55 protein-coding genes and 1 tRNA gene (1 of these 56 only partly in view) are annotated in these 57671 nt (G+C 41.9%); 31 read left to right on the forward strand and 25 right to left on the reverse strand.

Annotated elements, in window-relative coordinates; all coding sequences use genetic code 11:
- Positions 1-193 precede the first annotated feature (193 nt).
- The 3 genes from upp to AABK37_RS02355 form a co-directional block, all read right to left on the reverse strand.
- Positions 194-826 (reverse strand): uracil phosphoribosyltransferase, encoded by a 633-nt coding sequence (upp, locus tag AABK37_RS02345; protein ID WP_432549998.1) that lies wholly within the window; start codon positions 824-826, stop codon positions 194-196.
- A 313-nt stretch (positions 827-1139) separates the two neighbouring features.
- Complete coding sequence (locus AABK37_RS02350; RefSeq protein WP_432549999.1) at positions 1140-2399, reverse strand: URC4/urg3 family protein; 1260 nt, start codon at positions 2397-2399, stop codon at positions 1140-1142.
- A gap of 255 nt (positions 2400-2654) precedes the next feature.
- Complete coding sequence (locus AABK37_RS02355; RefSeq protein WP_432550000.1) at positions 2655-3911, reverse strand: GTP cyclohydrolase II; 1257 nt, start codon at positions 3909-3911, stop codon at positions 2655-2657.
- A 264-nt stretch (positions 3912-4175) separates the two neighbouring features.
- Between AABK37_RS02355 and AABK37_RS02360 the strand changes: the two genes are divergently transcribed.
- The 4 genes from AABK37_RS02360 to rtcA all read left to right on the forward strand — a co-directional run bounded on the left by AABK37_RS02360 (position 4176) and on the right by rtcA (position 7044).
- A complete protein-coding gene (locus tag AABK37_RS02360) occupies positions 4176-4646 on the forward strand; it encodes a tetratricopeptide repeat protein (protein ID WP_432550001.1) in 471 nt (156 codons plus the stop codon).
- Between the two features lie 215 nt (positions 4647-4861).
- On the forward strand, positions 4862-5077 hold the full coding sequence (locus AABK37_RS02365) for a hypothetical protein (protein ID WP_432550002.1): 216 nt from the start codon (positions 4862-4864) through the stop codon (positions 5075-5077).
- Between the two features lie 98 nt (positions 5078-5175).
- Positions 5176-5760 carry a Uma2 family endonuclease gene (locus AABK37_RS02370; RefSeq protein WP_432550003.1) on the forward strand — a complete coding sequence of 195 codons (585 nt, stop codon included), beginning with the start codon at positions 5176-5178 and terminating at the stop codon, positions 5758-5760.
- A 222-nt stretch (positions 5761-5982) separates the two neighbouring features.
- Positions 5983-7044, forward strand: coding sequence for an RNA 3'-terminal phosphate cyclase (gene rtcA / locus AABK37_RS02375; protein ID WP_432550004.1), 1062 nt, complete (start codon positions 5983-5985; stop codon positions 7042-7044).
- Between the two features lie 25 nt (positions 7045-7069).
- Here the strand turns inward: rtcA and AABK37_RS02380 are convergent, their stop codons facing one another.
- On the reverse strand, positions 7070-7978 hold the full coding sequence (locus AABK37_RS02380) for a DNA cytosine methyltransferase (RefSeq protein WP_432550005.1): 909 nt from the start codon (positions 7976-7978) through the stop codon (positions 7070-7072).
- 142 nt (positions 7979-8120) lie between these two features.
- On the opposite strand from AABK37_RS02380, the gene AABK37_RS02385 reads away from it, so the two are divergent.
- Positions 8121-8363 carry a helix-turn-helix domain-containing protein gene (locus tag AABK37_RS02385; protein ID WP_432550006.1) on the forward strand — a complete coding sequence of 81 codons (243 nt, stop codon included), beginning with the start codon at positions 8121-8123 and terminating at the stop codon, positions 8361-8363.
- The gene (locus AABK37_RS02390; protein WP_432550007.1) at positions 8356-9129 is read left to right on the forward strand and encodes an HNH endonuclease; all 774 of its coding nucleotides are present in this window, start codon (positions 8356-8358) and stop codon (positions 9127-9129) included. The genes AABK37_RS02385 and AABK37_RS02390 overlap by 8 nt, the downstream gene beginning before the upstream one ends.
- Positions 9130-9217: 88 nt before the next feature.
- On the opposite strand, the gene AABK37_RS02395 is transcribed toward AABK37_RS02390, so the two are convergent.
- On the reverse strand, positions 9218-10234 hold the full coding sequence (locus AABK37_RS02395; protein ID WP_432550008.1) for an SDR family oxidoreductase: 1017 nt from the start codon (positions 10232-10234) through the stop codon (positions 9218-9220).
- 99 nt (positions 10235-10333) lie between these two features.
- Here AABK37_RS02395 and AABK37_RS02400 point away from each other — a divergent pair, with 99 nt between their 5' ends.
- A complete protein-coding gene (locus tag AABK37_RS02400; RefSeq protein ID WP_432550009.1) occupies positions 10334-10468 on the forward strand; it encodes a hypothetical protein in 135 nt (44 codons plus the stop codon).
- A 6-nt stretch (positions 10469-10474) separates the two neighbouring features.
- On the opposite strand, the gene AABK37_RS02405 is transcribed toward AABK37_RS02400, so the two are convergent.
- The 4 genes from AABK37_RS02405 to arsM all read right to left on the reverse strand — a co-directional run bounded on the left by AABK37_RS02405 (position 10475) and on the right by arsM (position 14092).
- Complete coding sequence (locus tag AABK37_RS02405; RefSeq protein ID WP_432550010.1) at positions 10475-11179, reverse strand: ROK family protein; 705 nt, start codon at positions 11177-11179, stop codon at positions 10475-10477.
- Positions 11180-11391: 212 nt separating this feature from the next.
- Positions 11392-12378 carry an arsenosugar biosynthesis radical SAM (seleno)protein ArsS gene (arsS, locus tag AABK37_RS02410; protein WP_432550011.1) on the reverse strand — a complete coding sequence of 329 codons (987 nt, stop codon included), beginning with the start codon at positions 12376-12378 and terminating at the stop codon, positions 11392-11394.
- An 81-nt stretch (positions 12379-12459) separates the two neighbouring features.
- The gene (locus AABK37_RS02415) at positions 12460-13110 is read right to left on the reverse strand and encodes an inorganic phosphate transporter (protein WP_432550012.1); all 651 of its coding nucleotides are present in this window, start codon (positions 13108-13110) and stop codon (positions 12460-12462) included.
- A 13-nt stretch (positions 13111-13123) separates the two neighbouring features.
- On the reverse strand, positions 13124-14092 hold the full coding sequence (arsM, locus tag AABK37_RS02420) for an arsenosugar biosynthesis arsenite methyltransferase ArsM (RefSeq protein WP_432550013.1): 969 nt from the start codon (positions 14090-14092) through the stop codon (positions 13124-13126).
- 246 nt (positions 14093-14338) lie between these two features.
- Between arsM and AABK37_RS02425 the strand changes: the two genes are divergently transcribed.
- Positions 14339-14698, forward strand: coding sequence for a papain fold toxin domain-containing protein (locus tag AABK37_RS02425; protein ID WP_432550014.1), 360 nt, complete (start codon positions 14339-14341; stop codon positions 14696-14698).
- 37 nt (positions 14699-14735) lie between these two features.
- Positions 14736-15131 (forward strand): hypothetical protein, encoded by a 396-nt coding sequence (locus AABK37_RS02430; protein WP_432550015.1) that lies wholly within the window; start codon positions 14736-14738, stop codon positions 15129-15131.
- A gap of 306 nt (positions 15132-15437) precedes the next feature.
- Here AABK37_RS02430 and AABK37_RS02435 read toward each other — a convergent pair whose 3' ends face one another.
- Entirely contained in the window at positions 15438-16118 is a 681-nt protein-coding gene (locus tag AABK37_RS02435; protein WP_432550016.1) for a Coq4 family protein, read from the reverse strand.
- A 482-nt stretch (positions 16119-16600) separates the two neighbouring features.
- On the opposite strand from AABK37_RS02435, the gene AABK37_RS02440 reads away from it, so the two are divergent.
- From AABK37_RS02440 to AABK37_RS02460, 5 genes are all read left to right on the forward strand, one after another.
- On the forward strand, positions 16601-19018 hold the full coding sequence (locus tag AABK37_RS02440) for a phosphoketolase family protein (RefSeq protein WP_432550017.1): 2418 nt from the start codon (positions 16601-16603) through the stop codon (positions 19016-19018).
- 93 nt (positions 19019-19111) lie between these two features.
- Positions 19112-19615: a hypothetical protein gene (locus AABK37_RS02445; RefSeq protein ID WP_432550018.1), complete on the forward strand. Its 504-nt coding sequence runs from the start codon at positions 19112-19114 to the stop codon at positions 19613-19615.
- 198 nt (positions 19616-19813) lie between these two features.
- Positions 19814-20065, forward strand: coding sequence for a hypothetical protein (locus AABK37_RS02450; RefSeq protein ID WP_432550019.1), 252 nt, complete (start codon positions 19814-19816; stop codon positions 20063-20065).
- Positions 20066-20360: 295 nt separating this feature from the next.
- Complete coding sequence (locus AABK37_RS02455; protein WP_432550020.1) at positions 20361-20537, forward strand: hypothetical protein; 177 nt, start codon at positions 20361-20363, stop codon at positions 20535-20537.
- 3 nt (positions 20538-20540) lie between these two features.
- Positions 20541-20963, forward strand: a complete 423-nt coding sequence (locus tag AABK37_RS02460) for a hypothetical protein (protein ID WP_432550021.1) — start codon at positions 20541-20543, stop codon at positions 20961-20963.
- Between the two features lies 1 nt (position 20964).
- Here the strand turns inward: AABK37_RS02460 and AABK37_RS02465 are convergent, their stop codons facing one another.
- Positions 20965-21156, reverse strand: coding sequence for a type II toxin-antitoxin system VapB family antitoxin (locus AABK37_RS02465; protein ID WP_432550022.1), 192 nt, complete (start codon positions 21154-21156; stop codon positions 20965-20967).
- A 299-nt stretch (positions 21157-21455) separates the two neighbouring features.
- On the opposite strand from AABK37_RS02465, the gene AABK37_RS02470 reads away from it, so the two are divergent.
- The 3 genes from AABK37_RS02470 to pyk all read left to right on the forward strand — a co-directional run bounded on the left by AABK37_RS02470 (position 21456) and on the right by pyk (position 24359).
- Positions 21456-21635: a hypothetical protein gene (locus AABK37_RS02470; protein WP_432550023.1), complete on the forward strand. Its 180-nt coding sequence runs from the start codon at positions 21456-21458 to the stop codon at positions 21633-21635.
- A 10-nt stretch (positions 21636-21645) separates the two neighbouring features.
- On the forward strand, positions 21646-22692 hold the full coding sequence (gene gap / locus AABK37_RS02475) for a type I glyceraldehyde-3-phosphate dehydrogenase (protein ID WP_432550024.1): 1047 nt from the start codon (positions 21646-21648) through the stop codon (positions 22690-22692).
- Positions 22693-22928: 236 nt separating this feature from the next.
- Complete coding sequence (pyk, locus tag AABK37_RS02480; protein WP_432550025.1) at positions 22929-24359, forward strand: pyruvate kinase; 1431 nt, start codon at positions 22929-22931, stop codon at positions 24357-24359.
- Here pyk and AABK37_RS02485 read toward each other — a convergent pair.
- Positions 24346-24534: a hypothetical protein gene (locus AABK37_RS02485; protein ID WP_432550026.1), complete on the reverse strand. Its 189-nt coding sequence runs from the start codon at positions 24532-24534 to the stop codon at positions 24346-24348. The genes pyk and AABK37_RS02485 overlap by 14 nt on opposite strands.
- Before the next feature lie 80 nt (positions 24535-24614).
- Here AABK37_RS02485 and AABK37_RS02490 point away from each other — a divergent pair, with 80 nt between their 5' ends.
- Positions 24615-25622 (forward strand): transaldolase, encoded by a 1008-nt coding sequence (locus tag AABK37_RS02490; protein ID WP_432550027.1) that lies wholly within the window; start codon positions 24615-24617, stop codon positions 25620-25622.
- A gap of 244 nt (positions 25623-25866) precedes the next feature.
- On the opposite strand, the gene AABK37_RS02495 is transcribed toward AABK37_RS02490, so the two are convergent.
- Positions 25867-26388: an adenylate kinase gene (locus AABK37_RS02495; RefSeq protein ID WP_432550028.1), complete on the reverse strand. Its 522-nt coding sequence runs from the start codon at positions 26386-26388 to the stop codon at positions 25867-25869.
- A 266-nt stretch (positions 26389-26654) separates the two neighbouring features.
- Here AABK37_RS02495 and AABK37_RS02500 point away from each other — a divergent pair, with 266 nt between their 5' ends.
- The gene (locus AABK37_RS02500) at positions 26655-27875 is read left to right on the forward strand and encodes an acetate kinase (RefSeq protein ID WP_432550029.1); all 1221 of its coding nucleotides are present in this window, start codon (positions 26655-26657) and stop codon (positions 27873-27875) included.
- A 54-nt stretch (positions 27876-27929) separates the two neighbouring features.
- Here AABK37_RS02500 and gyrB read toward each other — a convergent pair whose 3' ends face one another.
- Both gyrB and AABK37_RS02510 read right to left on the reverse strand, forming a co-directional pair.
- Positions 27930-31172, reverse strand: a complete 3243-nt coding sequence (gyrB, locus tag AABK37_RS02505; RefSeq protein WP_432550030.1) for a DNA topoisomerase (ATP-hydrolyzing) subunit B — start codon at positions 31170-31172, stop codon at positions 27930-27932.
- Between the two features lie 147 nt (positions 31173-31319).
- Positions 31320-31457, reverse strand: a complete 138-nt coding sequence (locus AABK37_RS02510; protein WP_432550031.1) for a hypothetical protein — start codon at positions 31455-31457, stop codon at positions 31320-31322.
- Between the two features lie 105 nt (positions 31458-31562).
- On the opposite strand from AABK37_RS02510, the gene miaA reads away from it, so the two are divergent.
- On the forward strand, positions 31563-32468 hold the full coding sequence (miaA, locus tag AABK37_RS02515) for a tRNA (adenosine(37)-N6)-dimethylallyltransferase MiaA (RefSeq protein WP_432550032.1): 906 nt from the start codon (positions 31563-31565) through the stop codon (positions 32466-32468).
- Positions 32469-32497: 29 nt separating this feature from the next.
- The gene (locus tag AABK37_RS02520) at positions 32498-33247 is read left to right on the forward strand and encodes a GDSL-type esterase/lipase family protein (protein ID WP_432550033.1); all 750 of its coding nucleotides are present in this window, start codon (positions 32498-32500) and stop codon (positions 33245-33247) included.
- 144 nt (positions 33248-33391) lie between these two features.
- On the opposite strand, the gene AABK37_RS02525 is transcribed toward AABK37_RS02520, so the two are convergent.
- The 5 genes from AABK37_RS02525 to glcD form a co-directional block, all read right to left on the reverse strand.
- Positions 33392-33463, reverse strand: a tRNA-Lys gene (locus tag AABK37_RS02525).
- A gap of 95 nt (positions 33464-33558) precedes the next feature.
- Positions 33559-35757 (reverse strand): GAF domain-containing protein, encoded by a 2199-nt coding sequence (locus AABK37_RS02530; RefSeq protein WP_432550034.1) that lies wholly within the window; start codon positions 35755-35757, stop codon positions 33559-33561.
- Between the two features lie 319 nt (positions 35758-36076).
- On the reverse strand, positions 36077-36652 hold the full coding sequence (locus AABK37_RS02535) for a hypothetical protein (RefSeq protein ID WP_432550035.1): 576 nt from the start codon (positions 36650-36652) through the stop codon (positions 36077-36079).
- 5 nt (positions 36653-36657) lie between these two features.
- Positions 36658-37884 (reverse strand): glycoside hydrolase family 10 protein, encoded by a 1227-nt coding sequence (locus AABK37_RS02540; RefSeq protein ID WP_432550036.1) that lies wholly within the window; start codon positions 37882-37884, stop codon positions 36658-36660.
- Between the two features lie 229 nt (positions 37885-38113).
- Entirely contained in the window at positions 38114-39583 is a 1470-nt protein-coding gene (gene glcD, locus AABK37_RS02545) for a glycolate oxidase subunit GlcD (protein WP_432550037.1), read from the reverse strand.
- Between the two features lie 281 nt (positions 39584-39864).
- Here glcD and AABK37_RS02550 point away from each other — a divergent pair, with 281 nt between their 5' ends.
- Genes AABK37_RS02550 through AABK37_RS02575 form a run of 6 tightly spaced genes read left to right on the forward strand, consistent with a single transcriptional unit; the run spans position 39865 to position 47331 of the window.
- Positions 39865-41997 (forward strand): type I restriction-modification system subunit M, encoded by a 2133-nt coding sequence (locus AABK37_RS02550; RefSeq protein ID WP_432550038.1) that lies wholly within the window; start codon positions 39865-39867, stop codon positions 41995-41997.
- Positions 41994-43307: a restriction endonuclease subunit S gene (locus AABK37_RS02555; RefSeq protein ID WP_432550039.1), complete on the forward strand. Its 1314-nt coding sequence runs from the start codon at positions 41994-41996 to the stop codon at positions 43305-43307. Before AABK37_RS02550 ends, AABK37_RS02555 begins: the two co-directional genes overlap by 4 nt.
- A 53-nt stretch (positions 43308-43360) precedes the next feature.
- Complete coding sequence (locus AABK37_RS02560) at positions 43361-43630, forward strand: ribbon-helix-helix domain-containing protein (protein WP_432550040.1); 270 nt, start codon at positions 43361-43363, stop codon at positions 43628-43630.
- Positions 43620-44036 carry an element excision factor XisH family protein gene (locus tag AABK37_RS02565; RefSeq protein WP_432550041.1) on the forward strand — a complete coding sequence of 139 codons (417 nt, stop codon included), beginning with the start codon at positions 43620-43622 and terminating at the stop codon, positions 44034-44036. The genes AABK37_RS02560 and AABK37_RS02565 overlap by 11 nt, the downstream gene beginning before the upstream one ends.
- Positions 44024-44359, forward strand: coding sequence for a XisI protein (locus tag AABK37_RS02570; RefSeq protein ID WP_432550042.1), 336 nt, complete (start codon positions 44024-44026; stop codon positions 44357-44359). Before AABK37_RS02565 ends, AABK37_RS02570 begins: the two co-directional genes overlap by 13 nt.
- Positions 44360-44367: 8 nt before the next feature.
- A complete protein-coding gene (locus tag AABK37_RS02575; protein ID WP_432550043.1) occupies positions 44368-47331 on the forward strand; it encodes a type I restriction endonuclease subunit R in 2964 nt (987 codons plus the stop codon).
- 123 nt (positions 47332-47454) lie between these two features.
- Here AABK37_RS02575 and ftsH3 read toward each other — a convergent pair whose 3' ends face one another.
- From ftsH3 to AABK37_RS02590, 3 genes are all read right to left on the reverse strand, one after another.
- Positions 47455-49293, reverse strand: a complete 1839-nt coding sequence (gene ftsH3 / locus AABK37_RS02580) for an ATP-dependent zinc metalloprotease FtsH3 (protein WP_432550044.1) — start codon at positions 49291-49293, stop codon at positions 47455-47457.
- A gap of 137 nt (positions 49294-49430) precedes the next feature.
- On the reverse strand, positions 49431-50219 hold the full coding sequence (locus AABK37_RS02585) for an aminotransferase class IV (RefSeq protein WP_432550045.1): 789 nt from the start codon (positions 50217-50219) through the stop codon (positions 49431-49433).
- A gap of 221 nt (positions 50220-50440) precedes the next feature.
- Positions 50441-51220: a hypothetical protein gene (locus AABK37_RS02590; protein ID WP_432550046.1), complete on the reverse strand. Its 780-nt coding sequence runs from the start codon at positions 51218-51220 to the stop codon at positions 50441-50443.
- A gap of 210 nt (positions 51221-51430) precedes the next feature.
- Between AABK37_RS02590 and AABK37_RS02595 the strand changes: the two genes are divergently transcribed.
- The 4 genes from AABK37_RS02595 (at position 51431) to AABK37_RS02610 (ending at position 55436) form a co-directional block, all read left to right on the forward strand.
- Positions 51431-51703 carry a hypothetical protein gene (locus AABK37_RS02595; RefSeq protein ID WP_432550047.1) on the forward strand — a complete coding sequence of 91 codons (273 nt, stop codon included), beginning with the start codon at positions 51431-51433 and terminating at the stop codon, positions 51701-51703.
- Positions 51704-51757: 54 nt separating this feature from the next.
- A complete protein-coding gene (locus AABK37_RS02600) occupies positions 51758-52405 on the forward strand; it encodes a fasciclin domain-containing protein (protein WP_432550048.1) in 648 nt (215 codons plus the stop codon).
- Between the two features lie 1578 nt (positions 52406-53983).
- Positions 53984-55153, forward strand: coding sequence for an RNA polymerase sigma factor RpoD (gene rpoD / locus AABK37_RS02605; RefSeq protein WP_263747593.1), 1170 nt, complete (start codon positions 53984-53986; stop codon positions 55151-55153).
- A 160-nt stretch (positions 55154-55313) separates the two neighbouring features.
- A complete protein-coding gene (locus AABK37_RS02610) occupies positions 55314-55436 on the forward strand; it encodes a hypothetical protein (RefSeq protein ID WP_432550049.1) in 123 nt (40 codons plus the stop codon).
- A gap of 65 nt (positions 55437-55501) precedes the next feature.
- Here the strand turns inward: AABK37_RS02610 and AABK37_RS02615 are convergent, their stop codons facing one another.
- On the reverse strand, positions 55502-55681 hold the full coding sequence (locus AABK37_RS02615; RefSeq protein WP_432550050.1) for a chlorophyll a/b-binding protein: 180 nt from the start codon (positions 55679-55681) through the stop codon (positions 55502-55504).
- A gap of 576 nt (positions 55682-56257) precedes the next feature.
- Positions 56258-57671, reverse strand: partial view of a DNA gyrase subunit A gene (gene gyrA / locus AABK37_RS02620; RefSeq protein ID WP_432550051.1) — the 3' portion only. It continues 1106 nt past the right edge of the window; the window shows 1414 of its 2520 coding nt (coding positions 1107-2520); the start codon falls outside the window, past its right edge; its stop codon occupies positions 56258-56260.

Raw genomic sequence — 57671 nt, forward strand, 5'->3', positions numbered from 1 at the left:
GATGCCCATTTGTTTGCAATATTAACTATGAATATTATTTATCAAGCTTTATTGCAAAATATGAACATAACAATATCATGAAAGGCTAGGATAACTTTTTGCCTCCCCCAATAGACACACTCAAAAAATCATAAAAAAGGAAGAAGACAAAATTTACTTTTTATCTCTTACCTTTTTTTATCTGACTATTGGCTTACTTTGTACCAAACAAGCGATCGCCTGCATCTCCCAAACCAGGTATAATATAACCGTGTTCATCCAAATGGTCATCAATTGCTGCCGTATACAAAGGCACATCAGGATGTACCGCACAGAAATGCTCAATACCTTCCGGTGCAGCAAGCAAGCAGACAAACCGAATCGACATCGGATTAGTTGATTTCAGTCTTTCCACTGCTGCCACCGCTGAATTGCCAGTAGCCAACATCGGATCGACCACCAGCATATCTCGCTTATCCACGTCATCGGGAACCTTAAAATAATACTCCACCGGAATCAACGTCTTTGGATCGCGATATAAACCAACATGTCCCACCCTAACCGATGGCATTAACTCCAGCATTCCATCTAAAATGCCCTGTCCTGCCCGCATAATCGAAACTAACACCAGCTTTTTTTCCGGTGCCAGCACTGGTGCATTCATTGGCGCTAATGGCGTTTTTATCACTTCATATTTCAGCGGTAAATCCCGCGTCACTTCATAAGCCAACAACAAGCTAATCTCTTTCAGAAGAACGCGAAATTTTGCCGTACTAGTTTCAGCCTTACGCATCAGCGTTAATTTATGCTGAATCAACGGATGGTCAATTAAAGTTACTTTTGTCATATTTTTATATAAAGTGGGGAATGGGGAATGGGGAGTGGGGAATGGGGAAAGAAAAATTTCCTACTCCCTACTCCCTACTCCCTATTCTTTCTGGGGAATAGGGAAGAGAGATTTTATTACTTCTAGAACTTACGCAAAAACTCTCCCAAACCTCTTTCCTTCGTGTCCTTTGCGTTCTTCGCGGTTCGTTCTCCATTAATTCTGCGCTCATTCCTGTATATTAAAAAAACAAAGAAAACAATTATCAGCAACCAAATGTGACTGCTGACTCATAACTCGTTCCTTAATTCAAACTAACTGTAACTACTTACAATTAGAATACAGTGCCATCGCTTTCTATTTGTATAGGGGGGACACCACCTGTTCTCAGTTCTGCGGCAATTTTTCGTCCTGCCGTCCAAGTTCCACCTTGGAGGATTTTCACCAGAGGCAATTCCTTAGCACTCATACCCAACTTCTCGCGCACTCTAACCGCAATGCAATCCAACAAAATCACCGTCAAAGCACGCCATTCAACTATAACTTCTGATGATACTAAATGAGGCGATCGCAAAATCTGCGAATCTTTAACCTTGATAAGTCCCAAATCCAGACATAACCCTCCATTGCGATATTCTGGCAAACCAGTCAGCGCATCTAAATTAGTAATTTCTAGACCGAGTTCCTGTAGAGGTTCCAACAAAGAGTAAGTAAGCCATTGAGACAATTTATGAAATGGCACCAAATTATCATCACTAATAGCCGGGTGAAACCAAACATCCCCCAAATTAACTCCAGCAACTTCGACTCGTCCAGACCAAATATCACTTAGTCCTTCTAAAACTGCATCGAAAACTGTAGTTGCAGCGATGCGGAGTACCGCAACCTTACGGAACGCCTGATTCTCAGACTTTCCCATTAAGTAATTTACCATATTTCCCGGACGCGGATTTACTTCGCCAAATAAATCAGGAGAAGATACTAAAGCTTGTCCTAATTTCTGCAACAACTTCAACCGCCCAGAAACGCCTACCAAAGGATTTTCGGCATTTACCTGAAACCCATCCGCCAATTCTTCTTCTGTTAATAATTGCAACTTTTGAGCATCCGCTTGTAAAGGTTGTTTTTGGTCACTAGAAAAAGCACCTTGACAAAACATCCGGAAACTAGCAACAGCCAAACCTTCACTTCGCCGGAAACCCAAATTAGTCTCATGCTCATAATAACCCCAACTATTCCCCGCCCCAGCATCCAGCAAAACACTAATAATCGCCAAATCAAACTTCGCCATCGCTTTTTGCAACGGTGTCATTCCCACCAACATCTCATCCAACTGAGTTAAACGTCGCACACCCCCAGCCTCAAAATGTCGCCAACGACTGTGAAACGGAATATCAAAATTAGGGTACTCACCCCGCATCACCGAAATCACATAATCTGCTACCTTATCCAACTGCATCAAATCACAACCAAAATTTGGCAACTTATCTTCAGTCGCCAATACAAACAATTGCATACAACGTTCCCGAATAGCGTAAGCAGAACGAAGATATGCAATCAACTCCTTCCCCTCTAAACTTGGCGTTCTTGGCATCTTGGCGGTTCGTATCTCCGTAAATAATGGGAATGGGGGAGTGGGAGAGGGGGGGACAAGGAGACAAGGAGAGGGGGAGATGGGGGAGATGGGGGGATGGGGAGAGCGGGGGATGGAGAGAAAGAATTGTCTCCTTGTCCCCTTGTCCCCTTGTCCCCTTGTCCCCCTGTCCTCTTGTCCCCTTGTCCTCCTTGTCCCCCTTGTCCCCCTGTCCCCCTGTCCCCCTGTCCCCCTGTCCCCCTGTTTCCCTACTCCCTACTCCAAACCTCGTCCCTTCACATCAGCTAAACTGTTTGCATCTAACACATCCCCTGTGGTATAATACCCGGCAGCTTTTTTCGCTTCAATTTCCACCCGCGCATCTTGAGGAATCAAATCATCCGGAATCGCGATTCGTTCAACAATCTCAATTCCCGACTGAGTTATGGCATCGAACTTCATATTACTCATAGATACCATGCGGTCAATGCGGGTAATGCCCAACCAATGCAGTACATCCGGCATTAATTCTTGGAAGCGCATATCTTGCACACCTGCCACACATTCAGTACGCTCAAAATAGGCATCAGCGCGATCGCCTCCTTCTTGACGCTTGCGAGCATTGTAAACCAAAAATTTCGTAACCTCACCAAGGGCGCGACCCTCTTTGCGACAATAAACAATTACCCCAGCACCACCTTCTTGCGCTGTTTGCACGCACACCTCAATTCCGTGTACCAGATAAGGACGACAAGTGCAGATATCTGAACCGAAGACATCCGAACCGTTGCACTCATCATGTACCCTAACAGCTAAAGGCTTATTCGGATCGGCGATCGCTTCTAAATCACCGACAATATACACCGTCAAACCTCCAATTGGCGGCAAAAAGACCTCCAAATCCGATCTAGTCACCAATTCTGGAAACATTCCCCCAGTTTGTTCAAATAAAGCGCGACGCAATTCGCCTTCGGTGATATTAAACCGCTTGGCAAGTCCTGGTAAATACCAAACCGGCTCAATTGCGGCTTTTGTTACCACCAAATCGCCACCGGCTTTCATAATTTTACCATCAACTTGCAAGCGTCCTTTGGCGATCGCTTCTTGCAGTTCGGGCATATTAATGTGAGCTTTGGTGATGGCGATCGTCGGACGGATATCATATCCCTGTTCGTAGTATGATTGATACACCTCAGAGGCGATCGCTCCATAAGGGTCAAGCGAGACAATTTTATCAGGAACTGACCAGCTTGGATATGGTCCAATGCGCTCTGTTGGAGACGTGTTGGTTAAATCCGCTATATGATCTGATTGCAGCGCTCCGCTAGCCACTGCTAAAGCGCGATAAACCGCATAACCACCCGAATGAGTGCCTATAACATTGCGGTGCGCCGACTTTGTTAAAGTAGCAATCACTGGACCTCGTTGCATCGGGTCAGCAGCTCCCCAGTTAATCGCGATCGGCTTGGGACCAGAACGACTGGGATGAGAAGTCAGAACAATATGCCGAGAAACGCTGTTTTGTTTTGGCATAGTCAATTTATTTTTTGTTATCTTTTTATCAACTATTATTTCCTAGGGATTTGTCAACTGCCAAGACACCCTTTTCACTTTTATAAAGATTGTGCTAATGAATTGATATATTGCGGAAACGCACTCACAGTATTACTGACTACAACAAATAGCATGATAATTGCCGCGCATTGCAATTGTCGTAATTTAAAGATGCCTTTAAAAGTGATTTAATTGAATAGTTTTGTGCGAAATTACTAATATACAATCTAAAACCTCAAATTCATGGATTCTTTATCAATCAATTCCTTACTTGAAGATTTGAAAAATCCTGACGAAACAGTGCGCGAACACGCGACTAGGAAACTTTGGCGCATCTGGTTCAAGCAAAAGGGAATTTCTGGGCTAGAAATTATTGACCGCAGTCAAAAGCTACTAGACGCTGGGGAACTAGACGAAGCCGAAACAGTGCTGAACCAACTGATCGAAGAACAACCAGATTTTGCTGAAGCTTGGAATCGTCGCGCTTTTCTCTACTACAGCAGCCGCAAATATTATAAGTCGCTAGCAGACTGTCAGAAAGTTGTGGAAATAATACCAGTACATTTTGGCGCACTTCACGGTATGGGCTTGTGTTATGCCGCACTTGGCGAGTACGGTGAAGCAATCAAAGCTTTTCAACGCGCTTTAGAAATTCAACCGTATTCTTTGGTAAATCAAAAGTTAATTTTAGAATGTACACTGCGAATCAGCTAAAAATTTAGGCGCTGTAATTTTTCTTTTTGAGTGCCTTATATAACTTTATATTAAATAAAAGGCATGAAAGCGCCGATAAAGAAGAATTCAAAAGTCAGAATGTAATGCTTGTTGGATTTTACACTGCTATTCAGGGTGAAGAACGTTGCAAGCAAAGATGCAAAAATACCGTTTATACAGTCCGCGTAGCTTTGCACAAAATGCAATTCTGACTTTTGTACAGACTTCCATTGTCACGTCTCTACCGCTTTTCCTCGTACAGACGTTCGGTATCGAACGTCTCTACAACTCCTAGGAATGCAACTGGTGCGGTTAAGAGCGCGAAGAACGCCTCTTCGGAGATTATACGCGATCGCCAAGAGAAAAACGTATTTATTGCCAATCCCCATTCTTATTTTATAGAAGAGAAAAGAGCGATCGCATTGCCGTAATTTAAAATTTAAGGAAATGGTTGACCCCTACAATTTGATGAATCCTGGTAAAAGCAAGCTTATATCAGCCTAATCTCACATTTTCTGGAGAATTAACTATGAGTGCCTTAACTTTACAGTTACCCCCAAATCTGAAATTTACAGATGAACAATTTGAACAAGTTGTTCTTTTTAACAAAGAATTACGACTCGAATTAACGCAATATGGAGAATTAGTTATTATGTCACCCACTGGAGGAGAAACGGGAAACCGTAACTTTGATTTATTAGGTCAAATATGGTTTTGGATCCGTCAAAATAATCTCGGAAAAGCTTTTGATTCTTCCACAGGTTTTAAACTTCCAAATGGTGCAACTCGTTCCCCCGATGCGTCTTGGATAAAGATAGAAAGATGGGATGCACTCACTTCAAGTCAACGAAAGAAGTTTTTACCTTTGTGTCCTGATTTTGTAGTCGAATTGGTATCTGAAAGTGATGATTTAGAGGAAACTCAAGCCAAAATGCAGGAATATATAGAAAATCGTTTGCGCTTGGGTTGGTTGATTAATCCGAAAAATAAACAAGTAGAAATTTATCGACCTTTGGTAGAGGTAGAAGTTTTACAATCTCCTAATAGTTTATCTGGTGAGGATGTTCTTCCTGGTTTTGTGTTAGATTTACAATTAATTTTTGGCGTTGCATAATCGCCGAATGAATCGTAGAGACGTTCCACACTCCCACGTCTCTACAATACCAGAAATGAGCGCAAAACAGATCGTAAGTAGGGATAATTCATGAATTAACACGCACGAAAATTAAGGAACTGGCAAGTTTTTTGCGCTCATTCCTAAATACGTCGAAATGACAAACTATCTTAACATCTTGTATTATTGTAATACTATAATAATACAAAGGAATTGCACCGCATGATTGAAATTGACGGTTCCTATGGAGAAGGAGGTGGACAAGTTCTCCGCACTTCCTTAAGTCTCGCTGCCATCACAGGTGAACCCATACGCATTTACAACATTCGCGCTGGACGCAAAAAGCCGGGATTAGCAGCACAACACTTGACATCAGTTCGCGCTGCTGCGGCAATTTGTCATGCCAAACTGCGGGGTGATGCTTTCGGTTCAATGATGCTAGAATTCACTCCCGGTAGTTCCGTACAAGCGGGAAATTACACCTTTGATGTCAGCGAAGCACGAGAAGGTGGTTCTGCGGGTGCTGTTACTTTAGTATTGCAGACTATCCTCTTACCTTTGGCGCTAGCTGATGGTGATTCCCAAGTAACGCTACGAGGTGGAACTCACGTTGCTTTTAGCCCTTCAACGACGTACATTGAGCAAGTCTATCTGCCAATGTTACAGCAAATGGGCGTGGAAGCTCAAGTAAAACTTGGCGCTTGGGGATGGTATCCTCAAGGTGGGGGAGAAGTCCAATTGCGCGTAAGTAGCTGTAGGGGCGGGGTATCCCCGCCCTTAAACGGTATCAAGTTGCTCGATCGCGGTGACTTACAACAAGTGCGGGGACTGGCAGTGGTAACAGAATTACCTGCCAACATTCCTCAACGCATGGCAAATCGTGCTAAGAATTTATTGCAAGAAGCCAAATTAAAAGTAGCTGTGCAAGCATTGCGAGAAAAAGGTATTGCACCTGGGGCGGGTTTGTTTCTCACCGCTAAATATAAAAATAGTTTGGCTGGCTTTGCTGGGTTGGGAGAGAAGCGGTTGTCATCAGAAAAAGTTGCCGAAATCGCTTGTGAGGAATTGCTGAAGTTTCATCAAACAAGCGCACCAGTAGATGAACATTTGGCGGATCAGTTATTGTTACCAGCCGCATTAGCTAGCGAGAAAAGTGAGTATCGGGTAGCTGAGGTAAGTCTGCATTTAACGACAAATGCGGCAGTAATTGAGCAGTTTGGGTTAGCGCGGGTAATGGTGGATGATGTGGAGAAGATAGTGGCAGTGGAACCGATGATAAGATAAGGGGCGATCGCCACTCATAATTTTTTTACACAATACTTGATTCCTTCTGCGCCAGAGTTTCAATCTCTATTATTTTTCTTCCAATCCATTCAGCAATCGCTGGTATGACTGCGTTACCAAGGAGTCTCCCTCTGCGACCGTCCATCCTGGGGGAAACCCCATCAGCTTTTCCCACTCTGTCCACGTCAAGTTTCTCGCCACAGAGTATTGGTCTGTCTGAATGACCTCCTTGATGTCCTCCAGTTTGGGCACGTAACGTGGGGCAGATGCTTTTTGCCAAGGTATACCCGAAGCCACCGCGACGTTGTACCACAAGCGGAGTGTCTCTGATAGTGCTTTCACAAACACTCGATCCAGCTTGCGTCCGGCTCGATTTTCGCGCCGTAGAATCCCCAGACAATTCGCTGCTGTCAGTAAAGATTCTGTAGGCACGTTTTGATCTAAAACTGGCAATAAAGAAGATTCGGTCTCGGTCGTGAGGTATACCCGTATGGACAGCGTTACACGATACCCATCCCCCCAAATACCCATGCGCTTCGAGCGTGTCGATAACTGCCTCAAGAGCGGTTCCTTGCTCTGCCGAGAGCAACCCAGGCACATTTTCCAAGACCAACCACGTTGGGTGAACTTCTGCAACAAGTTCCATAAATTTGTAGAACAATCCGCTGCGTTCGCCTGTAAGTCCTTTTCGGTCTGTGTTGGCGTTACTGAGGTCTTGACAAGGCCATCCGGCACACCATAAGTCAGCGGCAGGGATAGTTGTAGGAATGAGGGTTGTGATGTCTTCATGAATCGGTACACTAGGCCAGTGGCGTTTTAGGATTTGTTGGCAAAACGGATCAATTTCACATTGGAATACAACTTGCATTTCGGCTCTTTCAAAGCCTAAATCAAACCCCCCTATACCTGCAAAAAACGACGCTACCCTCAGCATTAACCAATCCCCAATGTTTTCTTTCCCTACAATGCTTTATCAAGGTCATTCAAAGCAACCTCTCTTGTAGACGATTTTCGTCTACAAAGATAGACATCTTTAGGATAACATCTTGCTTCAGAGTTGTTTTCCCTAAGCTGAAATGGGCAATGCAAATATTAGTGGTCTAAGAATAAAACAGGCTCGTGAAAGACTCGGTTGGGATCAAAGCGAGTTGGCTGCTGCATTGTCTATAGATTTTGATATTAAACTCGACCAGTCTGACATCTCGGAAATTGAGCGACAAAAGCGGGGCGTGAAGGATTTTGAGTTAGATGCTATCGCTCGTTTACTAAAAGTAACTCCTGAATGGTTGCTGCGTGGCGAGCATAGCTGCCATGAATGAAAGGGAAGTTCCCGATGAAACGCAACTACCTTCATTATCCTCTCAAAACCCAGATCAAACTTTACAACAGGTTGACCGTGAGGAATGGCTTAGAGATGCCTGTGCTGGTTTTGTGACTACCAAGCCAGCCAATAGAAATTATTACAGGCTAGTATTGGAAACATTATGGTCTGCCAATCATGCAATACCCGGACCAGTTGTACCATTATCACGTTTGCGTCAAGTAATAGATGATTTTAGAGGAGTAGGCGAACCCTATCAAGATGTACCCAGACGAATACGAGAGTTACAAGGGGAAGAAGGCTTTTTGGGCATAGTTAGATTTGGTAGTGGTAAGAAAACGAGGTATCAATTAGTAAGCTTAGAAATCAGTGCCAAACGCGAACAGAGAGTAAAACTTAGTAAAGATATTTGGCAAAGAGTTCTGAACAAATATCAAAATCGTTGTGCAGTCTGTAGCAGACAACCACCGATTGTGAGACTAGATCAAGATCACAAAATTCCGCGTCTTAGAGGAGGGAGTAATGAAGAGGATAACTGGCAACCTCTGTGTGCGGAGTGCAATAACTTTAAAAGTACCGCTTGTCGTGGCTGCAAGCTTGACTGTGGGCAATGTCCTTGGGCATTTCCTGAAAGCTTTGCTCCCATTAAAATGTTATCAACAGATATTCAAAGAGTTAAGGAACTAGCTCTCAAAAATGGAGTTAGCCCAGAAAATCTATTAACTCAGATAATTGAAAGCTATTTTGAAAACGAAAGTGATTAACCTAAATCATTTGCTCGTAGTTGGTGAATGCGATCGCACTCTACAATCACTAAATGCGATCGCTCGTTCACCCCAAAGCTAAAACTGCTTAAACATCATTCCCATTTACCCACCCACCGAGAAACGCGGCAACACCCAAAGCCGCAACAGCCAAAGCACCCCACTTAATCGGCTGGTTCATCTCAAACCAATCTGAAATACTTGGAATTTCCAGCTTACCAAAGTCTCCCTTCACTTTGTCATAACCTGCAATCGGTTCAAAAACATTGTTTGGTGCGTCTTCTGACTTCGGTTCGTTGGTACGCTGTCCGGGAATACCAATTGCCGTCAACACTGAATCTAATAAAGGAGGCGAAACTTTTTGTAGCACATCTAACACTCTACCCACATCCCCAACGATAAAATCACGGGTGGGATGTTGAGCAACATAAAGAATCGCTTCAGCAACAATACTCGGATCGTAATATGGCGGTATCCCTGTCGGTTTCACGCCTAATTTGGTAGCAACTTTATTATAAAAAGGTGTGTTAATTACCGAAGGTAGTACTGAGGTAACGCTGATAGGCAACTTTTCATACTGCAATTCTACCCGCAACGCTTCTAAGAAACCTTCTAAACCATGCTTTGCCGCAGAGTAGGGACTTTGCAAGGGTAAACCGCGTCTACCTTCCATTGAAGAAATATGAATTAATGCCCCGCGTCCTTCTTGTTTCAGGTAGGGCAAAGCTGCCATTGCACCGTGAACCTGTCCCATCAAAGTTACATCAATAACTCGTTGAAACTCTTGCGGTGTAATTTCCTCAAAAGGTGCGAGTATACCTGTAGCAGCGGCGTGAACCCAAGTATCAAGCCTGCCGTAAGTTGCCACAGTTTGATCGGCGATCGCCTTTACCTGTTCAAAGTCACTGACATCTGCAACAATAGCGATCGCTTCACCGCCAAAGCTGTGAATATCGTTCACCAAGGAATTCAACCCTGATTCACTCCGCGCTGCTACCGCTACCTTTGCCCCACGTCGCGCAAACAACATTGCTGTCTCGCGTCCAATTCCACTGGAAGCCCCAACGATGGCTACCACTTGCTGATTTATCGGCTTCAATTGCATGATTAATCATCCCTACCCTCTCCTTCCAATTAATAATTTTTATTAACCCTGGCGACATCTTTCGCAAGACTGAGTAAGGGGGGGAGGGGGAGTGGGGGAGTGGGGGAGTGGGGGACAAGGGGGATAAAACAACTAACAACTATCCACCAACAACTATCCACCAACAACTATCCACCAACAACCAACCACCAACAACTATCCACCAACAACTATCCACCAACAACTAACCACTAACAACCCTCAATCTCGCCACAAAGCAATTCCACCGAGTAAACCAGTAATATTTGGGATGAGTTTCACATTCTCTGGTAGCTGAATTTTGACTTTTGTGGCTTCACCACCGCCGATATAAAGGTAATTATAATTGAATAGATTTTGCAGAGAAGCGATCGCCTTTTCTAATCGTCTATTCCATTTATTGTCACCAATTTTTTCTAAAGCTGCACGTCCCAATTGTTGCTCATAAGTCTCGCCTTTTCTAAACTCATGATGCCCCATTTCCAAATTCGGCACTAATTTACCATCGACAAACAAAGCTGAACCAAAGCCTGTACCCAAGGTAATCACCAATTCTACACCCTTACCGACAATTGCTCCCAAACCTTGCATATCAGCATCATTAATTACCCGCACAGGCTTGTTTAAACGCTGTGACAATTTCTTTGCCAAATCAAGCTTAATCCAATCTGGATGCAAATTTACCGCCGTTTCCGTCACTCCATCACGCACCACACCGGGAAAACCTACCGAAACGCGATCGAATTCAGCTTGAGTTGCTGCTAACTCAACAATTGCATTTATCACCGGTTCGGGTTTAGCTGGTTGCGGAGTTTCTTTTCGCGCTCTCTCACTTAAAGGATTACCCTTACTATCCAAAAGCAGAACCTTGACACCACTGCCACCAATATCAACAGATAAAGTGCGGATCTTATTATCTTCAGTCATTTGGGTTTTCCTCCTTACTGCGTGTTTTCTGAAAAACAATTAATATTTGGTATTTATTATTACGCTTATATAAACGGTTAGGTTGATAGAACCGCATCAATTTAAAATTACAACCGCAGATGAACGCAGATGAACGCGGATAATTAATTATTATCTGCCTTTATCCGCGTCAAGAAGCGGTTTAAAATCCTTTCATCTAAAATTAATTGACTTTATACCAAAGCACCACCACAACTCGAACCACATCCTGCGGTACAACCATAGCAATAAGCAGCAGTTTGTACCTCATTAATTAAGTCTAAACTACCAGCTTCTAGCAACTTAGCAATTGTCAAGGTTTCCCCATTGCGAGTTTTCGCAGGTAACTTCATCATTTGGTTAAAGTCACAATCATAGACATTACCTAAATAGTCAATTGAAAGCTCATCACGACACATCAAATTTTCAATTGTACTATTATTAAAATGCGACTCTAAAAACTGCAAATAGGGTGCGTAAAGCTTCTTACGTTCTAAATGCATTTTAGTTCGACCTACTGGGATATTTGTGATTGTGAATAAGTTGTTAAACACAATTTCAAAATGTTCATATAAGAACGTTTTGTAATTCTGTTCCAGCTTACTCTGTTGGGGAGTTAAGGAGAATTTTTCGCTTGTAGGTAATTGGGGATTATACACTAAATCCAAAATTAAATCTGGCTTGTTTCCATAGCCGACTTTGTTCAACCATTGTATGGCGCGAATCGAATCATCAAAAACACCAAGACCCCGCATTTTATCAACATTATCTGCTAAATAGCAAGGCAGAGAAGCAACTACTCTGACTTGATGTTGAGCAAAATATTCTGGTAAATCATCAAAACCATCTTCAAAGAAAATTGTCAAATTCGACCGGACAATTACCTGTTTACCTGTTGCTTTTGCGGCTTCTACCAGTGGCTTAAATCCATAATTCATCTCAGGTGCGCCACCTGTCAAGTCAACAATTTTAATTTCCGGAAATTGATGAATTAACTTGATTAACTGTTCGCAAATTTCCGGGGTAACTTCTTCTGTGCGTTTGGGTCCCGCTTCCACATGGCAGTGCGTACAAGCGAGGTTGCAGCGCTTACCTAAGTTAATTTGTAATACATTAATTCCCTTTTTTGTCAAGGGAGAACTTAGTTTCTGTTTGAAAGGTGTTATTGTTGTTTGAAGCATGATTTAAGTAAGTGCCATTCAAGCGTAGGTGCGTTAGGCTATTATCAATATTTAAATTTTTGCGCCGTCACGCACCCTACCCTAAGATATAGTGTGCAATAATCCGTGAATTGAGAAAGCCTGAATAATCAGGATGAGTGAGACAATTTTCGGAGTATCATTTAATCCTCTGGCAAAACTGACAACACCAGCACTGATATAATGACAAATGTCAATAATTTTCTGGTTTTTTGTCAAGTTGGATTTGTGGTAGATATAGTTAAATAAGCTGTAAATTCCTGCTCCTAAAGCAATGGCAATGATGGGACTTAGCAAGAGGGGTAAAACAAAGGAATTTCCCAAAGCTGTAAAATTAACTTTCGTGCCGATCGCCAACTTACCCGCACCAACCAGCGCACCTGTTAAACTGTGAGTTGTAGAAATAGGAAATCCAGCTACAGTAGCGATAATCACAGTTAAACCGCCAGCGATCGCTACTGCTAAATGAAAGTCAGTTGCGTTAGCGATCGCATCTGGAACCAGTCCTTTCCCAGAAAAGCTTTTAATTAATGCTTCCGCAAGAAAAATCGAAACTACCGAACCCGCAAAAGTTGTAATCGTTGCTAACCAAATTGCTGTTTTGTAACTCGCTGTTTGGCTACCAAATAATGTTGCTACACCTTTGAAGTTGTCATTTGCTCCATTGGAATAAGCTAAAAAAAGCGTAACTACAAACAATGCCCCTAATAACATTTCTTATCACTTTTTAACAACAACCGCCACCGTCATAATACCATGTAGAGTCAGTGATTATTATCTCTTTTGGCTTGAAATCGCCAAGTTTTGCGGCTGTTTTATCACACACTGCCGCTGGAACTCCACGTTGCAGAATATGTCCGGCTGAATCGTCAAAAATTTCTTCTGCACCTGCGTAAATTGCTGTTTTACCTGTAAAAATGCAAGCACCATCTTCGGGAATCGGAACTTTGAAAGAGACAGAATCCAGACTTTCTAAAAGTAAATTATCTTCTAAATTATAAGTTTGAGAATCTAGAAGACGATAAGGACGACGGGCACGAATTTCAACTTGACCAAAACCAGCATTGATGATACGTTGAGTATACTCTTCATAAGTGAGTGCGCCTGATAAACACATCGCTCGTAACCGCTCATCTTGTTGTAAATGAAACGGAATTGGAGAAGTAGCGATCGGGTCACTCATCTGCAAGCGTCCACCTGGTTTTAATACTCGATATGCTTCTTTTAAAGCACGAGTTAAATCTTCTGGTTCAAAGATATTAAAAAGGCAATTTTGCGCTACTACATCGATAGAAGCATCATCAACTGGTAAGTTAAAAGCATCACCTTCGCGAATTTCTACAAAGCTGGTATTAAACCAAGAATTTTCTTTTGCGGCAATTTCTAAATTCCGTGTAGCAGCTTCACGCATCGCTGCAACCGGATCGACTGCAATTACAGCACTTTGACGACGCGAAAAATAAGCAAATTGCAATGCTTCTAACCCACCACCAACCCCAACATACAATACTGTAGGTTGGTTTGCGAGTTCCGCAGCGTGAACCGTAGTACCGCAACCATAGTTCATTTCCTGCATTTGTGAGGGAATATGCAATCCTGGCAACTGCAAGGATGAACTTTGGACGCAACAAAGTCCAACTTGCGGTGTTTGCGCGACTTCGCTGTAAAATTGCGCTGCTGCTTCTAAATAGGTCATTGTCGTTCTGAAGTTTAGAGTTCGCTTTGTGAATAGTAATACAACTAACTTTATGTAAAATTAATTTTTGCTAAATGTATCTGGAGTTATGTGTTTTGAGATACAGTAATGGCGAGCCATACCTACGGGAAGCTACGAAGATCGCACGCCAAATTCGCTTTTTATAACCCGTAGTAAGCGAGAAGAGCGCTTCATTTGGGCACGAAGAGTGCCCACTACGAGTAGAGACGTTCCAGCGGTGGTGAAATGAGTCAATTATCTGATGATGACATTTATCAAGAAGTCGGTAAAATAGTCGCCAACTTTAGAATCCTTAAATGCTATGAATGCGCTCAAGCTGTTATGCAATGGTTGGCAGAAAATAATATTGAGGGCAGAGTTATTAAAATTCAAACTGCATATGGTGAAGATTATATAATTAGTAGACGCTTAGAAAGTCAGGGAATAATCGATTCAATTACACTCAATGGGATTCATTACGGGGTAGAGGTCAAAGAAAGAGTCTTTGATAATCTCTCAACAGAAGGATTACCTACAGAAAATTGGTTAAATGATTTTCAATGTCCCAGTGAAAAGTTTTTGATTGACTATTTGAATGAGTTGTAAAATAAATTAGTAACCTGGAACACTAAAGATAAGTAATATGAGTAGATTGTTAGAAATTTTACAAAAAATTAAGGCGAAACCAGGTATGTATATCGGACGTGCTTCAGTTAGCGACCTTTTTCTGTTTTTAGTAGGTTATAAAACCGCTTTAATAGAATTGAAGATTGAATCAACTGAGGAAGAAATGGATTTTTATCGTGAGTTCCAACCTTGGTTGCAACAAAAGTATCATGTATCAACTTCTAATTCTTGGGCAAAGATTATCATGCTCTATTGTGTGAATGAAAAGGAAGGGTTTGAGAGTTTCTTTAAGTTACTTGATGAGTTTTTGGCGCGGGATAAGAATGTTAATACAGCACTACATCCAATAAATAGCATAGCATTAGCAAGTACTGATGAAATATCCAAGCTTACGCAAGAGGACGCAGTTTAAAAGTAAAGTAATGTTTGACAATAAAGTAATTCGCGTCTACGTTTTTTGCACATTAAACAGATAATCATAGCTAATTTAAAAATTGCTAAAACAATATCGAGTTTGCAATGTGCTTTTGCAGTATAGCGTTTCTCGGTTTAATGAGGTACACCCGTAGGGGCACGGCACTGCCGTGCCCCTACAACCCGCCATATAATTTTGTACCTCACCTGAGTGGGAATCGCTATAAAACACATTGTCAGCACATAGAAACTCCTGCCTCAAAGCCGATTGCCCTATCATTAGAAGCCATCTTGCGATCGGGCTTTATATTAAAGGAGTGACATTTAATTCTGATCGCCAGTCTGCTAGCGGCTTTTCCCAAGCCTCTTCCCACTTCTGCCCCAGAAAGGGTTTTGCCTGATACCCCAAATCGTAGCCCTGCTGAAGGACACGTACAAGCGGGTTTAAATCGCTGTTCATCTTGATCGTATTCAGGGTTATTGCGGCAATCAACATCACTGCAAGCGGAGAGCGATTTTGCGCGAGCGTAAATGCTTGCAGCCTAATCTCCCCAATAGAATCGATACCAAATCCTGTAACGATATGCCAAATATCATGGGTTTGTCGCATACGCAGAGTTAAATAGCTCGCGTCATCAGTTAGCTCGACTTTGCGATAAAACTCTGGATTAAGGTTGGCTGCTCGCATGTGAGAGGCATAGGCAAAGCCTAACGAATCAGATGGCAGCTTGAGTAACGCTTCTAGATTGGGAGTCGGTGCAATATATTGTTCTTCAAAAAGTTGAGAGATTTCAGGATGGGACTTGAGATAGGTAATTGCAGCAGCAGAAACTTCATGGTTGACTAACGCAGCAGCAATATCAAAAACTGCCTCGATATCTGTTCCGTCATCGATAAAGGCAACGAAACCTTGCAGACCTTTCAGAAGTTCTGGAGTAACCGATCGACTTATATCAGCATCGATAATGGAGTCCGGTTTTGACATCGGGAAACCTTAGATAATCAAAATGAACAATGAATTACAGCGTTTCCTAAGCAACTAAGGTACACTCAAATCTTGTTTACCAAGGTTAGTAGCTTTGAAAACGTAGCTCACCAGGTCGGGAACCGCTATAAGAGTATTACACGCTACTTTCAATAATAAACCTCTGCCAAAAGAGATATTTTAAATAAGCATAATTAATTTTTACAGTTATATTAAACAACATTTAACTTCTGGCAATTAAATAAAAATAAAATTAAATAACATCCAATTTGTTATCTTGTTTGATAACCTCTGATAAAAATCGTAATCTTGATATTTCTCTGAGATTTGAGCAAATAATCGACTTGCTGATAGCCATAACTGCCAATTTTTTCAGCTTGTATGTGTAAAGACTGGTCATAAGTAAGATGACCGTGATTATCAAGTTAACTAAACTTGCATACTTGTAAGTTTGTCAAAATCCTTCTGTAATGGAGTTCGGTATGATCTTAGCAACCCCGACCCAATCAAAGCCTTTAACTGATGAAGAACTGCGTAAAATCAACGCTTATTGGCTTGCAGCTAATTATCTTTCAGTTGGACAAATCTATTTACTAGACAATCCACTACTCAAAGAACCGCTGAAGCAAGAACATGTCAAACCCAGACTTCTCGGTCATTGGGGGACAACTCCGGGTCTTAACTTTATTTACGTTCACCTGAACCGAGTTATCAAAAAAAATGACCTGAACACAATATATATTGCAGGTCCCGGTCACGGTGGTCCTGGATTGGTCGCTAACACTTACCTCGAAGGCACTTACAGCGAATATTACCCGAATATTTCCCCAGATGCCGAGGGAATGAAGAAACTCTTCAAACAGTTTTCTTTTCCTGGTGGTATTCCCAGTCACGTTGCACCAGAAACTCCGGGTTCGATTCACGAAGGTGGTGAACTCGGCTATTCTCTATCCCATGCTTACGGTGCAGCTTTTGATAATCCTGACTTGATTGTTGCTTGCGTGATTGGCGATGGTGAAGCGGAAACTGGACCTTTAGCAGGTAGCTGGCACTCGAACAAGTTTCTCAACCCGGTGCATGATGGTGCTGTACTGCCAATTTTACACCTAAACGGTTACAAAATTGCTAACCCAACAGTGCTGGCACGAATCAGCCATGAAGAGTTAGAAAGTTTATTTGTCGGTTACGGCTATAAACCTTACTTTGTCGAAGGTTCCGACCCGGAAATTGTACATCAATTGATGGCGGCAACGCTGGATACTGTGATTCGGGAAATCAAAGAGATTCAAGAAGATGCCCGAAACAATAATAATCCTTCACGATCGCCTTTTCCGATGATTATCCTGAGAACTCCTAAAGGTTGGACTGGACCAAAAGAGGTTGACGGCAAAAAGACAGAAAACTTTTGGCGATCGCATCAAGTTCCTTTTGGAGAAATCGCATCCAAACCAGAACACCTCAAACTCCTGGAACAGTGGATGCGAAGTTACAAACCAGAAGAACTCTTCGATAATAATGGTACACTAATTCCGGAATTAGCCGAACTCGCCCCCACAGGTCAGCGTCGCATGGGAGATAATCCCCACGCTAACGGTGGTCTTTTGCTGCGCGATTTAAAAATGCCTGACTTCCGCAATTACGCTGTTGAAGTTGACAAACCGGGCGCGGTTGTTGCCGAAGCTACCAAGGTAATGGGGAAATTACTGCGGGATGTGATGAAACTAAACTCCGAACGCCGCAACTTTCGCATCGTTGGACCCGATGAAACTCAATCGAATCGGCTGGACGCTGTATTTGAAGTTACAGCCAGAACTTGGGATGCCGAAATACTCCCAGAAGACGAAAATCTATCCCCCGATGGACGAGTGATGGAAATTTTGAGCGAACATACTTGTGAAGGTTGGTTAGAAGGATACCTCCTCACCGGTCGTCACGGTTTCTTCTCCTGCTATGAAGCGTTTATCCACATAGTTGACTCGATGTTCAACCAACACGCAAAATGGTTGAAAACTACTCGTCACATTCCTTGGCGCCGACCGATCGCTTCTCTCAACTATCTTTTAACTTCCCACGTTTGGCGACAAGACCACAACGGCTTTTCTCACCAAGACCCAGGTTTTATCGATCATGTGGTGAACAAAAAATCTGAAGTCATTCGGGTTTATTTACCCCCCGATGCCAACACGCTGCTATCAGTCACAGACCACTGTTTGCGAAGCCGCAATTATGTCAACGTCATCGTCGCTGGCAAACAACCCGCGTTGCAGTATCTTGATATGGAAACTGCAATTAAGCATTGTACCTTTGGTATCGGCATTTGGGAATGGGCAAGCAATGACAAAGGCTTTGAACCGGATGTGGTGATGGCTTGTGCGGGAGACATCCCGACGCTGGAAACTTTAGCGGCAGTAGATATTCTCCGTCAGAACTTCCCCGACTTGAAGGTGCGCGTGGTCAACGTGGTAGACTTGATGACACTACAACCAACAAGCGAACATCCGCACGGGTTGAGCGATAAAGACTTCGACACTCTCTTTACTACTGACAAACCTGTAATTTTCGCCTTTCATGGCTACCCTTGGTTAATTCATCGCCTCACTTATCGCCGCACAAACCATGATAACTTTCATGTGCGCGGTTATAAAGAAGAGGGAACGACTACCACACCGTTTGATATGGTCGTTCTCAACGAGTTAGACCGCTTTAGTTTAGTGGATGATGTGATTGACAGAGTGCCAAAACTAGGGTATAAAGCTGCTTATGTCAAGCAGATGATGCACGACAAGCTGATTGAACATAAGCATTACATTACTCAACATGGCGAAGATATGCCAGAAATTCTCCACTGGAAATGGCAGGACTCAGGTAAGAACACTGAAGTCGGTCACGAGGGGAGTTAAACGTAGTAAGCACTGAAGTGCTTAAAACGAAATAGCGATCGCCTTCATAACTTTGGGAATACTGAAATAAGAACACCCTCAGGAGTGATAAATATGGCGAATAATCGTATCAGTGCTAGTTTTTCCCAAAAAGACCGAGAAGCAGTGATGGAGGCGATCGCTACTATCAAAGAAAAGCTGCCGTTTTTAATTGATTTGACGGCAAATGAGCGTAAATACTTGCCGAAACTAGGTGACAAAAGTCAAGCTTTTGTAAGTAAAGCGTTAGAAGTAGCCACACAAAACCCAGATTTTCTGCCTAGGTCGTTTAATGTAAATGAAATGCGCCTAGATGTAGAATTGTTTGAGGCGTTGTATCCTGTGCTGCTATCTCTAACGCAATTGCAAGAATTGGTTGATGATACCTTGATTGCAACTGGCAGTGAAGCTTATACAGCTGCTCTTGCAGTTTACAATTATGCCAAAGCTAGCGGTGATGTAGCTGGTTTAGATACGGTGATTGATGACTTGGGACGCAGGTTCACCCGTAAATCTCGCAAAACACAGCCGCAAACGTCGGCAGTTTACTCCCTTCCCGCTGGAAAAATACCTATTTAACGAACCGCAAAGACGAGCCAGCGCTGTGCGGGGGTGGAGGAGTGAGGCGACTGGCGTACGAAGTACACTTTGGAAGAAGAGAAAGAAGATAGGTAATCTTGTAGCGGGAAGGGAGTAAAACAAAAACTCGGTTATTCTGCCTGAGAAGTTGAAATTTCCAGCTTTGATCTTGGATGTTTGAGTGTAGAACTCAACGTTTTGAGTTCAAAGCTTAAATTTTGGAGTTTTGAACATCAAGTTTCGAGTTCTGAACACGAAGTTTCGAGTTTGGAACATCAAGTTCCGAGTTCTGAACATCAAGTTTCGAGTTCAGAACATCAAGTTCCGAGTTCTGAACACGAAGTTTCGAGTTTGGAACATCAAGTTTCGAGTTCTGAACATCAACTTTCGAGTTGCGAACATCAAGTTTCGAGTTCTGAACACGAAGTTTCGAGTTCAGAGGATGTCTGAAGTCATGAAATATATAAAGAAACCCCTCTCTGAGACTTCGCCCCACGGGGGGAGAGGCTTTGAAGTCATAAAATATACAAATAAACCCCTCTCTGAGACTTCGCCCCACGGGGGGAGAGGCTTTAAAACCCCCCTTACCTCCAAGTGTTGGGGGGCAGGGGGGTTAGGTTGCTTTTGATGCATGATGTTTCATAAAATACTTCAATAGACATCCTCTTAGTGCCGCGATAAACATCCCACCCGTTACTTACACTAAAATTTAAGTGCCTAAGAACGCAAGTGACAAGGTTAAATAATGCCTTACAGCCAGTTTGATATTGAATCAATCAAAGTCAACTTTAATATTACTCTCATCGAACGAGTCAGTAAATTTGCTGATGTGGTAGAAATTAGCTATAGCGATTATCTCGCGGAAACGCTTCGTTTTAATACACCGATCGCTTTAGCTATTAACTCAGAAAAATCCCGTTAGGAGATGATTATCGCACCAATTTTATTAGAATTAAAGCGGCTATACCCGGAAAAAGTAAGTTTATTTTCGGGTAAAGATTTTACCGTTGATATAGAAAAGGGTCTTAATGGGTTTTGTGACTTTTTGCTCGGTCGTTCTCCAGAACAGTTAATTATCACATCACCCGTTATCCCGGTGGTGTCAGCAAAAAACGAGAATATTGAAGCTGGTTTAGGACAGTGTATGGCAGAAATGATAGCCTCTTTGATATTTAACCAGCAAAAAGGAAAACAAGTTACTCAAATACTTGGTGCGGTAACTACCGGCAGTAGTTGGAAGTTTATGCAGTTAAAAGAAACAACGATAGAAGTTGATTTGAATGAATACTTTTTGAATGAAGTTGGTAAAATTTTAGGTATTCTCAGCTTGGGATTAGAACAGAGATAGTTTATCGCTGCTGTTTGTAGTTGTAATCTTCTTCATAGTCAATTGTACCAAACAAATCAACTACCATTTGTTGCTTGCGACGTTGCACATATTCACGCAAAGCCTGTTCAACTACATCACGTTCTGTTTGTTGATTGCCAAGGGCTAAAGCTTCTTTAATTAAGGCTTCGTCGATTTGAAGATTGATTGTCATGTAGTTTTCATAACTATAAACTGCGACACAATCAGGATTTTATCACTTATACCAAGAGCGAAAAAAGAATGCGACACATGGGTAGGGGCACGGCACTGCCGTGCCCCTACAAAGAATTTATGTGTCGCAAACATTATTTAAATTGGTATTAGATTTTTATCATATTTTAGAGCGTAGTTTCTCTGCCCGATTGCCAAAACCTTAAAATTTGCCAAGTAAATATGCCATAACCCACTGCGACTGTCAGGATCGTTATGTGAAGAATAAAAAGTAGACCTTTTCAAGAGGGGATGAGGGGGATGAGGGGGATGAGGGGGACAAGGGGGATGAGGGGGACAAGGGGGATGAGGGGGACAAGGAGGACAAGGGAGACAAGGGGAATAATTCTTCTTTCTCCCCATCCCCCCATCCCCCCCTCTCCCCATCCCCCCCTCTCCCCATCCCCCCCTTCCCCACTCCCCACTCCCCAAAGAAATTAGGAGGTTAATCTTGGTTAAACTGAAAGTTGGCATCAATGGATTTGGTCGCATCGGACGGTTAGTGTTTCGCGCTGGTATGAATAATCCCAATATCGAGTTTGTGGGGATTAACGACTTAGTACCACCAGATAACTTGGCTTATTTATTAAAATACGACTCTACCCACGGAACTTATCAGGGCAACGTTGAAGCTAAGGAGGATGGTATCGTTGTCGATGGACGCTTCATTCCTTGCGTGTCGATGCGGAATCCGGCAGAGTTGCCTTGGGGTAAATTAAGCGCCGATTATGTTGTGGAATCTACGGGGCTTTTCACCGATTCGGAAGGAGCCGGAAACCACTTAAAAGCTGGTGCCAAGCGAGTTGTGATTTCTGCTCCCACGAAAGAGCCGGAGAAAGTTCGTACTTTGTTAGTTGGTGTCAATCACGACATATTTGACCCGGCAAAAGATGCGATCGTTTCTAATGCTAGCTGCACTACAAACTGTTTGGCACCGATTGCCAAAGTAATTAACGATAACTTCGGTTTAACTGAAGGGTTAATGACCACCGTCCACGCGATGACAGCTACCCAGCCGACTGTAGACGGTCCGTCCAAGAAAGATTGGCGCGGTGGTCGCGGTGCCGCCCAAAATATCATACCCTCTTCTACAGGAGCCGCGAAAGCCGTAGCTTTGGTTTTACCAGAGTTAAAGGGTAAGCTGACAGGTATGGCTTTGCGCGTCCCGACACCGGATGTATCTGTAGTCGATTTGACCTTCAAGACTGATAAAGCCACCAGCTACAAAGAAATTTGCGCCGCGATGAAGGCAGCTTCGGAAGGGGCGATGGCTGGTATTTTGGGTTACACAGAAGATGAAGTAGTTTCCACCGACTTTCAAGGCGATCGCCGTTCTAGTATCTTTGATGCCGGCGCCGGTATGGAACTAAATTCCAACTTCTTTAAGGTTGTTGCCTGGTATGACAACGAGTGGGGCTACTCTAATCGTGTAGTTGACTTGATGTTATCAATGGCACAAAAAGAAGGTCTGTTAGAACGTGTTGCTGTTGTGGCTTAGGATTAGGGACTAGGGATTAGGGACTAGGGATTAGGGATTAAGTAAAACTTTCTTACCCCCTCTCCCACTCCCACGCCAGGTGCTACAACGGGGGGAACCCCCGCAACGCACTGGCTCCCCCTCCCCTACTCCCCAGTATTACTTAGGGGCTGCGTAATCGTAGAAACATGAAAACAGTGTGATAAAGAGGCGCTGTCTGAATATTTGCTTTCTTAAACTCCGAACCCCTAAACTTTATGCGTCGAACCAAGATTATTTGTACTGTCGGACCTGCTACATCTGCACCCGAACGGCTGGAAGCGTTGGTACATGCGGGGATGAATGTAGCACGGTTGAATTTCTCTCACGGGGCGCATGAATTTCACGCGCAAACGCTTCATCATCTAAGAAAGATTGGCACAGATACGCAAAAGCCGATCGCTATCATGCAAGATTTGTGCGGTCCAAAGATTCGCTTGGGAGTTTTGCCACCAGAAGGATTGACTGTAGAGGCTGGACAAGAAGTCACTTTTGTGCTGCAAGAGCAAGGTAGCAGTATCGACGAATTACCGCTACCATTGCCGACTTTATTTGCAATGGTGCGACCTGGTGAACCGATTTTAATCAACGATGGTCGGGTAAAGTTGATTGTAAGCGATCGCGATGCCGATCAAATTCGAGCGCTGGTAAAAATAGGTGGAGTTATTTCCACCAGCAAAGGTGTAAACTTGCCTGAAACACGTTTACCCGTCAGTTCGATTACCGAAAAAGACTTGCTCGATTTACGCTTTGGCATTCAGTTGGGTGTAGACTGGGTAGCAGTTTCGTTTGTGCGATCGGCTCAAGATTTAGAACCCGCGCAACGAATGGTAGAAGCCGCAGGTGCTAACATTCGCATCATCGCCAAAATCGAAAGACGAGAAGCAGTAGAAGATTTAGATAGTATCTTAGAAGTTGCCGACGCCATTATGATTGCCCGTGGCGACTTGGGGGTAGAAATTCCTATTTATGAAGTCCCCCTAATTCAAAAAGAAATTACACGCCGCTGCAACCAAGTCGGTAAACCTGTAATTACTGCCACGCAGATGTTAGAGTCAATGATTAGCGCTCCCGATCCCACCCGCGCCGAAGCAACGGATGTTGCAAACTCTATCCTGGATGGTACGGATGCTGTGATGCTTTCCGGGGAAACTGCTGTTGGACAATATGCGATCGCCGCAGTTGAGATGATGCACAATATCGCTGTGCGGACAGAACAATCTCTACAAGAAGGTGCCAGACATTCTTGGACTCACAAAGGCGGTAGTCTCAGCGTAACAGAATCTGTCGCCGAATCTGTTTGTCGCGTCGCTTACGAAACAGGTGCAAGGGCAATTCTCTGCAACACTTCTTCCGGAAGTACAGCGCAATTAGTCTCTAAGTACCGTCCGACAACCCCAATTATCGCCCTTACACCCGAAGAAACCACTTTCCGTCAGCTTGCACTTTCCTGGGGTGTAGTTCCTTGCTTAATTCCCCCAGTCCACAACGCCGAAGAAATGTTTACGAATGTGGTGAAAAGCGTTGTAGACATGGGTTTAGCAAACAACGGCGATAAAGTTGTGATTACTTCCGGTGTCCCAGTTGGTAAATCAGGCACAACCAGTTTAATTAAAGTGCATACAATTGGACAGCCTATTTCTGCCTGACTTCGTAGAATGGGGTATTGGGCATGGGGCATGGGGCATTGGGCATCGGGCATCGGGCATCGGGCATTGAGCATTGGGCATTGGGTAAAATTCCTCTCCCCCTGCCTCCCCAGCTCCCCCCTCCCCCTCTCCCCCACTCCCTCAGTTGGGCAATTGTGAAGAAAAGTTGCCACAATTGGAATTGAAGGTGCAGCGAAGGATGTCAAGAAAAAGGGAATGAGTAAATCCTAAATAAACAACATTCACGGAGTATGTATGTCTAAAAATTTACTGGAACAATTGCGGTCAATGACCGTTGTCGTGGCAGATACGGGAGATATCAAGGCAATTGAGAAGTTTAAGCCCCAAGATGCTACGACAAATCCATCCCTGATTACTGCTGCGGCACAGATGCCAGAATATCAGGAAATTGTCGATCAGACATTACTCCAAGCAAAGAAAGATGCAGGATCGAGCGCAAGCCAAGGGCAAATCGTGATGATGGCATTTGACCGTTTGGCGGTGTCGTTTGGATTGAAGATTTTGCAAATCATTCCCGGTCGGGTGTCTACGGAAGTAGATGCGCGTTTGTCGTATGATACTGAGGCGACGGTGAATAAAGCGCGGGAGTTGATTGCTCAATATAAAGCGGCTGGAGTTGGACGCGATCGCGTTCTGATCAAAATTGCGGCGACTTGGGAAGGCATTCGCGCTGCGGAAATTTTGGAGAAAGAAGGTATTCACTGCAACCTGACTTTATTGTTTGGCATTCACCAGGCGATCGCTTGTGCAGAAGCTGGTGTTACTCTAATTTCTCCGTTTGTCGGGCGGATTCTCGACTGGTACAAGAAAGACACCGGACGCGATAGCTATCCTGCACACGAAGATCCTGGCGTTTTGTCTGTAACAACAATCTACAACTACTATAAGAAGTTCGGCTATAAAACCGAAGTTATGGGAGCTAGTTTCCGTAACATTGGTGAAATTACTGAATTAGCTGGTTGTGATTTGTTGACGATTTCTCCGGCACTTTTGACTGAGTTGCAAGCGACTACAAACGTATTGCCACGCAAACTCGATCCGAAGAATGCACCTAAGATGAATATCGATAAAACACCGATGGATAAAGGTATCTTTGAAAAAATGCACAAGAGCGATCGCATGGCATTCGATAAACTATCCGAAGGTATCGATGGCTTCACCAAAGCTTTGGAAAGCTTAGAAAAACTACTTGCCGAAAGATTATCTACTCTGGAAGCAAACGTTAAAGTCGGCGCCGCATAATATAGCCCTCCCCCTCGTTCCCAGGTTCCACCTGGGAATGCAATTTGGGAGGGCTGCTGCCTCGCGTTTCTAGAACAGGAGGCAGCAGCCCTCCTGACTAGCATTCCTTGCCAGAGGCAAGGAACGAGGAACGAGAAAAAAAGTTACTGATTTTTACCTTGCTCATTTCAACCCTGAACGGTGAGTTACAAAGGGTATCTGTGTCCGGTGATTGGAACCTTAGGCTAATGCACCATCGTTAAAGTTAGTCTCCTGCATTAATTAATTCAAAAAATTGCGAAATCTGTTTAGTTGATCGAATGTGATAAACACTTTTGATGCTTTGAGCCTGCTTGATATACTCACGATATTTTGGGGTCAAATATTTGTGACATAACCAAAGCACACGGTAACTATTAATCGAACTCTTTAATATTGGACTGTTAAAGTGCCAGCTTACTGGTGGTATAAAGTAACCTGTGATTAGTCGTTTAGTTACCCACCAGAAATGAACATATAGCGGTAAATCTACATAAACCAGACTATCCGCCTCGTCCAGTCGTAGCCAGAGGGTTTCCATGCAACCAAACCCGTCGATAATCCATCGGTCAGTAGCCAAAATTTGCTGATGGATGCGCTTATAGTCTTCAGGAGGAACCTCTGTACCTGCTGAATCATATTTAACCTTGTCCAAAACGTGAAGTGGCAAACCCGTGATTTGGGATAATCTCTTGCTTAGAGTTGATTTACCGCCTCCAGCATTGCCAAACACCGCTACTTTTTTCATCGCCACTCTCCTTTTAGTGCAATGAAGTCACTTCATAGACTAGATTGAGTTATGAAACCCAGCAATCCCAGTCCTTTGAATGCCTAACATAAGATGTGTATCTTTGACTTGACTAATTTCGGGTGGAAAGATAGAGGCAAATAGCATCACACCCAATAATAATTGCTTCTTCATAGCTTTTATCTTTAGCCTTTGACTAAACTTTTAACAGAGAGCTTAGAGAACCGCCAATTATAGCTCACAAACCTTGCTGGCAATAAAAAGCGATGAAAATATTGGTACTGAATGCCGGATCTAGCAGCCAAAAGAGTTGTCTGTATGAAATAACAGAATCAGCTTTGCCCACAGAACCACTCGAACCGCTTTGGGAAGGTAAAGTTAAATGGACTCAAGATCGCGGTGTGGCAGAAATCAAGGTGAAATCAGCTACGGGTGAGGTGCTAGAGGAAGAAATCTACGCTGATTCCCGACCTGCACACGTCGCTTACATGCTTCATACCTTGACTCGCGGTTCCACGAAGGTGATTAGTCAGTTGTCAGAAATCGACGGGGTGGGACATCGGGTGGTACATGGTGGGCAAGATTACCGTGCTAGTGTGGTAATTACTGATGAGGTAAAAAAGGCGATCGCTCGTCTTTCTAACTTAGCTCCGGCACATAATCCAGCCGCTTTGGAAGGAATTGCAGCCATTGAAAAAAGTTTGGGAAATATACCCCAAGTGGCAGTTTTTGATACGGGTTTTCATTCGCATATACCCGATGCAGCGGCAATTTATCCCGGTCCCTACGAATGGATAGAACAAGGTATCCGTCGCTACGGCTTTCATGGTATCAGTCACGAATACTGCTCTAAACGTGCGGCTGGGATTCTCAATCGAGATTTAGCTTCTTTACGGATAATCACCTGTCATTTAGGCAATGGTTGCTCTTTGGCGGCGATTAAAAACGGTCGCAGTATTGACACGACAATGGGATTCACGCCCCTAGATGGATTGATGATGGGCAGCCGTTCTGGTTCGGTCGATCCGGGGATTTTGATTCATCTATTGCGGCAATCAAATTACTCTGCCGAGCGCTTAGATTATGTGTTAAATAAAGCTTCGGGCTTACGTGGAATTTCGGGTGTATCCAGCGATTTGCCGCAAGTTATGGAGGCGATCGCCCAAGGCAATTATCGCGCTCAACTAGCTTGGGATATGTACGTACATCGCTTGCGTTCTGGGATTGGGGCAATGCTTGCCAGTCTGGGGGGATTAGATGCTTTGGTGTTTACCGCCGGTGTAGGTGAAAATTCTCCAGCAATTCGCCAAGCTGCTTGTGATGCCTTTGGATTTTTGGGTATGAAAATTGACCCAGAAAAAAATACCCGCAAACCTGTTGATGAGGATATTGCTACCACTGAATCGGGTGTGCGGGTACTTGTGATACATACTCAAGAAGATTGGGCGATCGCGATGGCGACTTGGCAACACCTCATCTCAAGGTAGAAGGATAAAGGATGAAAAGTTACTTCACCTTGAATACTTTACCCTTCTTACTTTTTAGATGTCTAAATCTGTGAGGTCAAGTTTAGAACCGTAGGTTTCAATGAATTCCCGTCTTGGTGCGACGCGATCGCCCATTAAAATAGTGAAAATGCGATCGGCTTCGGCTGCATCCTCAATTTCCACTTGTTTGAAGGTGCGGGTTTCTGGGTTCATTGTTGTTGTCCAGAGTTGTTCTGGCATCATTTCCCCCAAACCTTTGAACCGTTGGATGGTGTAGTTAGCGTTGTCGGGAAACTCAGCTATGCGCTGTTGCAGTTCGCGATCGCTATAACAGTAGTAATAATTGCGTCCTCGCTCTACTTTATATAGTGGCGGACAAGCAATATATATGAAACCCTGTTCGATAAGCGATCGCTGATACCGATAAAAGAAAGTTAACAACAGTGTTCGGATGTGCGCTCCATCTACGTCAGCGTCTGTCATGATGACTATGCGGTGATAACGCAGTTGGGTAGAGTCGAATTCATCACCCTTTACACCCAAACCAAGCGCTGTAATCAACGATTGAACTTCGTTGTTTTTGTAGATTTTGGCATCGTCGGTTTTCTCGATATTCAGGATTTTACCGCGTAGGGGAAGGATGGCTTGAGTTCGGCGATCGCGTCCTTGTTTAGCGCTGTTATGCACAAACACACCACTTGCCAAAGCAAAGTTGTGAGAGTTAGGAACTTCGATATCGTAAACATCCATTCTTTCTTCCAAGCGTTCGATAGAAACAACGCGATGGTTGTAGTTTTTCACAGCTTCACGCGCTCGACTGCGATTGCCTTGAAAATATCGGTCACAAAAAGTCTCCCAACGCAGCATAGATTTGTCGCGTGTTCGCTTTCGATAACACTGATAAGCTTCCAAATCCAAACAGCCAAGTTGCAGTTCTACTTCCTTCAAAGCAGCAATAGTTTTGAAATAGTAGGTTTTCTCTAACGCTTCACGACGTTGCAGGCGAAATTCCCACGTCCATTGTTCCTTAGTTTTTTCTCGACGCCAATCTAATAAATCTTTGTCTTCCCATTGTTTTTTCGCTAATTCTGAAAGCACCTTCCGCGCTTGTGGGTTGTTTTCAAAGTACTCCCGCACTCGTTGAGATTGAGTTAGACGATTTGCTTCATCACTCCAATACTCTTGTTGCGCTCGATTAAGTTGCTCGCTATTTTCTTGCCGATAAGCCTCATTAGTGTCGTAAAATTCCCGCCATTTAGCAAGCATATAAGCCTTGTAAACTTCATCTTCCCATTGCGCTTTCGCCTGTTCTGAGAGAATTTGCCGCGTTTGTTCTTGCTGCATCCGTTCGCTCATAAAAGCGCGAAACTCTTCACTTTGATGAATTTGGCGGCTCTTTTCAATTACATCTGGTCGATGTAATGTGTTTTCCAAGTTTTGCCGATGCAGTTCTAAGTGCGCTTCCGGCGACATTTGCTTGATATTTGTCGGATTGTTGTTCAGTTTTTTGAAATCAACATGATGACGATGACATCTACCTAAAGACTGATAAACACCATGCTCAAGGTTATAGAAATCTGCTAATAAATGCGTGTAAATCCATGTATCTTTCAACGGATTCCAAACCATTTCGTAGCCATTCAGCCCAGTTCCTCGTTCATTTTTCTGGGAAATTTTGCGATGTATGGGCATCAGCGAGTCTTGGGGAGTCAGTAATTCTGCTGCTTTATAAGTACCATCTCGCAACATAAAGGGATGATCTGGCGTGCAGATAATTGTTTCGCCGTTGTCCAAGGTCAGTTTCACAACTTCCGTATTTTCCTTAGTCTTTCTGGCATTAATAATCCGTTCTACACCTATGTTGCCACTCTCCCTAATGGTGTAACAGAAGTTCTCTTTACCTTGTTCTTGCTCGTCTATAATCTCTTTTAGCGTAAGTACACGTCCATCAGTAAGTAAAATATTTGTGTATAAAAACAAACAGCCCCCTGCAGAATCGCCTTCGACGATGAAAATCTCCGATTCACCGGGATCTCTGGAGCTACAATCTGCCAATTTACCGGGTAATGGCGACGATTCCAGCACTGATTTACGGCGGACTAATTCCCGTGCATGACGCGCTGCTTCTGCGGCTTTGAAAGCTTGGATGGCTTTGTCTAAAACGGCATCGGCAACACCAGGGCGAAATTCTAAGTACTCGGTGAGAACTTCACCGACTAAAGAATCAACAATTCCCCGGACTTCGGTGTTACCGAGTTTGGTTTTAGTTTGTCCTTCAAATTCCGGTTCGGGGACTTTGACGGAAATTACCGCTGTTAAACCTTCACGGACGTGTTCACCGCTGAGGTTTGGTTCATTGTCTTTAATCTTATTGCGCTTGCGGGCGATCGCATTCAAGGTGCGTGTCAGAACCGTCTTCAAACCTTCAAGGTGCGTACCACCATCTACCGTGCGAATATTATTCGCAAATCCTAACAAGTTATCCGTGTAGGCATCTGTACACCATTGCAAAGCCACTTCGACTTGCACGTTGTTACGTTCCCCCTGCACAAAGATAATTTCTTCATGCAGTGGCTGCTTATCGCGGTTAATATAGGCGATATACTCTTTGATACCACCTTTGTACTCATAAGTTTCTACTTTAGGTGTATCGCTTTTAAGTAATTCTAAACGGTTGTCGGTAAAGGTAATTTTCACACCTGCATTCAGATATGCCAATTCCCGCAGACGACCTGCTAAAGTAATGTAATCAAACTCAATACCCGTAGTGAAGATTTGCTCATCTGGCTTGAAGGTGATAGAAGTTCCAGTTCTTGATTCTTTGAACGGCTTCACTTTCATTTCAGTAACGGGAATACCGCGTTCAAAGCGTTGGACATGGACTTTTTTATCTCGCCAAACTGTAACTTCAACCATCTCAGATAGAGCGTTGACAACAGAAATACCAACTCCGTGCAATCCCCCAGAAACTTTGTAACCACCGCCGCCAAATTTACCTCCAGCGTGGAGTACCGTCATTACCGTTTCTAGTGCTGATTTTCCCGTCTTGGAGATAGTATCGGTGGGAATACCGCGACCGTCATCTGTTACCGTCACAGAACCATCGGCATTGATTTCCACCTCCACATGGGTACAGAACCCAGCCAAAGCCTCATCAACGGAATTGTCCACCACCTCGTAAACTAGATGATGAAGTCCCTTTGGACCAGTGGAACCGATGTACATCCCCGGTCGTTTGCGGACGGGTTCCAGACCTTCCAGAACTTGAATCTGATCGGCACTGTAACTGCTCGTCATGAAATTTCTCCTGATTCGTGGGGGTGAACTCGTTAAAATACAAATAAAGTCAAATCACTCCAAAATTGTAACACAAAAGGGTTGGAGGCGACTGTAGGGCGATTAGATGATAAATTTATATAGGGGATGTAGCTAGCTTAGTTTACTTTATGGATTGGCTTTGAGTGCGATTAACATATTATCGGTGTGATGAGCGATCGCGCAGCAACTCTCAAGAGTGAGTATCGCTTGTGCCAAAATTACATTAGCCGAAAAAGAAGCGAAAAGGCTCCAAAATTCTAGCATAAAAGCCTTGCTAGAGAAGATGAGGGGGAGAGTTCTTGGGATGGGGGAGACAAAAGGGACAACTAACAACTAATAACTAACAACTAACCACTAACACTCTTACCAATGACCAAATTAATTGTAATTTGTGGAGCGACCGCAACGGGTAAATCGGGGTTAGCGTTATCTTTAGCGAGAAAGTTAGATTCTGTAATTCTGAGTGCAGATTCCCGTCAAGTGTACCGCGAGTTTGATATTGGCACGGCTAAACCAACAACGGCTGAACAAAAGTTGGTGTCACACTATTTAATAGATATTTGCGCTCCCACAGACATCATGACCGTAGCAGATTACCAACAGCAAGCACAAGCCTTAATTGCTTCTGTTGATCTTCGTCCACTATTGCTAGTTGGTGGTACCGGTTTATATATACGTTCTATTGTACAAGGAATGAAAATTCCCAGAGTTGCACCGCACAAAGAATTGCGATCGCATCTCGAATCTTTCGGTCAAATGCAACTCTACATCATGCTGCAACAAGTCGATCCAGTTGCAGCACAAAAAATTCACCCTAACGATCCAGTGCGAACCTTAAGAGCATTAGAGGTATTTTATGTCACTGGTCGCCCTATTTCCGAACAGCAAGGAGAGAATCCACCAAATTATCCAATTTTGCAAATTGGTTTAAATTGCGATTCTCACTACTTAACCCAGCGTATTGCAAAGCGCACAGAGCAAATGATCGCAAATGGTTTAGTAGCCGAAGTAGAATATCTTTGTCAGAAATATGGTGCTGACTTATCTTTGTTAAATACATTAGGATATCAAGAAATAAAAAAATATTTAGCAGGTGAGATATCTTTAGATAAAGCTCAAGAATTAACAATTTTGCACACGCGACAATTTGCCAAACGCCAACGCACATGGTTTCAGGCATCCCCAAAAATTGAGTGGTTTGATGCAGATAATCCTAATTTATTAGAACAAGTATGGCAGCGAGTGCAGCTGTTTTTAACGAATTCTCAACAATAAACTCAATCGGCAATAATTAATTTAAAAATATGATTAATCAAACTAAAACTTTATTATTATTTTCCTGTATTCTCAATCTTTTATTTTTTATAGCTTTCGCTTTATTTATTGCAAAAAAAGGTGGTTTTTCATATTTATTTAATAAAGTTTTGCATATTTTTCCAGAAAATAAGAGTAAACATTTTGACTATCCGCCTTACTATTGGCAGAAAAAAAGCCAATTTGAAAAACTACCTAAATCTGAATCGGATATCATTATGTTGGGTGATAGTATCACCGATGAAGGTGAATGGACAGAGTTATTAGGATTGAATGTAAAAAATAGGGGTATTTCTGGTGATACCACAGAGAGAATATTACATCGTTTAAATACCATATTAAAATCCAAACCAAAACAAATATTCTTAATGATAGGTATTAACGATTTAATCAATGATGGTAAATCGGTAACAGCAACTTTAGAACAATATAAAAATATTTTACGTGAATTAAAAGAAAAAACACCAAACACAAAAGTATTTGTGCAAAGTGTCTTACCTGTCAACAATAAAGTTTATCTATATTGGCAAGATAATAATAACGTCTTAAAAATTAATTCCGGCTTGAAAAAGTTAGTGAAAGAATTTAATTATGAATATATAGATATATTTTCTCTTTTATTAGACTCAGAAAACCAATTAGATGCTCAATATACAGTAGATGGGCTACATTTAAATGGTCAGGCATATTTAGTTTGGAAGGCAGCTATTGAAAAATATATGGTTGCGCCTGAACCATAAAGAGCTTGTAAACTGCCTTTGTAACGTCTCTAAAGGCTATTTGGATCTACGCCCATAGCCCGCAGCTATTCTGCTAGTAATTGAGCGCGTTCATCACCAGGAACGCAAAACATTTCCATCCTTGTAGCACCGTAGATGATTCAGTGGGTGACCTGGGACTCGAACCCAGAACCAGCAGATTAAGAGTCTGATGCTCTACCATTGAGCTAGTCACCCGCATAGTCTCCTATTATAGCATACTTCTCAAGCATATGCCATCATTTGCGCGGAACATCAAAATTAATTTGGCGCAGTACTAGGAACGAGTTAGGCTAAAATTGGATGGTGAAGGTGGTTTTATTGTCAGCACTCTCTACATCAATTGTGGCTTTTAAATGTTTGACCATTTTCTTCACTAATGCTAATCCTAATCCAGTTCCACCGTATTTCCAAGGGTCATTTTTGGGAATGCGGTAAAACGGATCGAAGATGCGTGAAAGTTCATCTGAAGATATCTCAACGCCGGTGTTGCTAACGCTAAGACATACTGTGTCTGCTTTCAAGTAAGCTGAAACTGCGATCGCTTCACCACCAGGTGTATATTTGCAAGCATTATTTAACAATTCAGTGATAATACGCTCCAAATCTGTGATATCTATTTGTAAGGATGGCAGTTCTTTCGCAATACTTAAACTTAATTGTTGCTGCTGGCAGTAAATGCGTTCTCGAAAAGGCTCGACAATAGAAGGAAGCCAGGTTTGTAAGTCAATGGCTATTAAAGTCATTGGCTCAATGTCAGCTTCCAGGTATGTTAATGTAAGTAGATCGTTAATTAATTTGCTTTCTCGTTCACATTCGTTTTGAAGTATCCCGAACAGTTGCGGAACTAATTCTATTTCTAATACTCCTTCTTGCTGGAGAACACTTTCTAATGTTTGAGCTGCAAGACTGATGCTGGTTATGGGGGTTCGCAATTCATGAGAAAGGGCTCGCAAAAAGTCCTTTTTCAGATGTTTGAGTTTTTCTAGTTCTTTAACTTGTGCTTGTGCAGCTTTGTAAAGTCGCGCTTGACAAATGGCGATCGCGCATTCGTTGGCTATTTGCTGTACTAGTTGAATTTCAAATTCTGCAAAAGCTTCTTGAGTTTGTCTTGTCAGCCAGAGATTTCCTAAAATCCTTTGCGCGTCGAATATTGGACAAGCTAATGTCATTACAGCTTGAGGATTTACACCCACAACTTGGACAAATTGTAAAGGCTCTTTTTGCAACAATTTCTGATAAATTTCTGGAAAGTCTGCAATCTGTCTGCTTGATTCCTGACAGGGAAATTTACTAGTAGTATATTCATAGGCAATTACCACATTACAACAATTGTTATAAAATTCAATTTGACAAGAATCAGCTTTCAGGACTTTTGCTAATTCCTGAGTTACTGTTTGCAAAAGCTGTGTTTCATCTAAACTGTCGCGGATTTTTTCGGTAATTCGGCGCACAACTGCTTCATAGTTGAAAATTAACTGCATCTGCGAGTTAAACTGTGCTTTGAGATTTTCTATTTGTTGCTGAAGTTCTGTTTGCTGTACGGCAATTCCTAATTGGGTAGCTATTTGTTTGAGCAAATCAATTTCTGTCTGTTGCCATTGACGTGGCGATCGGCAATGGTGGACAATCAGTAAGCCCCACAAATCCTGCTTTAATAAAATCGGCACGACGACGTTGGCTTTTACTTGGAAAGAGGCAAGTAAGTCAATTTGACAAGGATGCAAACCAGCCGCGTAAATATCTTCTAAAACTTGAATTCCACCACGTTTGTAACGTTCTATATATTTTTCACGAAAACAGGCATCTTTGATGTTTGTTCCTAGAAGAGAAGTACCAGCAACAACAGTTGATTCGGCAATTATAATCCCACTCCAATCGACTTGGAAGCGATAAACGATGACGCGATCGCTCTCTAAAAACGAGCGAATTCTCTTTACTGTTTGATTGATAATTATCTGTAATTCTACACCAGAGTGAATTTGTTCGGCGATCGCATCTTTAAGTTCCTCGCGCTGCGCGTCAATTCCCCCTGCTTCTGCTTGTTTGATAGCGGTAATATTCTTACTAGTGCCAATTAATCGATAAATCCGGGAATTACTATTTCGCAATGGTGTTAGCGTTGTTTTCCACCAACTAGGAATTCCCTGGAATTGCAAGCATTGTTCGTAGCAAATAGTTTTGCTGCATCGCACGCACTCACTATAATGCTGACGCACGTTTGCCGCATCGACTGGGGAGAGAATTTCTTCTGGTGTTTTCCCTCTCAAATCTTCTAAACGAATACCAGTCCATCTTTCGTGAGTTGGATTTAACCCGACATAGCGAAAATCCCCATTTTCTAAAACATCTACTACAAAGATTGATGCTTCAACAGAATTATACATGCTTAGTAGAAGCTGCTCGCTAGTACTTTCCTCATGAAGTGCCATCGCACCCGATGGTGATGCTTGTATCAACTCTGCGGTTGATTCCAATGGATTAATATTCATGCGATCTTTGTCTAGTTTTGCTTTCTTCAACTCACAGCGTGTTATATATATAATATTTCGAGAAATTCTTCACTTCCCGGCAAACAATATATTCGAGCGCGTTGACGAGAGCGATGTTTATATCTTTCTCGACTTTTCGTGCCAAGCTTTGAAGCCTAATTGGTATCAGTTGAAAAAATCCTGCTTTTTAAAGGCGAAAATGCATTTGCAGGTTCAGCTAAATTTAGGAAATGTTATTTTTAATACTTTTTTCCCATCTTTGCATACACTTAATTATCAATCAATAATATTTTTATAATTCTTTACAATTTATTGAGCTTCAGACTTCCCTAAAAATTTTGTCAGCATTGATACCTGTAATAATAGCAACCAAAAGCCAACTAATAGCTAAACCGACGATTTCGCCTAAAAATACCCGTGAGAGACGGTACAAAAGCATACCAAAGATAGAACCTACAGGTATAGCGATCGCCCAACTGAAAGAACTAATAAATATCCATCGCCAAGCCGAGGGAACAGACGGAGAAATCGCCAACCATTGAAAGAATCCGATAACAAAACCGCCAATTGCTGCATAAACTGAGCCATAAACGACTCTAAAGGCTAAAAATTGACTCGTAGAGACGATCCAACCCATAGCACCAACACTGATAGCCGTGATGACAATCCAACCGAAAACAGTTGATAACACCCACATCTTTGAGAAGATGCGTTGTCTGAGAATCAAGCTTTGAGGAAGTGCGATCGCGCTTGAACCGATAGCAGCTTGTAAAATTCCCACATCAGCCTTTTCGCCAATTTCAACAAAAAGCAAACTGAGCAGAAAGCCGCTAAAAGTAGTTACAGTCCACAGCAAAGTGAACCCTAGTTCAGATTTTACAGGTTTTGGTATCATTATTTTTAAGGCAGCAATGATTTCTTAGCTGTGGCGTTGAAAATCTCACTAAAACCCTGACGCCGTTGTTTGGGGGATTCCGGTGCGATGTAACCCCATAAACTTTCCCAGTAGAAAAAAGAGATACCATCAAAATGGCGATCGCGTACCATTCTCACTTGTTCTTTAATTTGGGCAATTTCCACAGAATCGCGTAAAGTACCTGTTGATATCCCGATGACTACAGGTATTTGACTCAGCGCAAATTGTACCGCTGGTGCGCTGATTTCCGCCATAAAACTGTCTGGATCGTCTCGATATACCTGCAAAATCAACTCATCCACCAAACCTTTTTTTACCCAGCTTTCCCAATCTTGCAAGTAATATTTATAAGCAAAAGCTTGAGAATTCGGCGATAAAGATATTTTCGCATTCGGTTTAACTGCTTTGACAGCTTGATAAATTTCCGCCATAAAATCTGTAATTTTATCCGCTCGCCAACGCATCCATTCTGGGTTAAAACAATCTGTAGGGGGACTTTTACCTTGATGTTCTTGTTGATAAACATTAACAGTGAAAGCATCATAACCGAACTGTACAGGCATCGCAAAGTGGTCGTCAAGCTGAATGCCATCGACATTGTAATTACTAACGATTTCCAGAATTAACGCTTTAATAAAGTCTTGAACTTGCGGATGGAGAGGATTCAGCCAAGCCACCTTATTTACACCGTTGTTGATTTCTTCTGGAGGAGTTTCTTTAATAGATTTAATGCCCGATTGCCCAATCGTCAACCAGTGCGGATAACTTTTTGCCAATTGTGAATTATGGGGTATCATCAACCCATATTCAAACCAGGGAATGACACTCAAATTTTTAGCTTGAGAAAGCTTGACTAAGCTTGTTAAAACATCTCGTCCCCCGTGCATGAATTTCAGCAAAGGTTGAGAATCTGAACCTGTAATTTGTTGAGCAACAATACTTTTATAAAAAGTATATCCTCGATTCCAAACTACAGGATAAATCGTATTAAAATTGAGCCTGGAGAGTTGATTTAAAGCGCGATTGATACCCCAAGGAACAAATAGCACACCACTTGCCACATTAGTCAGCCAAACCCCACGAATTTCTGCTATTTCCGCTGAATTTATACTTTGAGTATTAACAACTACAGGTAGCGAAAATACTGTTAAATTAAGTATTAATCCTAAATATAATAAGTAAAATAGGCAACGACGAGCAAAGCGGTTCATTTGTGGCTTTGACTAACTGTTCTCGGCTATTGTAAACTACAAACTAAAATCTTCTCAATCCGGATTTTTTCCAAATAAAAAAATCCCAAATTTGTCTGTGTTTGAAAATACATTTAAAGTTGATTTGGCGAAGAAATATAATATAAATCAATTGTAAAAATTGATAGCTTTAGATCCCCGACTTCTTAAAGAAGTCGGGGATCTTGTTTAAAAATGCATCTTGCGAAATTTAAAAGCGTTCTACACCTTCAAACTGCTGCTTACTTGCAGAAGCAGCTTCACCACAAGTACGCGGGGTAGGAAAAATCTTTCCAGGATTTGCTAAACCTTGAGGATTAAAAACTTGTCGAACCCATTGCATAGTTTCTAAATCGATTTCGCTAAACATATCTGGCATATAACATTTTTTATCTGCACCAATGCCATGTTCACCAGAAATACTCCCACCTACTCTCACACAAAGTTTAAGAATTTCTCCGCCGACTTCTTCCACCTTTTCTAATGCTCCATCGACGGAATTATCAAATAAAATCAGCGGGTGAAGATTGCCATCTCCGGCGTGAAATACATTCGCAATTTGATAACCATATTTTTGAGTTAACGCCTCAATTTCTTGCAAAACGTAAGGTAATTGCGTGCGGGGAATTACGCCATCTTGAACATAATAGTCAGGACTTAAATTTCCCGCAGCGGCAAAAGCGGCTTTGCGTCCTTTCCACAATTTTAATCGCGTTTCTAAGTCACTAGCAGATGTAATGTTACGCGCACCATTCTTGAGACAAATTTCCGCTACCCGCTGTTTATTTGCTGTAACTTCAACTTCTAAACCGTCGATTTCTACTAACAAAATTGCCGTAGCATCGCGAGGATAACAATTAGTAGCAACTACATCTTCCACAGCATTGATGCTGATATTATCCATCATTTCCATCCCACCGGGAATAATGCCGGCGCTGATGATGTCAGAAACACTTTCCGCTGCGGCTTCAACGGTGGTAAAATCTGCTAGAAGGACGCAAATTGATTCTGCGCTTTTGAGAATTCGCAAAGTAATTTCTGTAGCAATTCCTAAAGTGCCCTCGGAACCAACAAATATACCTGTTAAATCATAACCAGGCATTTCTGGAATTTGTCCGCCAATATCGACAATTGAACCATCAGGGGTGACAATTTTCAACCCTAAAACGTGGTTAGTGGTGACACCGTACTTCAAGCAATGCACACCCCCAGAATTTTCTGCGACATTGCCACCAATTGAGCAGATAATTTGACTGGAAGGATCGGGAGCATAGTAAAATCCAGCACCACATACAGTTTGTGTAACCCAATTGTTAATTACCCCAGGCTGAACGATTACGCGCTGATTATCTAAATCTACGCTGAGTATTTGCCGCATTAAAGAAGTGACAATTAAAACACAATCTTCAATTGGCAAAGCACCACCAGATAAACCGGTGCCAGAGCCACGGGCGATAAAGGGGATAGAATAGCGATCGCATATCTTCACGACTTGGGCAACTTGTTCTGTAGTTCTTGGCAAAACTACCACCGCTGGACGTTGACGATAGCTAGTCAAACCATCACACTCATATGTAATCAGTTCTTCTCGACGCTGTACTACCCCATTTTTGCCAAGTACAGCCTCAAATTGCTTAATAATCGGTTTCCAGTTGCGTTGTTGTTTTTCTTCGATAATCATGGGTGGTTCAAAATAAAAGTGTTATTTGCTGTTAATTAGATCGTATCCGCAATTACTTCACTACGCGATCGCAATGTACCCTTCACAAAACGCTAAGGGCAAATGCAATGACACTAGAACAAAGTAAACCCGTGATTTTGGTGTGGTTGGATGCGATTTATCAGCAATTGCGGCTAAAATTGTGAACTAGTTAAATTGTTCCGATAAAGCGGATAATTAAGACCGCGATCGCAAAAATTAGATCGATCGCTTCTTTTTGTTGAACAATCCAAAATCGATAGATGAATCACACGACACACAACGCTATTGTTAACTTTATCTGGAATATTGCAGACGATGTATTAAGAGATGTCTATGTTCGGGGAAAATACCGAGATGTAATTCTGCCGATGACGGTGCTTAGGCGTTTGGATTGTTTACTAGAACCGACTAAGGACAAGGTTTTGGAGCTTTACAAGCGATTGGAAGAAAGTAAATTTGGCGAACAGGCGATCGCGCAACAGCTTCCCCGGATCTCGGGTTATGTTTTTTACAATACATCGCAATTTACCTTTAAAAGTTTGCTCAATTTTCCCAGTCAAATTAAGGAAAATTTTCAAGCTTATTTAAATGGCTTTAGCCACAATGTCCAAGAAATTATTGCTAAGTTTAAACTGCGGAATCAAATTGAGACGCTAGCAGAAAGTAATCGACTTTATGCGCTAATTGATAAGTTTATTTCCAATCAAATTAACCTTAGTTCGGAACCTATTAAAAATGATAAAGGTGAGATTATCCATGCGGAATTAAGTAACCTGGGGATGGGTTTTGTATTTGAAGAGTTAATCCGCAAATTTAACGAAGAAAATAACGAAGAAGCGGGAGAACACTTTACCCCCCGTGATATCATTCAACTGATGGTGAATTTGATATTTTTACCAATTGAAAATCAAATTCAAAGTGGTACTTATTTGGTTTATGATGACGCTTGCGGTTCTGGGGGAATGTTGACAGAATCAGAAGCGTTTATTCAGGGTTTGGCAGAAAAAGTAGGCAAAAGAATCAAGATTGAATTATACGGGCAGGAAGTCAACCCGGAAACATACGCTATTTGTCAATCGGATATGTTGATTAAGGGTCGTGACCCGGATAAGATTCACTTTGGTTCGACTATTTCTAAGGATAATTTTTCCGATATCCAGTTTGATTTTATGCTTGCCAATCCTCCCTATGGTAAGTCGTGGACTGTAGACCAGGATGCTATATTTGATGGCAAAAAGAAGGAAGTCAAAGACTCACGCTTTGCTGTAAATCATCCTCTAGCAACAGGAGAAAAGCTGAATCTGTTACCCAGAACTAGTGACGGACAGTTGTTATTTTTGGTAAATATGCTCTCGAAAATCAAGCAACAAAGTGTTTTAGGGAGTCGGATTGCAATTGTTCATAATGGTTCGGCTTTGTTTACTGGAGATGCAGGAAGCGGGGAAAGTAATATTCGTCGTTGGATTATTGAAAATGATTGGTTAGAATGCATCATTGGTTTGCCTTTGAATATGTTTTATAACACGGGTATTGCTACTTATATTTGGGTGTTGTCTAATCGGAAACCGGAGGAACGTAGAGGAAAGGTACAGTTAATTGATGCGACGGAATGGTATGGCAAGTTAAGAAAGAATTTGGGTAAGAAAAATTGCGAGTTAACTGAAGCGGATATTCAGAAGATTACCCGAACATTTTTAGAGTTTGCAGAAACGGAAGAATCAAATATTTTTGATAATGAGGATTTTGGTTATCATAAAATCACTGTGGAACGTCCTTTACGGTTAAGTTTCCAGGTGACACCGGAACGAGTTGAGCAGTTTATCGAAACAGCACCTGTTACCAATGCATCTAATAAAAAAGGTGCGGAAGGACAACAGGAAATACCGCTAAATATTGCCTCTGATACAAAGCATGGGGTAATTTTGGGGATATTAAAGGATTTATTTGGTGGGGAAGCACATCAAGATTTTAATCGGGTAAAGCAGGAGTTTGAAAAGGCTTTGAAGGTGGAGAATATTAAGTTAAGTGCTAAGGATTTAAAGTTTATTTATGACACTTTCACCGAGAAGGATGAAACAGCGGAACCTGTGATTAAGAAGAAGACGAAAGAAGGGGTGATTTATGAGCCTGATTCTGAGTTGCGGGATACAGAAAATGTACCGTTAAAAGAAGATATTGACGAGTATTTTCAAAGGGAAGTTTTACCCCATGTAGCGGATGCTTGGATAGATTATGAAAAGACGGTGCGGGGTTATGAGATTTCGTTTACGAAGTATTTTTATAAGTTTAAGCCGTTGCGGAGTTTGGAGGAAATAGCCGCTGATATTTTTGCTTTGGAAGCGGAAACGGAAGGGGTTTTACGTCAGATTGTTGGTGGGGAGGTAGGAGGATGAAGCGTTATCCAGTTTATAAAAAAGAGGATAGATTACCTGGTGTAAAGGAAATACCAGAACATTGGAGAGTTATACGAAATTCCTTTCTTTTCAAGGAAGTTAGTGAAACTTGTTACAGTCATTTAGAGCTTTTATCAATCTTGAGTGATAAGGGAGTAGTTAAGCAATCGGAAACAGGTCGCAAAGAAAGAGCGCCAGAAGATAGAAGCAGTTATAAAAGGATTTTAAAGGGTGATATTGGGTACAACTTAATGAATGCTTTCATGGGAAGCATTGGAGTTTCTAATTACGAAGGAATTATCAGCCCTGCTTATGCAGTGTGCAGACCCAAACTAAAAATAGATGCTAACTATTTTCACTACTTATTTAGAACAAATCTATATTTAACTGAGTTTGATAGAAATGCCTATGGAATTATGTATGAGAGAAATAGGTTATATTTTGATAACTTTAAAAGAATATATGTCCCTCTCCCCCCCCTCTCCGAACAAAACACGATCGCCTGCTTCATAGACCGCAAACTAGTACAAATAGACCAGTTTATCAGGAATAAGCAACGGTTTATCGAATTACTCAAAGAGCAGAAAAGTGCGATTATCAACCGCGCTGTCACCAAGGGACTCAACCCCGATGCACCGATGAAACCTTCTGGTATTGAGTGGTTGGGGGATATTCCAGCACATTGGGAGATTTCTAAAATTAGTTATGTTTGTACTTCAATTCGAGATGGAACACACAATCCACCCCCAGCAGCGCTAGGTAATCATAGATTGTTGAGCGTTCGTAATATTATTAATGGTCAATTTGTATTTCGAGATGATGACAGAACAATGATAGCTGAAGACTTTTTTAGTCTTCAGAAATCTTACACAGTTAGAATTAATGATATTGTGTTAGCTATTGTAGGCGCAACCACGGGAAAATCAGCAATAGTTGGCAATCTAGAAAATGTAACTGTTCAAAGAAGCCTTGCCATACTTAGACCAAACCAACTAAAGATTAAAAGTGATTTTTTAAATTTTTGTATTCAATCTTCTTGTATACAAACACAAATAAAAATCATCATGGATAAGTATGCTGCACAGCCGGGAATCTACTTGACTGATGTTGCTGCTTTGAAATTAGCTGTTCCTAATTTAGAAGAACAGCAAAGTCTCTGTGAATACTTAAAAACAAAAAATAGTGAAATCAACCAAGCAATTACCAAAGCTGAAAAAGAAATCGAACTAATCCAAGAATACCGCACCACCCTAATATCCGATGCAGTCACCGGCAAAATAGACGTGAGAGAATTGACCCATAACAGTTAACTCATACCAAAGATAAAATAAAGAAAATACCAACTCATCCTTATAACTAAACCATGACACAAGTCAACATTTCCTTACCCCCAGCAGTAGAAGAATACCTACACCAACAAATTACCCAAAAAGGCTATAAAAATTTAGAAGACTACATATATCACCTAATTCTAGAAGACCAAAAACACAACACCCAAGAAAAGCTAGAAACCATGTTAATAGATGGCTTAGACAGTGGCACACCCATCCCCATTACAGAAGACTGGTGGGAACAAAAAAGAGCCGAATTACTCAAAAATTTATTAAATCACAACTGTACCTATGCCAGCTAGAGATATTTACCATAATGCAGTCAGAAAAGCCCTAGAAAAAGAAGATTGGCAGATTATCAAAGACCCCTTTATTATCAGATGGGGTACAAGAGATTTATATATAGATTTAGGTGCAGAAAAACTCATTGCAGCAGAAAAAAGCGGACAAAAAATAGCAGTAGAAATAAAAAGTTTTATTGGTGCATCTCCAGTCACAGACCTAGAAAACGCCTTGGGACAATATATCTTATACTACGACATTCTCAGCCGCCTAGAACCCGACCGTCGCTTATATCTTGCCATTCGTCAAGAAACATACTCAGAATTATTTCAAGAACCAATTGGTAAACTATTATTAGAAAATCAGCGTTTTTGTTTACTCGTCTTCGATTCAGAACGGGAGGTAATTGTAGAATGGATACCTTAGATAATTATCGCCAAATCATCCAAAAAATCTTAACCGAATATGCCCAACTTACCTACGCTTACGGAGAAGTAGAAAGAAAATTAATTATCGATCAAACTGCAAACCATTACATACTACTAACAGTCGGCTGGGAAAATAAACAAAGGGTACATGGTTGCATAATCCACATTGACATTATCAACGATAAAATCTGGATTCAAAGAGACGGTACAGAAACCGGCATCGCTAACGAATTTGTTAACGGGGGAATTCCTAAAAATCAAATCGTTTTAGCCTTTCAACCTGCCGATGTGAGAAAGTATACTGAATTTGCAGTTAATTAAAAATTCTCATGTCCCCTACCGACACCTCCGAAAAAGGCTTAGAAACCCTCATCGAAACCAGCTTGCTGACATCAGGCTACATCAAAGGTGAATCCAGCAACTATAACCGCACCTACTGCATAGATAAAACCCAACTATTACAATTCCTCCGCACAACCCAACCCACCCAAATCAGCAAACTCGAAACTAACTACAATACACGCTTCGAGGAAAAACTATTTCAACGCATCTCAGACCAAATCAAAACTAAAGGTATTATTGAAATTCTCCGCAACGGTATCAAAGCCGGAGAAGTCAGCCTAACTTTATATTATAAACAACCAGCCTCGCAACTCAACCCCCAAGCCATCCAAAACTATAACCAAAATATCTTCTCCTTCACCCGTCAACTACATTTTAGTAACGATAAAAAACGGCAATCTCTAGATATAGTAATTTTCATCAACGGTTTACCCCTCATCACCTTTGAACTGAAAAACAACCTGACTCAACAAAACGTCCAAAACGCCATGCGACAGTATCAAACTGATCGCGACCCCAAAGAAACCTTATTTAACTTTAGCCGTTGTTTAGTCCATTTCGCCGTAGATGATGAATTAGTTTACATGACCACGGAATTGAAAAAAGAACAAACAATATTTCTCCCCTTCAACAAAGGTAAAAAATCTCAAGATAACTTACTTTCTCCTGATAGTGCAGGCAACCCCGTCAACCACAACGGAATCAAAACCGATTACCTTTGGAAAGAAATTCTCACTAAACCCAGCCTCAGTAACATCATTGAAAATTACGCCCAACTTGTCGAAGAAAAAACAGACGTCAAGCAGAAAAAACGCAAACTGATTTTCCCCCGTTACCACCAACTCGACCTAGTGCGAAAACTCCTAGCTGATGCCAAAAATAACGGTGTTGGTAAACGCTACCTCGTCCAACATTCCGCAGGTTCAGGTAAAAGTAACTCCATTAGCTGGCTGAGTCACCAACTCGTAGAACTCACAGATACCAGCGACACAAAACCCGTATTTGACTCCATCATCGTTGTCACCGATAGGAAAATACTCGATAAACAAATCCGCGATAACATCAAACAATTTGCCCAAGTAAAAGGGGTTGTGGAAGCTATCACCGAAGGTAGCCAACAATTAAAAAAGGCGCTAGAATCAGGCAAAAAGATTATTATTACAAACGTCTATAAATTCCCCTATATCGTTAACGAAATTCAGTCATTAGGCGATAAACGTTTTGCAATTGTCATTGACGAGGCACACTCCAGCCAAGGTGGTAATACTGCCGCGAAAATGAGTGCTAGCTTGAGTAAAGAAGCAGGGGAAGAAGAGGAAACCATAGAAGATAAAATCCTGCGAATTATTGCCGAACAAAAACTATCTAAAAACGCCAGTTACTTTGCCTTCACTGCCACACCAAAAAATAAAACTTTAGAAACCTTTGGCATTTATAACTCCACTGACGGTAAATTCTACCCCTTTCATAATTATTCCATGAAACAGGCGATAGAAGAAGAATTTATCCTCGATGTGTTAGAAAACTACACCACCTATAACAGTTATTATAAACTTGAGAAAAATATTGAAAATGACCCCCAATTTGACACCAAACGCGCCAAGAAAAAGCTTAAGCAATATGTAGAAGGACACCCCCACGCCATCCGCCAAAAGGCAGAAATTATGATTGACCACTTTCTAGAAGATGTGATTAATCAACGCAAAATTAACGGACAAGCTAAAGCAATGGTCGTCACAAACGGTATTATCAGCGCCATCCGCTACAAACTTGCTTTTGATGCCTACCTGCGAGAAATTAACTCACCTTATAAAGCAATTGTCGCCTTTTCTGGTAGTAAACAAGTTGACGGTAAAATAGAGGATGAATCCTCAATGAATCACTTTCCGGGGAATGACATTCCCGAAGAGTTTAAAAAGAGTGAATATCGCTTTTTAATCGTCGCAGACAAATATCAAACCGGATTTGATCAGCCACTTTTACACACCATGTATGTAGATAAAATCTTAGGCGACATCAAAGCCGTGCAAACTTTATCTCGTCTCAACCGCGCTTACAAACCTGATAAAAAAGACACCTTTATCTTAGATTTTGTCAACTCAGCCGATGCAATTAAAGCTTCCTTTGACCCATTTTATCAAACAACAATTCTCAGCGAAGAAACCGATATTAACCGCCTCAACGACTTACAAGATACCCTAGACCGCTTCCAGGTTTACTCAGAAGACCAAGTAAATGAATTAATGACCCTTTTTATCAACGGTGCAGAACGCGACCAATTAGACCCAATTCTCGACGAATGCAAGCAAGTTTTTATTGACGAATTAGACGCAGAACAACAAATAGACTTTAAGAAAAAAGCTAAATCTTTTGTACGTAACTATCAATTTCTCGTACAAATTCGGGCTTTCCGCAACCCCTATTGGGAAAGCCTGAAAACCTTTCTAAAATTTTTAATTACCAAACTTCCTAACCTCAGTGATGCTGATTTATCCAAAGGCATTTTAGAAAGCATTGACATCGATAGCTACCGAGTCGAAAGAGAAACCACCCTCGCAATTCAACTAGAGGGAGGTGAAGAACTAGCACCCACACCCCCAGATATAGCTGGTAGCAAATATGAACCCAAGTTAGATTCACTCAGTAATATTGTTCGAGATTTTAACGATCGCTTTGGCAATATTGAATGGACAGAAAAAGATAAAGTCCGGCGTTTATTATTTGAAGAATTACCCGCCGAAATCAGCCAAGATGAAGAATATCAGAACGCCAAACAAAACTCAGACCGACAAAACGCTAAAATCACCTTTGAGAAAAAGCTAGTTGATAAGTTCCAAGAGATCATCTTCGACCAGGAAGAGGCATACCGTAAATTTACAGAGGACTCCGAGTTTAAAACATGGCTGTCTAATACATTATTTAATCTGGATTACGACCAAGACGCAGCATAGAATAGCATTAATAAAACCCCTGCAAACGCGATCGCGCTTTTGCAGGGGTTAAGTTTTAACTACGTCAGATGCGATGTTCCTCGTCTCTTGTAGAGACGCGAGGAACATCGCGTCTCTACTGAATTACGCAAACGCAGCGGTTTTCACATCGTTGTTCGCGAGAATTTCTTGCAATTCATCGGCATCCACTGTTTCCTTCTCAACCAGCATTTGCGCGATGAGGTCGAGAATGTGACGGTTGCCAACCAAGACATCTTTAGCACGAGCGTAAGCTACATCCACCAGTTTGCGGATTTCTTCATCAACTGCGGCAGCTGTTTCTTCCGAAAAATCACGTTCTGACATGATATCCCGACCGAGGAACATGTTACCTTGTTGACGACCAAGGGCAACTGGACCCAAGCGATCGCTCATGCCAAATCGGGTTATCATCTGCCGAGCAATACGCGCCACTTCTTGTAGGTCGCTGGAAGCACCAACGGTTACTTCTTCTTCACCAAAGATGATTTCTTCAGCAATCCGACCACCCAAAGCTACCGCCATCTTATTTTCTAGATAAGCGCGGCTGAATAAACCAGTGTCCATCCGGTCTTCGCTGGGGGTAAACCAAGTTAAACCACCTGCACGACCACGAGGAATAATGCTGATTTTTTGCACTGGGTCATAATCTGGCATCAAAGCACCAACTAAAGCGTGACCCGCTTCGTGATACGCTACCAAAGTTTTGCGCTTTTCGCTCATTACTCGGTCTTTCTTCTCTGGACCAGCCAACACGCGGTCGATCGCGTCGTTGATTTCGTCCATTGAAATTTCCGTCAAATTCCGTCGTGCTGCCAAAATTGCCGCTTCATTCAACAAGTTGGACAAATCCGCGCCGGTGAAACCAGGAGTACGACGAGCAATTTTATCCAAATCCACATCCTTCGCCAAAGTCTTGCCACGAGCATGAACTTTGAGAATTTCACTGCGTCCGCCATAATCAGGACGATCCACCACAACTTGACGGTCAAAGCGACCCGGACGCAACAATGCTGCATCCAAAACATCCGGACGGTTGGTAGCAGCAATAATGATAATGCCGGTGTTGCCCTCAAAGCCGTCCATTTCGGTCAGCAACTGGTTGAGGGTTTGTTCGCGCTCATCGTTACCACCGCCTAAACCTGCACCCCGTTGACGACCTACAGCGTCAATTTCATCGATGAAGACGATACAGGGAGCATTAGATTTAGCTTGCTCGAACAAGTCACGCACGCGGGATGCACCTACACCCACGAACATTTCTACGAACTCGGAACCAGAGATGGAGAAGAAGGGAACACCCGCTTCACCCGCTACAGCACGAGCTAGTAAAGTTTTACCTGTACCGGGAGGACCAACTAGCAGCACACCTTTAGGAATTTTTGCACCAACTGCGGTAAAGCGATCGGCGTTTTTGAGAAAGTCTACAACTTCGTTTAGTTCCAACTTCGCTTGGTCGATACCCGCAACATCACCAAAGGTAACTTGGGTTTGCGGCTCCATTTGCACTCTGGCTTTAGACTTACCAAAGTTCATCGCTTGGCTACCCGGACCATTTTGGGCACGACGCAGCAAAAAGAATAAGCCAACTAAAAGCAATACTGGGAAAAATAAGCTGCTGAGTGCCTTAAACCAAAATCCTTCATCGGTTTGCGGCAAAACAGAAATATCAACGTTTTTTGCGGTGAGAGTATTGATCAGGTCTGGATCGTTGACCAAGGTGACTATAAACTGGGTTCCTTGATTCGACTTCACAAGAGCCGTAGACCGATCTGCACTTAAACTGACTTTTGCAACGTTATTGTTTTCAACTTCATTAATAAACTGGCTGTAACGCCATGTTTCTCTGCTTTGCGGTTGTTTGTCAAAGAATGCTGTTCCTAAAGCTATGACAACAATAAAAAGCAGCGCGTACAGCCCCGCATTTCTCCATCTTTTATTCACGCTTGGTCAATCCTCCAATACTTTTTGTAAGTTAGCTTCCAACCGGCGCAAAGCGCCATCGCGTAGCATCTCTGTTAGGAGAGGGCATTATAAGAATTATGTTAACTTATCTTAAAATATATCAGATTGCCGCACCCTCATGCTATAAAAAGTTCCCGCAAATGCTGAAAAATCGGATGCCTGGGATCATATTCTAGCTTTCCTGTCGGCTGAATGACGGTGTGGATGGGGATAAGTTCGACAACACAATTACTGTAAGCGATCGCCTCAAATTTTTTGACTAACTCTGGTGTCCAAGGTTCCTCTCTCACCACTTGCTGCTGAGTGTGAAGGTAATTTATTAATTGCTCACGCATAATTCCTGGCAAAATTCCCTCTGTTGGAGGCGTCCACCAACAGCCATCAAGCCATCCCCAAAGATTGCCGGTACTCGTTTCTAACCAATTTCCCGCTTTTGAAACTAAAATTGCTTCTTGAGCATTCAACTTTTGAGCGCTATTTTTTGCCAACCAAGCACTCAGGTAATTTCCAGTTTTGTGAATCGCAAGACTGCGATCGAGTTCCGGTATTGAAAGTACGCAGTTAGTACCATTTTTTTGCTTATAAGTCAAATCCGGGATTAATAATCTGCCAGTTATCCACTCTCGTCCATCAGGAAAGACAGTAATTCTGAGAATCGGGAAGTGTGCCATGATAACTTCTGCACCTTGACGCAGACGCTTCCAGTCTGGTTGCTGCCAACCAAAAATTTGTAAACTAAATTTTAGGCGATCGCAATGTGACACCCAATTAGTTAAACTACTATCCAGCGAATTATCATAAACCCGCAGCGTAGTAAAAACCGTCGCTCCATAAAGTAACCCCGGATCGTCAATTGCTAACTCCAGAGTTTGAGACTCAATTAATTTGCCGTTATACCAAAACAAAGCAAGTGTTAGTAGTTAGTACAGACGCGAGGAACATCGCGTCTGTACAATGTTAGTAGTTAGTAGTTCATATTAGCAACTAATACCAATTCTCTGTAAAAATGTTCTTAATTAGCCTACGAAGGTAGGCTTCGTTCGTTTAGCCCCAGGCTTCTAGCCTGAGGGCTAATAAAACGCAACATCACAGATAATTGGTATAACACCCAACCACCAACAAATCTTCAATCTTTCTGAGGAAACTTAATTTGATTTCCTTGAGGAGTACTGATTACCTTTCCTCCCAAAGTTTCGATTTGTCCAATTGCTATTTTACGGGTTTTATCATCAACATGATTAGTTAAAACCATTGCCCATGAAGCAATTTGAGCATGTTTGCTATCAGGATTCTGACTGAGAAACTCAGCAGTTTTTTGAGAAATAGTTATAACTTGTTTACTTTCTTCATCTGAATAGTTATTCGCCCAGTTTGCCGCAGTTTCAAAAGATTGTCTTGCGGCTGGAGAATTACCTAAAAATAATAACTCATCAATTCCTTTATAACGCCACACATAATAAGATTTTTCCGGAACCCAAGGAGATAGTGACTTTAAACTTTTCTCCATTAAGGCAACAGACCTTTTTGGCATAGCAGCATACATAGAAGTACTAGTAGAAAGACCAATATAAGCTGTTAAAAATCGCGGATCGTTTCCCAAAATGATTTCAAAATATTCTGGACTGAGACTGTAACCTGTTTTTTCGCGAACTTCATCATCACCAAAGTATTGCAAAAAATCGAGATATACCCAATCGGCAATTAAGTTTTTATAGCCGAAACTGGGCATATTTTTCAGAAACATAAGACGTAATTTTTCTGATTTAATTTCTCTTTCTATTTTTAAAGATGCAATATTGCTACTGTTCTGTTTTTGCAATCGCGTAAATTGGATTAATCCAACTCCGAAGATGCACAAAAAGAGTAAAAAAAACGTATTAACACTTTGACGAGATAAAAAGAACATTCTGGTTGCTGAAAAATAATCATACTACAGATATATAGTTCCCAGAAATACAACTTAAATAACACGTTCTGTGTTGAAAATTTTATTTACGCTAGAGAATGTTCACTTATTTACTTAGGAGCCTTGATTAAAGATAATTGAGATAGCGTTTCCAAACAATAGACAGATGTAGATGCATCAACCAAAAGCTCAAGAGAGAAAAGTGGTTTTTTGCCCATTGGCAGAAATACAGTACCCATGAGAACTGCACTACCGATTTTGAGCGATCGCCCTGTTATGGTACTGTTGGTTTTAAGGTTGAATCCAATCCAAAGTGCAAGCAGTCAGATAAGAATAGCGATCGCTCCACATAGCAGCCATTGCCACCGTTCTGGTAATAGAGATTTGGCACTAACTTTCATGCTTATTTTTTTCTACCCCTTTTGGTCAGATTGTCTAGATGTTTTGAAAAACTACCTCGCTAGGCTGAGGAATTACTTCTGATAATTATTAAAATTTTTAAAGAGTTATTAATTTATCTTGATTTTTCGTCAGACCATGAAAAAGAGTAACAGCATTTTAGCAAAAGTATTCTTCAGTGCAATTAGTGTAAGCAGTCTTGTTGCTCTGTCTGCCTGTAACAGTCAGCCGGTTGCCGAAAATTCAACAGTTCCTCCCGCTACAGAAACTCAGACAACCCTTTCCCCCACAACACCGGAAACTTCAGCAACTACCGTTCCTTCTGCCTCACCAACACCCGCAGGCACAACTGCAAACCAAAATTTGGGAGAATTGGCACAGACAGCAGCCAGTCAGGGTTCATTTACAACTTTAACAAAGGCAGTACAAGCCGCAGGTTTAACTGAACAACTGACTGCCAAAGGACCTTACACAGTATTTGCACCTACTGATGCTGCTTTTGCCGCATTACCAAAAGGTACTGTAGACGACCTCCTCAAGCCACAAAACAAATCAAAGTTAGTCAAGCTTTTGGGATATCATGTTGTACCTGGGCAAGTCACCTCTAGCCAGCTAACATCTGGAAAAGTCAAAACAGTTGAGGGTACTCCTGTGACAGTAAAAGTTGATAGTGCCAGCAACACAGTCACAGTCAACGGTGCTAAAGTCGTTCAGGCTGACATTCCCGCTAGCAATGGCATTGTGCATGTAGTTGACAAAGTAATTCTGCCAGCCAATTTTAAGTAAGTCTTAAGCACACCTTAGCGCAAATATAGTTAAGCAAACTAAATAACCCCCTGTTTACGCTTCGCAGCAATAACTGGGGGCTTTTTCGTGCCTTGGTTTTAAAAGAAGTACACAAAAATTTTGTTTGAGAAAAATTCTTATTAAATAGTTTTACTAACGCACTTTACTTAATTGTTATGTTTAACCATTTAAATGTCATTTACCCTGCCAGTTGAACTTTTGAAGCTGAAAAATAAGGCAAGCAGAAATAGAAACTTATTCATAGAAAGTATTTTTTGTCAAGTATTTTCGCAAAAAAATCATGATTTCCCGTAATTTGGTTAAATTTAGTGCAAGTTAGGTAGCCCTACTACTGAGGCTCTAATAAGAGCGATGGAAGTAGTCTAAAGTTTAGTAGTCGCAGCTTCACCAAAGCATCTACTCCAACTAACGCGCTCTGCCGTATAAATGACCCTAGTCCTTGCTCTTGGCTCAAATTTCTGGCTTTTAAGCGCTCTCCAGCAGCTTGTGAAAAACTTGTTAATATCTTCATATGCTGTAGCACAAGTGACAATTTCCCATAAATGTCATGCAGTTTTGACCCTTTGTAGGCTAATATCTATAATCTTATGTGTCAAATCTTTTGTGAATTGATTAAAATATCGTTGTATACAATAAGAACAGTTTGTCAAGTTTCATAAGGCTGAAATCTCACTTCTTGCGCTAAGGTGTGATTAAGACCGAATTGAGAAAGCGCTGATTCTGCCCAATACCTTAACTCCTCAGTTTAGGTGATTGGAAAAAAGCCAGTTGAGTGCTTGAATATGAACAACACAACTGTTCGGTTCGCAAACTAATGCAAGTGGGTAAGCCTAATCAATCATAAAAACAACAAGTTCGATGAAGCACTCATAGCATCTCAACTGTTTAGCTTTAAGGCGATGTCTAGTTTACGCAAATTATCACTCAGTAAGATATGAAGTAAATGTAAAAAGGGCTGCACTCAAACATCTAAACTGAGTTAACATTAAATACACGGCTTCTAAGTAGTTAATGTTTTACATCATACTTAGAAATTAGATAAAGGCAAGTATACCTCAGTTTGAATGTAATGATAATGCCACTGTAAATCCCAAAAAGATTTGGCGAAATTTAAGGGTATAATTACTTTTTTCAATACTTTTTAGGTGGAACAGGTTCAAATTTACTTAAAGACTTCATTGTAATTACACAAAAAGAGTGCAATTTCTGTGAAACAGGCTACAATCGGAACAGTCTTTACATAAACATCTCCCAACAGTCATATTAGTTTTATATGGAGTGGTGAGTTTTTTAGGAAGATGAGTCTTTTTTAGACCGATTAGTCAAAAGTGATGTGCAACAGCAACACTTATGGCGTTTAGTTTCATCATCAGAAGTCGGTTGAAACGGCGGCTTCGCACTTAAGCTAGAAACACCTCCCTTGGGAGGCGTAAAGATTCCGGAAATATTAGTGGCTTTCTTTAAGCCTTGTATTTTCGGTTGTCAAAAAGCTCATTTATAAGAGCAGTAAAAACATCTTTCCTGAATTGATTCTGCAAGGAGCATGAGGAACGCGGCATGAACCAGGCTAACAACGTACTCGAAAGCATTTATCAGCCTGACCTAGAAATAATGAATCAGCCTGAGCTCGAGTTAGAAGAACTCTTAATCGAGGATGAAGAGGACTTGCTTATTAACGATGAAGGCGACGATGAATTTTTAGAGCCTCAGTCTGATGAGGACGACGCAAAGTCTGGGAAAGCCGCTAAATCGCGTCGCCGGACCCAAAGCAAGAAAAAGCATTACACTGAAGATTCGATTCGGCTTTACTTGCAAGAAATTGGTCGTATTCGCCTTCTTCGGGCAGATGAAGAAATTGAATTGGCACGAAAGATTGCCGACTTGCTGGAATTAGAAAGAGCACGCGAAAAACTTTTAGAACAGTTGGATCGCGATCCGAAGGACAGCGAATGGGCAGAGGCAGTGCAACTGCCGCTACCAGCATTTCGTTATCGCCTGCATGTCGGTCGCAGGGCGAAAGATAAGATGGTGCAATCTAACCTGCGCTTAGTAGTTTCAATTGCTAAGAAGTATATGAATCGTGGCTTGTCCTTCCAAGACTTAATTCAGGAAGGTAGCTTAGGTTTGATTCGCGCTGCCGAAAAGTTTGACCACGAAAAAGGTTATAAGTTTTCTACATACGCTACGTGGTGGATTCGTCAAGCAATTACTCGTGCGATCGCCGATCAATCTCGCACTATCCGACTTCCGGTTCATCTTTACGAAACCATCTCTCGGATTAAGAAAACCACCAAGCTGCTTTCTCAAGAAATGGGTCGCAAACCCACTGAAGAAGAAATCGCTACTCGTATGGAAATGACCATCGAGAAGCTGCGGTTTATTGCCAAATCCGCACAGCTACCGATTTCTTTAGAAACGCCTATTGGCAAAGAAGAAGATTCTCGACTCGGCGATTTTATTGAGTCAGATGGCGAAACCCCAGAAGACCAAGTTTCCAAAAATCTTCTGCGCGAAGACCTAGAAAAAGTCCTCGACAGTCTTAGCCCCCGCGAACGCGATGTTCTCAGACTGCGCTACGGTTTGGATGACGGTCGCATGAAGACACTTGAGGAAATTGGACAAATTTTCAACGTCACCCGCGAACGAATTCGTCAAATTGAGGCGAAAGCACTCCGCAAGTTACGCCACCCAAATCGCAACAGCGTTCTTAAAGAGTATATCAGGTAAGAGCGTGGAAGCGTTGATAGTGGATAGTGGAAGCGTTGATAGTTGATAGTTGATAGTGGATAACTGTTGACTGTTAACTCTTCGGGTGACGCTCGTTCCTCGCTAACGCTGCGCTATCGCTACCACTTCTCGTTGCAAAGACGGTTTGCGTTTACGAAGTGTGCCCGCAGGGCTTTACGCTAACTCCACTTACGCGGCTGTTGGCACCGCAATCGATCGCAGTGGCTCACCAACAACTATCAACTATCAACTAACTACTAACAACCAACAACCATTAACCTAAAAAACCTGGAAGTGAATTAACACTCCCAGGTTTTTTATTTATTAAGATATTTATCGTTTTAAATATTACAGGATGCCCCAGAAGTGCAGGAAACCTTCACCGGAGAATATCTCAATTAAAGCGGCGGCTAAAAAGCCAATCATTGCCAAGCGACCGTTCCAAATTTCTGCTTGTGGGGTGAAACCCCAACGCCAAGCATTGCGATCGTCCATTACGGGGGCGGTAACTTTTGTTGTGTTTTGCATGGTTGGCACTCCAATGTGGATTTACGAAACTTTGTTACTCTATGTAAACTAATATAACAATCTTTTTCTAAAATGCAACATAATATTTCAAATCTTGTGATATTTTATTGACTTTGATAGCGATCGCTGATATTGAGAACAGACTAACAAATCCACTTGAACGTGAATTTTTAAGGCTGAGGTTACAGTGCGCTTCAGTTTTGCTTTGTCACAACTAATTAGATTTATTGAGATATTATTTCAATTAGTATATCTGTTATGGTGTCAGATATTAAGACTTTTTTACCTAATCTTTGGTCTTATGTATGAATGCCGCTGTACACAGTCCTTTGAAGTATTAGTAATAATTAGCATTTAACGACAGAAGAGACGTTCCGGACTGAACGTCTCTTCTATTGAGGTAAGTTTTGTGGATTCAAAGATTAAATTTTGTCAGAAAAATTAAAAAGAGCAAAAATTTCTAGTTGGTTTCAGCTTTAATATCGCCAACTTCAAGCAGGAATTTGAAGCGCAGTTAAACTAGCGCCTCTAAATCCTCTTTTAGTTGGCTTGGCTTTAGAATGAACATCGCCCTGCTTAAGAATACACTTGGGCAACGGTGATGATTTTTTCATCGCGGTTAAGCTGAAGAACGCTTTCACCGGTAGCATCTCTGCCTAACAAAGGCACTGTTTCTACACTTAGACGCACTACCCGCTCTCGATTTGTTACTAGCGCTACCTCAGAAGAAGCGATCGCCATTACCATAGCAGCTAGGTTGTCAGTTTTACTTTTAAACTTCAGCGCTTGCGTACCCAAATCACCGCGATTAGCTAGTTTGAACTCCTTCACTGGTATTCGTTTGGCATATCCTTCTTCAGTAACCAACAACAAATTACTATCCTTGGCAAATGTTACACAACCGACCATTTGCTGATGTTTCAACAGCCGTAATGCTTGCAACCCGACAGCAGTACGACCCATAATCGCTAATTGTTCATCATTTACCGGAAACCGCAACAATCGCCCACCGGAACTGGCAACAATTAGATGTTCTCCAGGAGTAGTGAATTGGCTAAATAACAATTCATCATCGTCTTTTAGCTTTAAAATTGTAATTCCGCGACGAGTCAGGTTAGTAAATTCCCCAAGGGAGAGGCGCTTAATTCGTGCCTGCTTTGTCAAAAGAATCATTTGCGAGGTTTCGGCGTTTTCTGGCAGTACAAAGCGGTTGATAACAGCTTCTTGAGAACCTTGAGCAGTATTACTGAGCATGGTTATCAGCGGTTTTCCCCGTGGAGAACGTCCAGTAGTTGGGGGAATGTCTCCCACGTTCACAGGGTAGACTTTACCACCACTAGTTAACACTATTAACTCTTTGTCTGTATCAGTCACTGCTGTTTGGATAATGAAGTCATTATCTGACAAACCGTTGTCAGCTTTCGGCTTTTTAGCTGATGGCTGAGTACGGCGCACATACCCCCGGTGGCTAAACTCTAAAACAACTTCTTCTACAGGTTCTTCGGATTTTGGATTTTCGATTTTGGATTTTAAATTTTCCTCTTTGTCTCCTTGTCTCCTTGTCTCCTTGTTTTCTTGCCCCTTTGTCTGGGTATCAAGAGCCAAAAGCTTGGTACGACGAGCATCGCTGTACTTGCGCTTGAGAGTACGCAAGTCTTTTTTCAGTGCTTTGAGTAACTCTTTTCTGTCGTTAAGCAACCGCTGTAATAATTCAATTTCCTCAGCTAATTGCTCAAACTCCCGCTGTAAATTTTGCTGTTCTAAACTGGTGAGACGTCGCAACGGCATAGCTAAAATTGCATCTGCTTGGACTTCAGTCAAATCGAGCAGGCTACACAGATCGATTTTTGCGCTAGCACCATCAGCCGCTTGCCGCAAAATTTCAATTACATCATCTAAGTTAGATAATGCTTTGAGCAAGCCGTCGAGCAAATGTAAGCGATTTTGTGCTTTTTCTAACTCGTGGGTGTAACGTCGATTAAGAGTCTGT

It is taken from the genome of Tolypothrix sp. VBCCA 56010 (genome assembly GCF_050875635.1).
GTDB lineage: Bacteria > Cyanobacteriota > Cyanobacteriia > Cyanobacteriales > Nostocaceae > Hassallia.

What these genes read in the sequence shown, in the direction of transcription:
- upp (WP_432549998.1), bottom strand. Translation starts at nt 826, where the DNA reads ATGACAAAAGTAACTTTAATTGACCATCCGTTGATTCAGCATAAATTA.
- AABK37_RS02350 (WP_432549999.1), bottom strand. Translation starts at nt 2,399, where the DNA reads ATGCCAAGAACGCCAAGTTTAGAGGGGAAGGAGTTGATTGCATATCTT.
- AABK37_RS02355 (WP_432550000.1), bottom strand. Translation starts at nt 3,911, where the DNA reads ATGCCAAAACAAAACAGCGTTTCTCGGCATATTGTTCTGACTTCTCAT.
- AABK37_RS02360 (WP_432550001.1), top strand. Translation starts at nt 4,176, where the DNA reads ATGGATTCTTTATCAATCAATTCCTTACTTGAAGATTTGAAAAATCCT.
- AABK37_RS02370 (WP_432550003.1), top strand. Translation starts at nt 5,176, where the DNA reads ATGAGTGCCTTAACTTTACAGTTACCCCCAAATCTGAAATTTACAGAT.
- rtcA (WP_432550004.1), top strand. Translation starts at nt 5,983, where the DNA reads ATGATTGAAATTGACGGTTCCTATGGAGAAGGAGGTGGACAAGTTCTC.
- AABK37_RS02380 (WP_432550005.1), bottom strand. Translation starts at nt 7,978, where the DNA reads ATGCTGAGGGTAGCGTCGTTTTTTGCAGGTATAGGGGGGTTTGATTTA.
- AABK37_RS02385 (WP_432550006.1), top strand. Translation starts at nt 8,121, where the DNA reads ATGGGCAATGCAAATATTAGTGGTCTAAGAATAAAACAGGCTCGTGAA.
- AABK37_RS02390 (WP_432550007.1), top strand. Translation starts at nt 8,356, where the DNA reads ATGAATGAAAGGGAAGTTCCCGATGAAACGCAACTACCTTCATTATCC.
- AABK37_RS02395 (WP_432550008.1), bottom strand. Translation starts at nt 10,234, where the DNA reads ATGCAATTGAAGCCGATAAATCAGCAAGTGGTAGCCATCGTTGGGGCT.
- AABK37_RS02405 (WP_432550010.1), bottom strand. Translation starts at nt 11,179, where the DNA reads ATGACTGAAGATAATAAGATCCGCACTTTATCTGTTGATATTGGTGGC.
- arsS (WP_432550011.1), bottom strand. Translation starts at nt 12,378, where the DNA reads ATGCTTCAAACAACAATAACACCTTTCAAACAGAAACTAAGTTCTCCC.
- AABK37_RS02415 (WP_432550012.1), bottom strand. Translation starts at nt 13,110, where the DNA reads ATGTTATTAGGGGCATTGTTTGTAGTTACGCTTTTTTTAGCTTATTCC.
- arsM (WP_432550013.1), bottom strand. Translation starts at nt 14,092, where the DNA reads ATGACCTATTTAGAAGCAGCAGCGCAATTTTACAGCGAAGTCGCGCAA.
- AABK37_RS02425 (WP_432550014.1), top strand. Translation starts at nt 14,339, where the DNA reads ATGAGTCAATTATCTGATGATGACATTTATCAAGAAGTCGGTAAAATA.
- AABK37_RS02430 (WP_432550015.1), top strand. Translation starts at nt 14,736, where the DNA reads ATGAGTAGATTGTTAGAAATTTTACAAAAAATTAAGGCGAAACCAGGT.
- AABK37_RS02435 (WP_432550016.1), bottom strand. Translation starts at nt 16,118, where the DNA reads ATGTCAAAACCGGACTCCATTATCGATGCTGATATAAGTCGATCGGTT.
- AABK37_RS02440 (WP_432550017.1), top strand. Translation starts at nt 16,601, where the DNA reads ATGATCTTAGCAACCCCGACCCAATCAAAGCCTTTAACTGATGAAGAA.
- AABK37_RS02445 (WP_432550018.1), top strand. Translation starts at nt 19,112, where the DNA reads ATGGCGAATAATCGTATCAGTGCTAGTTTTTCCCAAAAAGACCGAGAA.
- AABK37_RS02455 (WP_432550020.1), top strand. Translation starts at nt 20,361, where the DNA reads ATGCCTTACAGCCAGTTTGATATTGAATCAATCAAAGTCAACTTTAAT.
- AABK37_RS02460 (WP_432550021.1), top strand. Translation starts at nt 20,541, where the DNA reads ATGATTATCGCACCAATTTTATTAGAATTAAAGCGGCTATACCCGGAA.
- AABK37_RS02465 (WP_432550022.1), bottom strand. Translation starts at nt 21,156, where the DNA reads ATGACAATCAATCTTCAAATCGACGAAGCCTTAATTAAAGAAGCTTTA.
- AABK37_RS02470 (WP_432550023.1), top strand. Translation starts at nt 21,456, where the DNA reads ATGAGGGGGATGAGGGGGACAAGGGGGATGAGGGGGACAAGGGGGATG.
- pyk (WP_432550025.1), top strand. Translation starts at nt 22,929, where the DNA reads ATGCGTCGAACCAAGATTATTTGTACTGTCGGACCTGCTACATCTGCA.
- AABK37_RS02490 (WP_432550027.1), top strand. Translation starts at nt 24,615, where the DNA reads ATGTCTAAAAATTTACTGGAACAATTGCGGTCAATGACCGTTGTCGTG.
- AABK37_RS02495 (WP_432550028.1), bottom strand. Translation starts at nt 26,388, where the DNA reads ATGAAAAAAGTAGCGGTGTTTGGCAATGCTGGAGGCGGTAAATCAACT.
- AABK37_RS02500 (WP_432550029.1), top strand. Translation starts at nt 26,655, where the DNA reads ATGAAAATATTGGTACTGAATGCCGGATCTAGCAGCCAAAAGAGTTGT.
- gyrB (WP_432550030.1), bottom strand. Translation starts at nt 31,172, where the DNA reads ATGACGAGCAGTTACAGTGCCGATCAGATTCAAGTTCTGGAAGGTCTG.
- AABK37_RS02510 (WP_432550031.1), bottom strand. Translation starts at nt 31,457, where the DNA reads ATGCTAGAATTTTGGAGCCTTTTCGCTTCTTTTTCGGCTAATGTAATT.
- miaA (WP_432550032.1), top strand. Translation starts at nt 31,563, where the DNA reads ATGACCAAATTAATTGTAATTTGTGGAGCGACCGCAACGGGTAAATCG.
- AABK37_RS02520 (WP_432550033.1), top strand. Translation starts at nt 32,498, where the DNA reads ATGATTAATCAAACTAAAACTTTATTATTATTTTCCTGTATTCTCAAT.
- AABK37_RS02530 (WP_432550034.1), bottom strand. Translation starts at nt 35,757, where the DNA reads ATGAATATTAATCCATTGGAATCAACCGCAGAGTTGATACAAGCATCA.
- AABK37_RS02535 (WP_432550035.1), bottom strand. Translation starts at nt 36,652, where the DNA reads ATGATACCAAAACCTGTAAAATCTGAACTAGGGTTCACTTTGCTGTGG.
- AABK37_RS02540 (WP_432550036.1), bottom strand. Translation starts at nt 37,884, where the DNA reads ATGAACCGCTTTGCTCGTCGTTGCCTATTTTACTTATTATATTTAGGA.
- glcD (WP_432550037.1), bottom strand. Translation starts at nt 39,583, where the DNA reads ATGATTATCGAAGAAAAACAACAACGCAACTGGAAACCGATTATTAAG.
- AABK37_RS02550 (WP_432550038.1), top strand. Translation starts at nt 39,865, where the DNA reads ATGAATCACACGACACACAACGCTATTGTTAACTTTATCTGGAATATT.
- AABK37_RS02555 (WP_432550039.1), top strand. Translation starts at nt 41,994, where the DNA reads ATGAAGCGTTATCCAGTTTATAAAAAAGAGGATAGATTACCTGGTGTA.
- AABK37_RS02560 (WP_432550040.1), top strand. Translation starts at nt 43,361, where the DNA reads ATGACACAAGTCAACATTTCCTTACCCCCAGCAGTAGAAGAATACCTA.
- AABK37_RS02565 (WP_432550041.1), top strand. Translation starts at nt 43,620, where the DNA reads ATGCCAGCTAGAGATATTTACCATAATGCAGTCAGAAAAGCCCTAGAA.
- AABK37_RS02570 (WP_432550042.1), top strand. Translation starts at nt 44,024, where the DNA reads ATGGATACCTTAGATAATTATCGCCAAATCATCCAAAAAATCTTAACC.
- AABK37_RS02575 (WP_432550043.1), top strand. Translation starts at nt 44,368, where the DNA reads ATGTCCCCTACCGACACCTCCGAAAAAGGCTTAGAAACCCTCATCGAA.
- AABK37_RS02590 (WP_432550046.1), bottom strand. Translation starts at nt 51,220, where the DNA reads ATGTTCTTTTTATCTCGTCAAAGTGTTAATACGTTTTTTTTACTCTTT.
- AABK37_RS02600 (WP_432550048.1), top strand. Translation starts at nt 51,758, where the DNA reads ATGAAAAAGAGTAACAGCATTTTAGCAAAAGTATTCTTCAGTGCAATT.
- rpoD (WP_263747593.1), top strand. Translation starts at nt 53,984, where the DNA reads ATGAACCAGGCTAACAACGTACTCGAAAGCATTTATCAGCCTGACCTA.
- AABK37_RS02615 (WP_432550050.1), bottom strand. Translation starts at nt 55,681, where the DNA reads ATGCAAAACACAACAAAAGTTACCGCCCCCGTAATGGACGATCGCAAT.